Here is a 57,671-nt window from a genome sequence, read left to right on the forward strand (position 1 = left end):
GTTCAAGCCGAGATAGACGCAGACGACGCCATTAGTCAGGTCGATGATAAATATCTGCTGGAAGAAGTCGTGAGTCGCAAACTCAATCTACCTCCAGCAAAACCATGTGATGTAACGGGCAATGAACTGGTCGCTGATTTGATGCGTGCTTTTGAAACGCAAGACCGAAGCGAGTTTAGTTACTTGCTTGACAAGGTATACAACCTTGCGGAGGGCATGTGATGAATATCTTTCATGCCATACTTCTATCAATGAATATTTATTGCGGAATGGGCCTCTACGTCAGACATCGAGAGCGCCGTTTCCGCCCTAACTGCCCGCGAGGGGGCATCCCAACACTGACAACAATGCTGTTCTGGCCGTGGAAGATCGCGGTCGTGTTCTGGAAGAAATGGAGGCGGGGATGAGAGTAGATATTGATAGCTGTGAGGTAATGGGATGCGATGGGACAAGATATTTCCTAGTGTCTGAGCATTGTTCCTGTCATGTTTGTGCCCCTTGTTCTCATTGCGAAGAGAAACCGTTGATTTGCGATACATGCGGTGCACGCTCTGATGATTTGCAAGAACAGGAGGGCGGAGAATGACAGCGACGCCTGAGCAGCGAGTTGGCGCTGAGGTTATTGCCAATTTTACCGGCATCCCTTCCAGCACGATCATCAAGTTAGCGCAACAAAGACGAATACCCGCAACCAAAATTGGAAGGCGCTGGAGGTTTAGCGTCTCACGTGTGGATCAGTGGATTAAAGAAAGAGAGGAAGCAAATCTGTGTCGGTCACCTCATCAGGAAAGCGTTATAAAAAGCCAGCGAATTGCTTCAAACGCGGTAAAACGTGGTGGGCTGAAATCGTCGTTTCAGGCGTCAGACACAGATGCAGCTTACGCACAGATGATGCGAGGAAAGCAGCGAAGCGGGTTGAACAATTAAAGGAGGAACTAACTCGAAAGGCCTCTGGATTTGAAGGCGAGCAATCATGGAAAGCAGCCGTTGTTCTGTGGATGCAAAAAGGCCTTGATGGCGTTAAGCCTTCTGTCTCAAAACGGTATTTATCAAGCATCCGAAATTTTGATCCGCTGTTTGGAGATTTGCTTTTGGAGAAAATAACGACGAAAGACATCGCCGAGTGGGTGAACTGGCGTAAGGATACAGGGCAGAGGGGAAGAAATAATACAGAAGGAGCTAAGAAAGAAATCTCTAATGCTACGATTAGGAGAGACCTAACAGCACTTTCTCGTCTTATGTCCTTTTGTTGTGCCATTGGATGGAGATGTGACAACCCTGTTCAGTCTTATGATCGGTCTATTGTTAGGGAAAAAAGGGAGCCTAAGCGTCCCCCTACAGAACGCGAGGTTGCACAGGCTATTGCAGAAGCATCTCCCGGTATGGCCGGTATTTTAAGAATACTGTCCCAGACGGGAATGAGAATGGAGGAAGCTGTCACTTTAGAGGCATTTCAAATTGATTATGAAAAACGGCAAATTCTTCTGACACGCACTAAAAGCAACCGCCCTCGTGCATTATCGTGGGAAACATATGGGGGCAATGCAACTGATGCTATTTTAGCTGGCGAAAAGGAAGGGCTTCTATATCGGAGTGGTGATACAGGAGAAGCGTTTGCTAATTTCTCATCAAACCACGGACAACTGATGCGCCGTATGGTAAAGGCCAACCCGGAATATAAGCGCTTTAATGTTCACTCATTGCGGCACGCTTTTGCGATCCGCTGGCTTAAAAATGGTGGTAGTCTTTATGCGTTGTCACGTCATTTAGGACATAGTTCTGTGAAGGTGACGGAACATAGTTATTTGGGCTATTTGACCATCGAAGAACAAGAAAGGGTTCAGCTTCAAAGCGACCTTTAGCTGTGGGGGATTTTGTGGGGAGGGAGACTGTTTTTATGGCAGATATGGGAGTTATTTGATTCTAAAAACGGCAGAATACAGCCAAACAATTTTCATTACTTGTCTGTATTCGGTTTGCTAAACCGTTATACGGGTAACTCCCGTATCGTGGGTTCGAATCCCATCCCCTCCGCCAGCGGGTTCTCTATATTCCCCAGAAAATAGCTGAAAAAAGAATTAATCATTTTCGCGAGGCCCTCATAGAGGCCCTTTTTGGTTGATTCTGTCGTTATCGTATTAGCTGTCGAGGTTTCTTAGAAAAATACCGAATCTCTTACCGTTCATTCTCATTATCCCACATCATAACGGGAAGCTCTCATCATTATGGTAGAGTACATCGTCTGAGCCCTGTTAGGATTTGAGATAATCAACTGAAGCAGCGATGTAGAGCACGGATATGAAAGATGAAGCTGTTTTATCATAGCGTGTTGCCACCGCTATCCATTCCTTGAGACTTACCCAGAGATTTTCCACCACATGTCTGTTTCGGTATGCCCATCGTGGGCAGTGGCAAGGGAATTGCCGGAGGAATGACAGGGATGCACTTATGCTGTTGAAGCATTTAGGCATATCCTCTGTCACAAAATAGATAGGTTGGGAGCTGGGACTATTGATCAAAAAGGTCACGGGCCTGCGGCAGCTCATGAGCCTGGCCAGAGAAAAGGTAAAAGCCAAAGCTTTCCCGTGCTCATCCGACGCTACGCAGACTTTTGATCCCCAAATCACCGCGTGAGCGTCTCAGGCCCTGACACGTTCCTGATCGCCCTCTGTTCCCCCTTTTTGCGGCCCCGGCTGCTTTGTGATGGACACGTATGATAGTGCCATCAAAACACACCATACCCAAGGCGGGATCAGCTTCGCTGAGACGACGAAACAGCTTCTGCTAGCCACCAAGGCCCCAGTTCAGAAGGAATGGCACGCCATTTCGTGCCATTTTGATGACGCCAGAAAATGGCTGAAATAGTTCGTCTCAGATCATGTGGAGCTTCCCTGCTTTTGGGACGATATTCGTCAATCGGAGGAGCAAGACGGAGCCACATCCTGTCAGAAATGACGCTTTCATTATACTTACTCCCTCTAGATGAAGAGGAAAGTTATACTTTAAAGTCTAATGTATCATAATTATTTTATTGATGTATATATGTATATTGTAGATAAATAAAAAGATATACTTTTATTTCATCTTCTACGTCTGCAATAAAGATAACAAAGAAAGAGGACGATGCGGTCTTTTTATATCGGATTACGACAGTTTACCATTCCTTGATCTTTGCCCATAAATTTTCAACTAGATGGTGGTGTCTGTAGGTTTCATCTTGGAGAAGTGATTTCAAGATCATTTTGGCGTGACTGGATGATAGGCCGAGCCCCACGTTTCCAGAGATTTTCACAGAATTTATACGAAGCATAGCTACGGTCACCAATAACCTTAAATGAGGTGTGTGAGGTAGATCAGCACGTAGAGCCTAAGCACATGGCAGTTCGTAACTCCTATCTGGGTGAAAGAAGAAGGGATAGCGCTCTGTCGCGTCCATCAGCAGCGACACAGACCTTAAGTTCAAACCTCCGTGTGGTTACGATAAGAGCGTACTGATCTATATCATTTACTTTTATGACTAAATGTCATTACAGAGAAATCTAGGAAGCTACGTAGTTTAGGCGTTATTTGGCGGTCTGGAGTGTATAGAATATGCAAAGGTGACGCTGGTACATCATATTCACTCAGTAGTTTCACAAGAGTGCCATTGCGCAGTGCATCACCGACCAGTTCGAGTGGCTGTAGAATCACTCCTAGTCCGGCTACGGCTGCTGCAAGTAGCGGATCCCCCTGATTGATCGTCAATCTACTTGTAATCGGCACATCTATTCGGCCTTCGGGGCCTTCAAAATTCCAGTTCGAACGACCATCAGAATAGGCAAAACCTAGGCATTCATGTTGTTGGAGATCCCATGGAGTTTTGATAGGTGGCCTCCGCTCCAGGTAGGACGGAGCGGCACATAAAACTAACCGATAGGGGGCGAGCGGAAGTGCCTTGAGGCCACTGTCTTGCAGCTCACCGATCCGAAATACAGCATCATAGCCGCCATCAACCACGTCAACCAGTTCGTTTGATAGTGTTAGGTCTAGCGACACTTGAGGATACTTGACCATGTACTCAAGAAGACGAGGAGACAATGCATGCATGCCAAAGGTAACTGGAGCGTTTATGCGCAAACGACCGCTAGGTATACCGCGGGCTTCAGCAGCTAAACTTTCTGCCGCTTGTATGTCTGCTAGGATCATTTTAGCGCGCTGATAAAATGTTCGACCGAAGTCGGTGAGACTCTGCCGACGTGTTGTTCGCCTCAGCAGAGAGACCCCAAGATACTGCTCAAGCATTTTTACCTGCTTGCCAACCAGTTGAGGAGACATATTGAGGTCGTCAGCTGTAGCACTAAACGAGCCCAGCTCCACTGCTCTAACGAATGTAGCTATCTGAGATAAACGATCCATTATAAACCTTATGTTTCTAATCTTGAGCCGACATAAGTCTTTATCCATTGGCGAGCAACTTCTAAATGGTTGATTACGCCTTGATGGCAAAACGGATCAACAGCCAAATATGAGAATTATTCTCATTGAGTTATCCCGTATGCCTTCGGTATCTGACCTTAACAACACAAGAGACAAGCACAATGACGCGAATTGTAAGAATCCATGAATACGGTGACGCTAGCGTCCTCAAGCTGGAAGAGTTGGATGTACAAGCCCCCGCAGCAGACGAAGTACAGATCGGTGTTAAAGCTATTGGCCTAAACCGCGCCGAAGTGATGTTTCGTAATCACGCTTATTTGTAGGAGGCTGTTTTCCCAAGCCGCCTTGGTTACGAAGCTGCTGGTCTTGTAACGGCTGTTGGTAGTCAGGTAACAAATATTAAAGTGGGAGATTCTGTCGACTTGATCCCCCCCACTGGATATTGCCTGTTGGGGAACATACGGAGAATTGGCCAATGTGCCAGCCTACCTCGTCGTTAAAAAGCCAGAGAATCTGTCCTTCGAAGAAGCAGCCGCCTCTTGGATGCAATACGTTACAGCATGGGGCGCTCTTATTGAGTAGGCAAACCTTCAGAAAGGCGATTTTGTTTTAGTTACTGCCGCCTCAAGTAGTGTCGGTTTAGCTTCCTTCCAGATAGCTCGTATGGTTGGCGCTACGGCGATAGCAATTACGCGTACCCGTGCAAAGAAACAAGCACTTCTGGATGCTGGAGCCACTCACGTCATCGTTAGCGATGAAGAAGATATCGTCGAGCGCGTCATGACATTAACTAACGGTCAGGGTGCACGCGTCGTATTCGATCCTGTTGGAGGCCCATCTTTTGAGCCTCTCACACAGAGCATGGCCCGAGGCGGCATCCTCTTACTATATGGCGCATTAAGCACAGAGCCAACTCCGTTCCCACTCTTTACTGTTTTAGGAAAGAGCCTGACTCTTAAGGGTTTCCTTTACGCAGAAATTATTTCTGATCTTGAAGCGCTCGAGCGCGCCAAAGCCTTTATTCTAAAGGGATTGGAATCTGGAGAACTTCGACCACTCATAGCAAAAACTTTTTCACTAGATGACATTCAGGAAGCTCATAAGTTTCTGGAAGCTAATCAGCAGATTGGGAAGATAATAGTTACGGTCTGATCAGTAAACAAAGTGAGGCTGGCATCAGCTCTTTGCAAGACTCTCAAACAGGTTGAGTTTTATAGGCCAGGACCGCGTGGCCAGCCTTCCAGACCATGCGCTAAAATAATATCAGCATTATTGCTCTCAAACGCCTCATTTTTGTGAGGTTTTAAGCGGCTAAGCGGGCTTCATAACTGTTTGAGATGAGTATGATGCCGTCATTTTTATCGCCGCTGCAGTAAAGCATATCCAGATCTAACAACGCTTATTTGAACATAATGCTTCTGAAAGGGATTATGGAAAAATGACGTTGTGAAGAGTTGTTTTGTTTCTTAATAATTAAAAAACCATAATTTATAATATATTGCTTTTTTAGAGAGGAAAAACAAAGATGATTTTAGAAAAAGGATACTTAATTATGTCGTTCTCTCGAAATTTTGCTATGTTTTGTGTGGTGGGAAGCGCATTATGTTTATTTCTACCTATGGCTCATGCTGATGATGGCCCTCAAGGGGCATTTAATAGTGGCAGTGTGACCGACGGCAATGGGCACCTAATAGGTAAAATTGATGGATATGGAAATCTGAGCGCTCCAGATGGCTTGACTAAAGGAAGTGTTGATTCTTCAGGTAATATCACGAATGAGGATGATGAGATTGTAGGTAATATTGATAGCTCTGGGAATGTTAAAGACAGCATGGGACATTTTCTAGGGAATGTTGATGTTTTCGGGAATGTAACAGATGAAAATGGCGGTGAAATTGGGAATATTGATGCCGATGGAAATGTGAATAGTAATTATATGGGAGTAGTTTGCCATGTTCCACCTGGCAATAAGGTAGCTGGTTTTATACTCCTTTCTGGTCGTCAGTTTTAATAAAAAACGTCGTAAGGACGATTCTTTCCTTTTATTACCCAATCAAGAGATAAATAATAGAGGGAAGTCTATATAATATATGAAGTAATTATCTTTCAAAAGGATGAAACATTATTTCACGGGCAGCGCTGTAAATATGGTAGAGTGAACTTGCTGGCATAAAATCGGTCGCAGGACTTTCGTTCTCATGAAAGCGGTCGATCCATCCACCTGCTAGTTTTCTGGGGGCGAATTGTCGAAAGAAACGTTCTGACAGGCTATTCAGCAGGGCAAGCCGCTCTGTTTCCGGGGCGTTTGCATGGCGGACGAGAAGGCGCATCAGTTCTGTTTGAGGCCAGATGCGATAGGATAGTTCTGTGAGCGTTCCCGTTTCTGTCATGGCGTCAAGGACAAGCCCCTCTTTTAGGCCGTATTGGCGACCATTTTTGAAAAGAGATGACGCCACGTGATGCGCTGTCTCGTTAAGATGTGTGTGCTGTGGAGAGAGGCGATTAAATTCGCTAAGAAGCCATGACCACTCGAACTGATGACCTGCTTCAACCCGATTTTCCCCTCTTTTATAAGCAGGCTGCCACCCTTCTGTGAAAAACTCGAGAAGCATGGTGGGATCTTTTGAGAGAAAATTTCTGAGACTAAAGTCAATAAGACTTTGGGCTTTGTCATAATAAAATGCGTCACTCGACACCTCAAAGAGGGTGAGAAGCGCTTCTAAAAGGTGCATATGTGGATTTTGGCGCCTTATGGCATCGACAGCAGGAAAACTGTCCAGGAAGCCGCCATTTCCAGTATGGAAGATTTGCTCAACCTCGTGAACCGTTTGCCGAGCCATCTGGAGGTAATGGGGAGTCGGTGTGTGTTTATAAGCCCATGCATAAGCAAAAAGAATAAAGGAATGGCCGTATAAATCACGCGTTGTATTGACGGGGCTCTGGTCAGGGCCGATAGAAAAAACCCAGCCAGCTTGACCATCAGGCTGATAATACAGCTTTTCTACGCGCTCTAAACAATGATGCGCTTGGTCAGCTTGTTGATACAACCCATCGCAGGAAGCTTGACAGAATGTCGCGATCTGGCGTGCTTGCACCATAAGGCGAAGCGCAGGAAGCGTAATCGGTGTATGATCAAAGGCGAGGCGCTCTTGGTATAACTGTCGGGAAGTGTCAAAGCCTGGGCCACTCCAAAGAGGAAATGCTTGGGTGGTTAGCCAGTTCTTCCAAAGAGAATGTACAGTCATCATTATATTTCCTCTACTGGGTAGGCAGGTTAGGCCCTTTGTAAGCCGCTGGCAACTAGGTCATTTTATGGACGATATTCGTCGTTGATTGTCCTTCAACGATATCCATTAAGACAACGCGTCCCCCTTGTTCTTTGACGATATCGCCGCCGATAACCTCTTCTTCACGATAATCTGCCCCTTTTACGAGGATATGTGGTTTGAGAGCTTTAATCAGCTCAAGAGGGGTGTCTTCATCAAACAGGAGAACGAGATCAACATGACGAAGTGCACTGACGACCTTAGCGCGTGATATTTGGTCTTGTAGAGGACGTTGAGGGCCCTTGAGACGCCGCACTGACGCATCGGTATTAAGGGCAACAATGAGTTTATCTCCTTGGCGAGCTGCTCCTTCAATGAGTGAGATATGGCCAGGATGGATGAGGTCAAAACAACCATTGGTGAAGACGATACGGGCTCCGTGTCGTTTCCAGTCGTCCACTGTTTGAAGGGCGGCTTCCAGAGGAACGATAACGTTGGAATCTTCCATCTCTCCTTGCAAAGCACGGCTGAGTTCATCGCGTGAGACTGCCGAGGTGCCTAGTTTGTTCACGGCAAGAGCAGCGGCCGTTGTTGCAATCGTTGTCGCAATATCCAAGCCTTTCCCGGCGGAGAGAACAGCCGCAACAGTTGCAATAACCGTATCCCCAGCGCCTGAGACATCAAAAACTTCTGACTTTCGAGCGGCGGTATGAATGATGCGGCCATCACGACACCAGAGGGACATGCCTTCTTCCGACCGTGTGAGGAGAACATCACCGCCAAATTGTTGACTGGCGATACGGGAAGCCTCTTCAACGTCTCGATCGGTTTTTAGAGGAAGATTGTGTGTTGCGCGAGCCATTTCGGTGCGGTTGGGGGTAAGAAGTGTTGCACCATGATAGACGGTAAAGTCAGGACGCTTAGGATCGACAATAACAGGAATATTGTGAGCGCGAGCGGTGTCAATCACGAAGCGTAGCACATCATCCGACAAAGCCCCCTTAGCATAATCGGAGCAGATAATGACATCAGACGACGTGATGACCTGCTGGGCGGCCATAATAAGCTTTTGAGAAATATCAGAAGGGATCGTTGTATTCTCATTATCAATGCGGACAATTTGTTGACGACCGCTGAGAACGCGTGTCTTTGTAATGGTGGGCCAGCCAGGAAAGCTTACCAAAGAATGTGCATCAATGGTGGGCCAGGCTGCTAAAGCCCGACGGAGAGCTTGTGCAGAAGGGTCATCGCCAACGATCCCTAGAAGCTGCACGCTACAGCCTAGAGAAGCCGCATTGACCGCGACATTAGCAGCCCCCCCTGGGACAAATGTTTGATGAGAGCGTAACAATACAGGAACGGGAGCTTCTGGAGAGACCCTGCTAACTGATCCCGTGATATATTGGTCTAGAATAATATCACCAATGACTGTGACACGGCCAAACTTAAAATTTTCAATCACAGTGCAGGTTCTCCAGCTCAAACAATAGTCGTAAGAAGTATGATGATGGCCAGATCAAAGAGCCGGCATCATCATACGATGTCTAGTGGTAGGTTACCACGCGGCATCATCAATCGCGTTGAGAGGGATCTTCAGATAACGTCGCCCGTTATCTTCAGGCTCTGGAAGTTGCCCGCCACGGATATTAACCTGCAAGGCGGGTAAGAGAAGTTTGGGCATCGGAAGTGTGTGGTCACGCGTTTCACGCAGTGTAATGAAACCCTCTTCTGTCATGTTTTTTAGGTGAGGATTTTCTTCTTTTTGCTCTCTAATGGTGCTCTCCCATTGTGGGTGGCGACCATCAGGCTGATAATCATGTCCGGTGAAAACGCGCGTTTCATCTGGCAGGGAAAGGATACGTTCAAGAGATTGCCATAGCGTATGAGCACTACCACCGGGGAAATCGGTGCGAGCTGTTCCTGAATCTGGCATAAACATCGTGTCATGCACGAAGATTGCATCGTCAATCAGAAAGCTTACAGAAGCGAGAGTATGGCCGGGTGAAGCCCATACGTGACCTGTGCGAGACCCGATAGTGAATGTATCACCATCATTGAAGAGACGATCCCATTGAGAGCCATCTGTGGGTAGAGAAGGGAGGTTATAAAGGTCTTTCCAGAGTTTTTGTACCGCGGTGACTTGGGCACCGATCCCCATTGGAGCCCCTGTTTTACTTCTCAGATAATGAGCCGCTGAAAAGTGATCTGCATGAGGATGGGTGTCAAGGATCCAGTCAATGGTCAGACCATGCTGTTTAACGTAGTGGAGAAGATGGTCTGCACTGCCTGTGCTTGTCGTGCCAGATTTTTCGTCAAAGTCCAAAACAGGGTCAATGATCGCGCAATGTTTGGTCGCTGGGTCTATCACGATATATTGAGCAGTCCACGTGCGTGGTTCAAAAAAACCTTCTACGAGAAGAGGGCGCTGCTGCTCACAGTTAAACCAGGCTTCAGCCTCTCTAAGATCAAATCCCTGACTACGACCGAAGGAAGTGATGTCATCAGCGCGAAGGTGTCCATCAAGAGCCAGGCTGAGGGCGTAAAGGCTCATTACGCGTTTACCAGAAGCACAATGTGCGAAAATTGGCCCTTTATGGTGAGTTAGAACATCCTGGAATGCCCGGATATCTGCACGCTTTATATTCTTTAGTGTAACGGGAATATAATGATAGTTAAGCCCCGCCTCACGAGCGGTATGGGCAGCCGTTTTATGGAGAGGGTATGTTGGCGCCTCATTGTCGGGGCGTAGATTTATTACATCTGTGAAGCCCTCTTTTTTTAATGACGCTAATGTCTCTAGGTTTGGTTGTTCTGAAATTGTGAGCTGGTCATTAATACGGATACATTTCATAGGGAGCCTCTTAATGAAAAGATGAATGTTATTTCTCTATAAAATGAGCGATCTAAGCATTGGAATCAAGAACACCCCTGCAAAGCAGGGGTGTCTGATGGAGCAACTTGCCTGAAAAACGGGAGAAGAAGCTTGTTTTCAAGACTTTTTCGCGTCCATCTCTTCTGTATAGCGACGAGCCTCTGGCGAAATGGTGAGGGACATCGTTAGGAGAGAAGTGAGCAGATAGATCACTGCAAATGCCCAAATGACATAAGCCATACCGGGGCCAAAAAAGGCACTGCAAGCCGCGACTACAGCAGGGCCAACCCATGTTGATGCGCCAGCACCCAAACCAAGAATGGAAAGGGCTGCAGCTTTTTCGCGTGGGCAAATCTGAGGCATCAAGCCGGAAAGAGGCACAAAAGCTGCAACCGAGGCACCGTAGAGAACACCTGCAGCCGCTGCCGCCCAGAAATTTCCAGGGAACCAAAGAGGGATGTAATAGAAAAGAGGAATAGTGACAAAACCGCCAACCCCGCCAAAAACAGCAACAACAAAGCGATAGCCAAGTTTATGAGCCACCATGCCAGAGACCAGGTTCACCAAAATATTGCTCAAGAAAATGAGAGAGAGCAAATTAAGCCACTGACCTTGGGAGAAGTGCAGTGTATTGACAAAAAAGCCCGGCATAATGGCCAAGAAGGCGTACTCTGATGATGTATCAACGGTTCGGACGATCCCTGCAATAAGGGTTTTAGGTTCACGCCAGGTAATGCTCAGTGAATCTGAGAATGCTTGAGCTACTGACACATTTTCGGGAAGGAGACGTTTTTTCCCAGTAGGCTCATGGGTAAAGAGCAGCGCAATAAGGCCACCAATAATCACGAGCACAAGAGAGCACCAAAACGTATTAATCTCGCCAATCTGGGGGATAGCATAGCGTGCAAATTGAGACCCTAATGTCGGGAGACCTGCGGAGAAGGAAAACCAGAACCACCCCGCTGCAGAACCAAGCATCTTTGTTGGAGCTGCTGCTGAAATCCATACGAGGAAGCCATAGGCAAACAGAGGATAAGCAAAGCCGCGCAGGGTATAGAAGAGAGTCGTCATGAACCCATTATTGGGAGTGAGGCCCAATACGAGGAAACCAACTTCTAAAACAGCCCATAAAATAAGCCCCCACCACATGACGCGTTTAGGGCCGAACAGATCGGAAAGGGGGCCAGCAAGCCATGCGGAGATCATGACGGTGATCCCATAATACATGAAAAGCTGATTAACGAAGTCTTGCGTATGCCCGTTATGTAGTTCAAACGTGTCGAGATATCCGGCTTCGACACCATCTCCGACCATGAAGAGAAGTTGCCCGACAAAAGCCCAGAATAAGGGCTTAGGGATGCCTATTTTCTCAACAAAACTGCGTTTTTCAGTTGTCGCTTCAGACATGAATAAAGTCTCTCCACCAATTGGGGCACGCCACGAACCTAATATCAGCCTCATTGCTAAAACTAGATATGGGGCGCGTCGTTATGAAAGGCCCTACGAGAGTGCTCGGGCCAGTGTTCATGTTTTGATACCAAACCTGCACGGGAGAAAGACATAGTTCCCATGAAGATAGGTATATGGAAGATGAAATTATTCTTCGTTCATATACTAATATATAATGGCACAGAGAAGCAAGGAAATATGCAAGAAAGGAAATAACTCCTCAAAATTTATCGTTTATGTGTCAGTGTAAGGATTTTCTGTAATATCTTATGGCATCTTTTGCTATATTGATCTTGACCGTAATGATCATAGACATAGGATTGAGCATTATTACCTAATTTTTTTAAGCAATTAGGGTTTTGAAAAATTTCTTCTAGTTTAGTGCAGAATGTTTCTACAATTTTTTCGTCACGGCCGAGGAGAAAACCGGTTTTCCCTTCTTTGACACTGCGCACCATTTCTCCAACGGGTGTAGCAATAATTGGAAGTCCCATTGCCATAGCTTCATGGACAGCTAGGCACATCCCTTCATAATGAGAGGGTTGCGTATAAACATGGAGGTTGCGTAAAAATCCCTCCACGTCGTTGGTAAAACCAAGAAGGGACACGTGGTTTTGTAACCCATGATCTTGAATGATGTGCTCAAGTTCAGAGCGTTGCGGGCCATCTCCCGCAATGGAAAGGTGGACATGTTGTGCCCATTGTGGGTGTCGGGAGCAAAAAAGAGCGAGCCCTTTCAAAAGGTAAGGGTAGTTCTTAACGGCGTGTAAGCGACCTGTACTGCCTATTTGTAGGATTGTTTTGCCATTCCACGCTGTGATGCTCTTATGATTGGGGGAGCACACATAAAGAGGCCATGTCTCAATCCTATTCTTAGGAATATTCATCTTGTCCGATAAAAATTGAGCAACAAACGAGGAATCTGCGATCCAAAAAGAGGTAAGTTTCTTTCCCAATCGCATGGAGAGCCGTGCACTTGCGCTATGCTTCCAGCTAACAACGGGAATCCCCATGAGCGCTCCGGCTATTTGTCCGACTGTCGTGCCTCTCCCTAAAGAAGTCCAAATAATATCAGGTTTGTTTTTCCTCAAAATTTGTATGAAATTAAATATCGTTTTGAAAATACTGGGTCTTTTTTGAAATAAAACACGATACGGCAGGCCTGCTTTTTCTAGAAGTGAAGCCGCCCCCATATCTCGGGGTTCGCAGGCTGTAATGTCAACGCTATGGCCTTCTTTCTTTATGGCGTTAACAATTGTTGGAATCGCGAATTCGGCTCCGCCTGTTTCTAAGCTCGTGACAATATAGTGAATTTTCATTGGAAACCCTGCGATTATTTTTGAATGAATACCTGCATAGCGGATAATCGAAATTGGACGCAACGCTGAATGCAAGGTGGGTACGTTGTATGAGAGTAGACAAAGCAAAGTTCATAACTGTTATATAATCTATTGATAATAAATGATTTTTAATAAATTCAACATGAAAGATAAAATTTTGTTTGCGAACGACTATCACTTTCACTATCGTCAAGAAAGAAGATCGCCTTAGAGGAGCCGGGGGCCTCAAATATGATCATTTGTTCGTGTAATTCGTTGTCTGATAAAGACGTCGTGAGTGCCGTCCAAGGGGGGGTGTGCCGCGTCTCACAAGTGTACGCATCAAGGCAATGTCGGGTTCAATGCGGGCAATGTGTGCGTAATATGGCATGCCGCCTGAAAGAAGCCCTAGAAGTGCGTGGAAAAACATGTGCGGAGGATATTGTAGCCATTACAGACCTTCCCTCCAGGGCCAATGCGAAGCCTATGCTTATTGATATGGAAAAAGATGGGGCAGGCGCTACTGTCGGAGTATAGAAACGACAACACCCGGCATAGGAGCCGGGTGTTACGAGAGCGCTTACATTGTAAGAAGCGTCTAGGGGCTATTACTCTTTCACGTCAGCTGACGTTGAGTTCAGCTGGATGTAGCGTTCAATGCCCATCTGCTTGATCAGATCAAGCTGACGGTCAATAAAGTCTTCATGCTCTTCTTCATCTGCCAGAATGCGGAAAAGAAGGTCGCGGGTTACAAAGTCATGGACGCTTTCGCAATAGGCAATGCCTTCACGAAGATGGGTCAAAGCAAGTTCTTCGGCTTTAAGGTCACACTCAAGGATTTCTTTAACATCCTGACCTATCTGAAGTGGATTGAGCTTCTGCAGGTTAGGCAGACCGCCTAGGAAGAGAATACGCTCAATGAGCCAATCAGCATGGCGCATTTCCTCGATGGATTCATCATATTCTTTTTTTGCCAGCTTTGTAACACCCCAGTGATTAAGAGTACGAGAGTGCAGAAAGTACTGGTTAATGGCGGTCAGTTCATTCGCAAGCTGGACGTTGAGAATCTCAACGACTTTAGGATCTTTAGCTGCCATAGTACGTTCTTTCGACATGGTTCATGTTCTGCAAGGCAAAGCGACATCGCTTTCTTGCACTCTTATAAGCCTCTAAGAGGGTAGGATCAAATATTTTTTTAAGTAAAAGGATATTTTAACTTTAATTGCGACTGATTATCATAAGTATTGTCATGTATTTTCCATGGTTAGACAATTTGGTGTAGGTATTATAGAAATTTCTTGTCTATATTATTGGTTTCCTTGGACACTCTCATAAAAGCTGCTTTAGAGAGCGCCTGACAATCACAAACACTATAAAGCTGTGTTTTTATAGGAAGCGTTAGGTATGCCTTGCAGAAGGTAGAGGCGAGTGAGACCCTACGAAGGGGCGTTTGATAAGCTTTCCTTATGCAAGAGCTGAGTAGAAGGTAAGACGCGAGCTTGGGCCATAGAGAGCGCCGAAAGAAAGGCTGCGTTGACTTGGGTTGTATCAAGACTGATACCTTGCTGGTTGACACGTTGAGCAGCGATCGCATCGTCGCAAATCGTCACCTGGTAGCCTAGATCCAAGGCAGCGCGGGCTGTAGCGTCGATACACATTTGCGTCATCGCGCCAATAAGAATGACGTGTTTGCACCCCAATTTAAGAAGATGTTTGTTTAGGCTAGTTTTATGGAAAGAGTTGGGAAATTCTTTGGTAATAATTGTCTCATGAGACAAGGGTTTGACACACTCGTGAATGAGAGCACCTTGAGTGCCAGCACATAAAAACTTCCCCATTCCTTTGGGGAAAATATGTTGAATATGAACAACAGAAAGATCATTTTTACGTGCAGCGTTGAGGATGTTTTGACAACGCAATCCAACCTCTACCATCTCAGGAAGTGGGAACTTTCCGTTTGGGAAGTAATCATTCTGGATATCGATAAGAAGAAGAGCAGTCATTAAGAGAATCCTTGCAAGATGAGAAATGTAGGTAATTTAAGCATCTGTTGATGACTGTAGAGTAAAGAGAATTATGAGGGAGTTAAATGATCGAAAAAGACAAAAATGAGTCCAAAAATGACATTGATTTAGGAAAGTTTTGAACGATGCCGATAAACAGCGGGAGAGAAGCCGGTTGCACGTTTAAAAGCGCGTCGAAAAGCTCCGAGTTCGCTATATCCTGCGTCCCATGCGATTTGAGTGATGGACTTACAGGTGGTGGCAATATCATGTTTTGATTTGTTCATTATATAATGGAGGAGATAATCTTTTGGGGTCATCCCTGTTGCCCTTTTAAAGCGGCGTAGAAATGTGCGCTGTGTGAGGCCACTTGCATCAGCAAAACTGGAGACTGTTACGGAGGTTCCATCTGCTTTTTCCAGCCATTCTTGTGCTTTAAGAATGAATTTGTCTGAATGATTGATAGAAGGATATTCGGCGATAGAAGGGCGATACTGTTCATGCGTTGGCGTAACGAACATGAAATGAGCCGTTCTTTCTCTTGCTTCCTCTCCGAAGATACGACCAATAAGATGCAGCCCCAGTTCAACCCACGCCATGAGTCCGCTAGCCGTTATGATACGGCCATTATCAATGAGAACCTGCTGGACATCAGCAGTAACGGCTGGAAATTGTTGTGTAAGCTTCTCTTTATACGACCAATGCGTGGTAGCTTTTTGTCCATCAAGAAGCTTAGTTGCAGCAACTAAGAACGTGCCTGCGCAAGCCGCTGTTATGAAGGCTCCTTGTTGGTACCAAGAGGTCAGCTTTTGGAGGAGAGCACTGTGGCGTTTGGGATCAGGAATGCCTTCAAGGCTTGGAGGGATAATGATGATATGACGTAGATGAGGTTCAAGAGTGGGAAGGCTATCCTCGTAGCAAATTTGACTCAAAAGGTTAGGCCGTCTGGAGCTATGTTTATGTGCTATCAACGCGACGGAGAAAAGATCTTGCAAGCCATATATAGCGGCGGATTGTGCCGTTTCATAATGAATGATGGTAATTTTTGTCGCGATAGATGCCATTTTAAGATGTGAGGTCATAGGAAAGGGCTCGTCAGGGAGGGGCTAAGGTTCTTTTTTCCAATGCAGCGCTAGGTAAGAACTGGTTGCACTCCCAAGAGAGATCAGCCAGGAGACGTCAATCCCATGGAGGGAAGCGAGTAGGGGGCCATGATAAAATTTTAGGTTGAGAAAGGGGATGCCTGCAACAATTCCAATGAGATAGCTGAGGATCGCAGGTTTATTAACACGACCATATTGGCCACCGTTTTTTTGAAAAAAAGAAGGTACGTCATAGTGACCTTTTTGGATGATATAAAAATCAACAAGATTGATGGCTGTCCAAGGAATCATAACGATCATGAGAATATCTAAAATAGCCGTATAAGTTGCATTAAAAGCGTCTGACATGAAAAGTGCAATGCAGATTGCAAGGATAACAGTAAGTGTACTGATGGTGAGGCGCGTTAGCCCGCGCGGGTGCCAGTGTGGTTTGAATGTGTGCCAAAATGTGATGGTGGCTAACGTACTGCAATAGAGATCCATTGCGTTAGCAAAGGCGATAGAAAGCCCGAGAATAAGGACAATAAGAACCCCCCATCCTCCGGTGATATGACCAATAGCGGCAATTGTCGAAAGAGGAGATTGCGCGGCCAGAAAAGCTCCTGTGGCCATTGCTAGAAATGATCCGCCTACAGTTCCACTATAGCAAGCGAGGAAGACGCGTGGATAGGTTTTAGGGTTGGCAGGAAGATAGCGTGAGGAGTCAGAGACGTAAGGAGCAGTCGCAATTTGCCATAAAACAGCGATAGAAAAACTTTGTAAAAATCCGGGAATAGAGCCATGCCAGTCGGTCAAAATCTGTTGCGTATGCCCTGAAAGCCCGAGGACAAAGCATAGAATAACGACGAGTGTTGTGAGGATAGAGAGCGGTGATGCACAGGCTTGGATGGTGCGATAGCCGATAATACAGGGGATAAAGCTGAGCAACGCCATGACAAGAATAGCCGTATGGCGGTGGAGCGTGGGCTGAACAAATTGCAGCGTTTCTCCCCCGACAACGCAGTTTGACGCAACAAAACTGATATACATAACGATGACCATCATAATGATAGGCACCGCGCCCCAGCTGCCGAATTGCCCACGACTTTGGATCATTTGAGGCACGCCCAAGATAGGGCCTTGCACGGCATGAAGCGCCATAAAAAACCCACCGATAAGGTTTCCCAATAACAATGCTATGGCCGACCAAAGGAAGGAAAGATGGTATTCTGCAGGCCCCATTGCTCCTGTAACAACGGTGAGGAGGGTCATGTTGCTGCTGAACCAAATCGTAAATTGGCTGTACGGACGGCCATACCGTCCCTGTTCAGGGATGGGGTAGATTGTATGTTGTTCGATCGGCGACGTCATAAAGGGGACTTCCTCCTCAGGGGGCGCATCATGCCGCGTTTCTTAAAAAGACGGTAGCCCCTTTACGAAGAGAGATACTCACGAGAGAATTCTGCCCTTAAAGGCTGACATTGATGCGGCCATAATAATACCCTCCCGTCATTGGAATACCCGCCGAGTTGTTGTCGTAAAAAAGTGTGCCTAAATAAGAGTTTTCTAAGGGCATCCGGCGTGGACGTACGTTGAAGAGGTTATTCCCGCCAACAGCGAGGTGAATCCGTTTAGTGGCTTGGAAACCCACTTCAAGATCCGTTAGCCACGCAGGAGTATTCACAAAACGATGAAATTGGCTTTGTGAATATTGGAGTGCTGCAGGCGCTTGGTCTTGATACGTAACGTTATTAACGGTTTCACCATAGCGCGTCTGACGTACATTGACGCTCCATTTTCCAATCGTCCAATAGGCGTTCAAGATGATTTTACTGCGTGGTGATGCCGTTGTGAGATACCCAATCTGCTGTGCGTTCAGGAAAGGTGACCCAGTACCGTCCGTTGCAAGATGACTGATACGGGTGCGGTTCAAGTTCAGAGCCATGCTGAGGTTAAGGTGTCCGTAGCGGCGAAGGCTGAGGGCGTAATCCGCCATGATATCAAGCCCCTGCGTGCGGGTGCTTGCCCCATTGGCAAAGTAGGTCGCTGTGACATTATCAGATGCGAGGCCGCCAGGAAGCGTCGCACCTGTCAGACCGATAGCATTTTCAGCAGCCCCGCCTTGGAAGCTGCCACCAGGGGCGATGCGATTACGGATATTGATCTGGTAAGCATCAACGGACACGTGGAAATTATCAACGGGCTCCATCACAAAACCGCCACTCAAGGATGTTGAGCGCTCAGCTTTAAGGCGTTGGGCGCCCAATGAGCTTGCTGCGGGAGAGTTCACCGGGAGGCTGGCAGAAGCGCCAAAAGGTGTGACGTTGAGGGCGCTATAATGTTCTTCCAGAAGCGTTGGGGCACGGTACCCGTTACTAATGGTTGCACGTACGGCAAAACGCTTCGTGAAATCATACCGAGCGGCTACCTTCCCTGTCTCTGCGTTGCCTGTATCGGTGTAATGCTCAAAGCGGCCACCAACATCAATGTCCAGCTTACGTGTTGGGTGAAAATCAGTGTCGATATATCCCGCCCAGACATCGCGGTTCCATCGTCCTGCATTTTCAGGCATGAGGCCTGCAAAGCCTTGTGTTCCGCCTTTATAGTAGGAAACAGGATCCCCCGCACCGATATGGTAAATCTCCAGCCGATGCTGCCCACCAAAGGAGAGGTTGATAAAACGACCGGAACCCAAAGAGAATTTACGGCTAATATTGAGGTCATTCGTCCATTGCATATGGTTGAATGTTTCTGTGCGGGCTTTGGTTGGGCTAGATCCATAGTCAGCGTAGTAGGCGGGGTTAGCCGTGTTCTTGAGGGACATATGGTCGTCATCAAAACCATAGGTTGTGTTTAAGTCCCACTTAAACCCAGCGGGGAGGCGACCTTTAAGCCCAAGCGTAATGGCAAAGTCCTGCTCCTCAAGCGCTTCGATGGGCACAAAACCCTGCGGGTACATCTGCGGTAAAATATCAGGCGTTCGGTAATCTTGATATGATTCTCCATGCCGGTGGGCATAGGTCGCAAAACCGTAGAGCTCCAGAGAGCGTGTCAGATGTTTTCCGGCATTCAGACTGAGGGTTTGGCGTGTTTCTTCTGAGAGGCTAAGAGCAGGGTCATCCGAAACGCCAGTGCGGGAATCAATCCCTTTCTGCACGAAATGATCCGTATGGTACATTTGCCCGCTGAGATTGGCATAGCCGTCATCGCCAAGCGGGAGGCCGCCATCAAAGCCAAACTGATACTGCCACCCATCGCCATTATAAGCGTTGGCGCCGGTTTGGGCATCCATATCAAGGTGAGAGACAGTTTTTTTGAGGATGATGTTAACAACGCCAGCAATCCCATCCGCGCCATATTGAGAAGCAGCTCCGTCTCTTAAGACTTCAATATGGTCAATCGCCTCTGCTGGGATCATGTTGAGATCCACAGGGCTGGAGCCTTCCTGCGGCCCAGAATCTGCGTAAATATTAGCCGTTGTATGGCGGCGCTTTCCATTAATCAGAACAAGCGTATGGTTAGGGTTAAGCCCTCTGAGACGGATTGATGAGGTAAAAGCGCCAGCATCATAACCTGCCGTCCCAATTGTGACAGACGGATTTACGCGCGCTAGAGCATCCGCCAGATTGATAGCGCCGGTGCGATGAAGCTGTTGAGCTGAGATAATATCGACAGGTGTTGTGCTCGCCCGTGCGCGGCGAAGGGGGGTGTTGTGTGCCGTGACGCTAAGGGTCTCAGGAGAATGTGCGGTGAGAAACCTTTTCTTCTTATGGTGCTGTAGTGCCGATGAATGTTTATGGGATGTCGCAATGGGATGATGGGAAGAGCGTTTCCCGTCAGACAGTTGGTCTGCGTAAGCGGAGGAAGCGAACAGAAGGGTAACGGGGAGAACCAAAATTCTGTTCTGACAACGCATGTGAGAGAGCTCCGGCTGAAGAGGGATGAGTGAGGAGCTACACGGTTAGTGAAAGAGCATTAAATATCAACGATTTTATCACGTGTTTAAGGATATAATAGAAAAATATATGTGTATTGTGTCGTCGATGACACATAATAGCCACAATAAATGGAAGATATTTGGCTATCGTTATGTCTTTTTAGCGAAAAGAGCCGGTTCTCGCCTCTGTTAATTCTTGAGATAATCTGCTGTAGCAGCGGTGAGGATCATGGAGAGAAAGGAGAAGGCGGTCTTTTCATATCGGGTTGTGACAGCCCGTCATTTCTTGAGCCTTGCCCACAGGTTTTCAATCAGATGGCGATGCCTGTAAGGCCATTTTGGACAACTGACGTCAGACTCGTCTCGTCATGTTGGAATAACAGGATGCGCTCCATGGTCTCTCTGGCTTCTTGTGTATCCCCTTTTTTAGTCGTCCCGACTGCTTTGTGATGAGCGCGAGTCATCTGACCATCAAGGGAAACCACGCCCAAGGCTGAATCTTTGCGACTGACCTTGTCAAAAAGACGTTTTCAAATACCAAGTTTTGACTACCAAATAAACAATTGAGCAGCAATCCACCAAGAGTCAAATCTAGAGGGTAAGGTACGCCATTTTGCACCGTTCTGATGCTGCCAGAAAATCGTTCGACGAAGGTTCTTGCGCGGCGTCTTTCCTTTTGGACGGACATCCTCAATAAGAGGCTCTCTATCATACTCGTGACAGAGAAATAGGCAGCCTGCTCTGTCTTTCAAGAAATAACGGGCCCTAATGAATGTTTCCAGAAAGCTGCTAATCAGAGCGATGCAGAATAAAAATGACGCATTTATAGAGATATGAGTAATTACCTATCAGAAAAAGTTACTCAAAACGATCTGAAAAGATTTACAGACGATCTCATCCTAAGCACTCTAATTGGATCATCATTAGAGATGAAAAAAGAACATATTCGAGGAAGCGACGCTTTTACCTTTCTTTGGAAAGTTGTGCGATATGCTCTGGGCCAATTCCACAGCATCCACCGATAATGCTTGCTCCTGCATGCGCCCATTGTGCTGCAAAAGAGGCGTAGCGCTGGGGGGTAAGGTCTTCATCAAGAGTGCTGATGGCTTCGTTTGCTTCCTCACCTTGTCCGTGGTCATGGCTTACGAAAGCGTTCGCATAGACACCAAGGCGAGGGCGTTTTCCCTCCGGTTCGGAGCGTATACACTCAGAGGCTGCTATGAGGGCCGGTTCCATAATGCGTGGGTCGCTACAATTGAAAAGAACCCCATCAATACCTAAAGGAAGCATAGCGTGTAGAGCGTTTACCAATCGCTCTCCAGACCGTAACGTAATGGAGATGTGGTTGTTAGATGAAAGTGATTGAATTTGGCTATCATCTAGCGTGAAAGAGACCCAGAAGGGACGTTTATCGTTACGATCTATCATTTGTCGTGCCGTTTGAGCTTCGGCAATAGAGCTTTGTGTTTCAGCAAGCCATAGATCAACAGAAGGCGATAGGCCCTTTATGAGAGTTGAAAGAATATATTGGGCTCGTGATTGATCAAAAAGATCTGGACGATAAGAGCCCCCCGTTGGAGGGAGAGATCCCGCTAAGGACGCGGAAGAAGGGCGTGTATTCTGTATGGCCTCTCGGCCAAGTCTTCCAGCGAGACGAGCCAATTCTTCCCCATGTCGTTGAAAACGTTCATCCCCAATATGATAAGGAACCACGGCATAACTATTAGCGGTGATAATGTTTGCGCCAGCATTAATATAAGCTTCATGGGCTTTGCGAACAAAGTCCGGCCCTTCAAATAAGGCCAGTGCAGACCATTCAGGTTGTTTAAACGGAGCACCCATACGGTGGAGTTCGCGGCCCATACCGCCATCTAAAATAAGAGTGTTTTGTGCCGACATGGATGAACTTTGCTCAGTAAAACGGATACAGCCGGTCGCCTCTATACTGTTTACCGGAAGGAATGTCACGGGGAGGCATCATTTTGATATGTTCTAAATAGAGCCGAGAAGATGGTGGCCATCGTGGGAAAGCCAAGAGGCCGTCTGTGACAAAATCTCGTTTATATCACGATGCACATGCTTAAATTTCTTATGGGGCTTTAAGGTATTGAGATTGAGATAGCAGGCTCGATTAATCTCAATTTGGAGGGCGTGTTGGTTTTGTGCAGGTTGACCGTAACGGTTGGTAATATAGCCTCCGGCGTAAGGCGTATTGCGCTGGACATGGTATCCACGTTGCGTGAAGCTTTCTTCTAAAAAGTCCGTCAGAATGGGCGAACACGCGCGGCCATGGAGGTCGCCAAGCACAATATCGCAGCGTCTCTTTTGAGGAAGTGGAGGCATAGAGTGTACATCCAAGAGAACACAAAAACCGAAACGGCCTGTTAGAATTTGTTGTTTTTTTTGCAAGGCCTGCTGGTAGGGCTCCCAGCATGTGGACAAGCGTCGTTCAGCTTCTGTATGCGGAAGGCAGAAACGATAGATTGCTTTTCCTGGAGCTGAACAGCGCGGAATAACGCCATATCCTGCGTCGACTTTGCTGCTTCGGATGAGAGGATATGAAGGTAAAGGGGGGATGAACATAGCCCCGTCAAGTTCTCTCCAGTCTCTATTAACATCGCAGAAACTACGTGGGAAATGGGCTTGAACGAGGCTAACGCCGTAAGACGGAGCGTCTTGAAGGAGAAGGTCGGTAAAGCGATCTTCCATTCTTTCTAACTCATGCTTCGGTAGAGAGGCCATGGCTAGAAAGTCCTCACTATAATGACGCCCTGAATGTGGAGAGGATAATAAAAGGGGCGATGAGCTTTCTAAAGAGGCTAGATGGCATCCTACCGGCCCGCCAGAAACTGGGGATGCAGCATGAGAAAAAACAGAAGAGAAGATTTTTTGAATTTTTTTCACGTTAATGGCTTGCCACATTTATCTACCTCAGGTAAATACCCACTCACCGGATGGCGAGGGCGCATAGCTCAGCGGTAGAGCACTACCTTGACATGGTAGGGGTCACAGGTTCAATCCCTGTTGCGCCCACCATCCGATAAGACAAAATACCCCCCAAAAAAAATAGCCGTTTTTGAGATATTTTGAGTGAGTAACAGAAAAGTTACTTTGTTCATATCTATTCATAAAAGTTCACGATTCGTCATAGAAATTGATATAGATTTGACACGGTCATAATCAGGATTTTCGTGTTGTTTATTCATTTCAAACTCACACAGTTACCGCGCCACGAACATTTAAAAGTGCAAGAAAATCAAAAATTAATACCTCGATTGTAACTTTTCTGATGCCAGCGAGCAGATAATTCTCTAGCTACTATTATTAGGCCTTAATCGTTTCTACTGCAGCAGTAATGAAAGAGACGGGGAGAAAGGATGATGATTTTTTTCGTTCTGGGTTGCAACAGCCCGCCATTCCTTGAGCCTGACTCATGGATTTTCAACAAGATAATGGTGTCTGCAGGTTCATATTGAACAAGTGATTTCAGGGGCGTTCCGCCGTGATGAAATGACAGAACGCGAACTACCGTTGCTAGTGGCATAGCTAGATGAGTGTGAGATAGAGAGTATCAAGTAGGACACAGACATATGGCGGTTCGTGCTCCTATCCAGGGACAGTATATTAAGGACAGGGCACTGCCGTGCCCGCTAACGGCTACGCAGACTTTATTCCATCCGAGCGACTAAGAGCTTCATGATGTTTCTGAATGTCTTTATGTTCTCCTTTTGAGTATCGAATGCAGCACTGGATAGACCTTCACTAAGGGCCACACTCAGAGAGTATCCGCCATGTCGCATTGTTCTGATGATGCCAGAAAATCTCTGATATCGTCCATTAAAGGTATTTGGGCAGCATCTTTTCCTTTGGACAAACTGCCTCAATTAGCGGCTCTCAGAAAGACCGGGTGTGATCAGAAAAACTCACTGTATTATGCTCACGATAAACGGTGAGACTACCTGTTCTTAATTTGAAGCTTAACAAGAATATATAGTTCTTGGGAATCGGATGGTTTATACTGTTTTTCGCGGCTGCTCGCATGATGTCACATCCTAAAAAACGACACCCCTATCAATACCCCATTTTATGGGGATGCAACGGTATATCGTGAAACGAACCGGGACAACCAAAAGAGCATAAAACCGCTATGTTTTACGGCCTATGGGATATATTGGTTCTTTCTGGGAACATTCTCTGGAGGTCCGGGCGGGAATCGAACCCACATACGCGGATTTGCAGTCCGCTACATCGCCATTCTGCCACCGGACCTCGATGAGAACGTTTGGGCTTCTTACTTTTTTAGCTTCCTTACGTCAATAGGGTATCAGCTATTAGGTTAAACATTTTCTTTCGAGCATAAAAAAGTTATCATTCGCCAGCACGTTAACATCTCGTGACATAGGGCATTGGACAAATCACCGAAATGAGCACACATCATTTTTACACGTTAAAAATAGGCTGGATGGTACGCGCAACGGTTGGGGTTGGTGTATGTTCATCTCTGTCATGGCAAGCTGCCGATGCTCAAAAATATGATGGGAAAGGCTCTCCCAATTTTCTTCCTCATACATTACGCGAGGCGATGGCAAGTGCTTATCTAACTAATCCCCAGTTGCGTGAGGAACGGGCTCAGCTGCGTGCTGTGGATGAGCAGATGCCCGCAGCCGTGGCGGGGTGGCATCCGACAATACAAGGAACTTTTGGCCTATCGGCCATGAAAGGGAATTCCGCAACGACACAAGATGTTAATATTGGTGGCCGTTCTACAAAAATTCCGACAGCTCAAACCTATAACAATTCAGGATATAGTAGCGGCGTTACAATTACTCAACCGATTTACCAAGGTGGGAGAACGGTTGCGAATATCCGTGTCGCTAAAAACCAAATTCGTGCTGAGAGAGCGCATCTGATTTTTGTTGAACAGCAGGTTCTTCTTGGCGTGGTTAATGCGTATGTCAACGTTGTGGAAGATGAACAGCTTTTACAAGCCAGTATGAACAATGAGCGTGTTTTGCGTCAGCAGGTAGAAACAGCTAACCGACGTTTCCGGTTGGGTGAAATTAGTCGTACTGATGTCGCCCAAGCTCAGGGAGCTTTGGCTTCTGCTTCGGCACAAAGGCAGCAGTCAGAAGGAACGTTGAAGGAAGCTCAAGCTGCATACCTGCAGGTTGTTGGAGTACCTGCGGCCTCTGACCTTGTTCCACCTCAACCACTTAACCTTCCCGTTCATAGTGAACGTGAAGCTGTTGCCATGGCAGTTCATAATAATCCAAGTGTTGTTGGAGCATTATTTACGGAAGCCCAGCAGAAGAATAATATTTCTGTTCAGATGTCACTTATTATGCCCAAGATCACGGCAACACTGGGCTATCAAAATACTCGAAACTACGGAGATGGTGCGACTAATCAAGATAGTAAAACAGCCCAGCTTGCAATGCAGGTTCCCATATATCAGGGAGGGGGTGAATATGCGGGTATCCGCCAAGCACGCCAAACGGCCGAAGGCGCGCACCATGAAGTCGATGTGCAGCGTAGGCAAGCTCTGCAACAAGCCTCTGCAAATTGGCAAAATATGTTGGCGGCCCAAGAGACGTTAAAAAGCAGTCGCGTCGCTGTGTCTGCTGATATTGCAGCATTGGCTGGTGTCGAGCGCCAAGCTCTTGTTGGGACGGCAAGTACGCTGGAAGTTCTCCAGCAGCAACAGACCCTTTTGCTTGCACAGGAAGCGCTTATCCAAAATATTGCGACCCTTGTGAACAGCTCTTACAATATCGCTGCAGCCATTGGGCGTTTAACCGCTATTGATCTGAAGCTTCCTGTTCCGCTTTATGACGAGAAAGCCTATTATAATGCTGTTAAAAATCGTTTGTGGGGTATCAGCGATTACGCAGTTAATCAGCCCGGACGTTAAGAGATTTACGCTGTTTGCTCTCGGCTTATTGGCGTTCCAGTGATATAAGCACCTTCACTGTCACATTTTTTCATGATCCGGAAAACCATGTCCGAACAGCACGAAACTGCCTCTTTGTCTAACTCTTCATTGGAAAAAACCTTCCTTCCAGCGGCGTATGAGGAAACCTTATACCGTCAATGGGAAGAAAGTGGCGTTTTTAAAGCGCACCCCGAAAAAGAAGGGGAAGCATTTTCCATTATGTTTCCTCCTCCTAATGTAACAGGCACGTTGCATCTTGGACATGCGCTGAATTTTACGCTGCAAGATATTTTGATACGATGGAAACGCCAGCAAGGTGCTAATGTTTTATGGCAGCCTGGGACAGATCACGCTGGTATTGCCACACAAATGGTGGTCGAGCGTGCACTTGATAAAGAAGGCATTAGCCGAACAGCGCTTGGGCGTCCCGGGTTTGTTGATCGTGTATGGGAATGGAAAAAAGAATATGGTGGCACGATCATTCGTCAGTTGCGTACATTAGGGGCGTCAGCTGATTGGTCTCGTGAGCGTTTCACGATGGATGATGGGCTTTCTAAGGCGGTACGAAAAGTTTTTGTACAACTTCACAAGGAAGGCCTGATTTATCGAGATCGTCGCTTAGTCAACTGGGATCCTGTTTTCCGTTCAGCGATTTCAGACCTTGAAGTGGAAAACAAAGAAACCAAAGGGTCAATGTGGTATATTCGCTATCCTTCAGAGGATGGACGAACCATTACGGTAGCGACAACACGTCCGGAAACCATGCTTGGTGATGTTGCCGTCGCCGTATCACCTGAGGATGACCGCTATCGTGATATGATTGGTCACAAGGTTGTGCTCCCGCTGACAGGACGAAAAATTCCCATCGTTGCGGATGAACATTCTGATCCAGAAAAAGGAACAGGTGCGGTTAAGATCACACCGGCTCATGATTTCAACGACTTTGAGGTTGGAAAACGGCACAAACTGCCAGCCCCGACAATCTTAGATGAGAGTGCTCATATTTGGCTGGATGAAATTGCTGATTCCTTAGAAAATATTGATGGGGTGGCAGATGTCACTTTCGTGCAGTCGCTAGCAGGTGTGCATCGGGATGAAGCGCGCAAGAAAATTGTGGCAGAGCTTGAGCGCCTTGAATGGCTTGAAAAAGTTGAACCCCATAAGCTGCAAGTGCCCACAGCAGATCGCGGGGGCGCCATTGTTGAGCCACGTTTGACGCTACAATGGTATTGTGATGCGCCTAAACTTGCAGGGCCCGCTATTGAAGCTGTTGAAAAAGATAAAATCGTTTTTGAACCACGTCAGTGGGAAAATACCTTCTTTTCGTGGATGCGTGATCTGCAACCTTGGTGCATTAGCCGTCAGCTCTGGTGGGGTCATCGCATCCCGGCTTGGTATGGTTCTGACGGTGAGACCTATGTGGCAGAAACAGAAGAAGATGCACGCAAACAAGCTGGGCCAGATGTCACCTTAACCCAAGAGGAAGATGTTCTTGATACATGGTTTAGCTCGGCTTTATGGCCTTTCTCTACGCTAGGTTGGCCAGATGATACAGAAGCCTTAAAGCGTTATTACCCGACCAGTATGCTAGTCACGGGTTTCGACATTATCTTCTTCTGGGTCTCTCGGATGATGATGATGGGGCTCCATTTTATGGATGAAGTCCCGTTCCATAAGGTGTTAATCCATGGTTTGGTGCGCGACGAAAAGGGACAGAAGATGTCCAAGTCTCGTGGCAATGGCATTGACCCGCTGGATCTCATTGCCGAATTTGGTGCCGATGCAACGCGGCTGGCAATTTGTGCAGGAGCAGGGCCTGGACGTGATATTAAGCTTGGGCGTGGCCGCGTAGAAGAGCATCGCTCCTTTGTCACGAAGCTTTGGAATGCATCGCGCTTTCTACAAATGAATGGCGCTGCGCCTGTCGCTAATTTTGATCCAACAGCAGTTCAGAGCACGTTATCACGTTGGATCATTGAAGAAGCACGGAAAGCAACGGATAGTGCGAATGCGGCATTAGAAGCATCACGCTTTGATGATTATGCACGCTGCTGCTATCAGTTTGTGTGGAATATTTTCTGCGATTGGTTCGTTGAATTCGCAAAACCTGTTTTCAACGCTAATGGAGCTGAAACAGAAGAGCTCAAGGCTGTTAGTGCCTATGTGCTCGGCATTATTTTGAGAATGATGCAACCGGTTACGCCGTTTGTGACAGCAACGTTGTGGCAAAAACTTGGTTATGAGGGAGACTTCATGACCCAACCTTGGCCAGAGCTGCCGCACGTCGCTCAAGCTCAAGACGCAGCGGAGGAAGTGAACTGGCTGGTTCGTCTGATTACAGAAGTGCGAACTGTCCGTTCTGAAATGCAGATTCCACCATCCCAAAAAGCACCGCTTTGGTTCCGTGATGCAAAACCTGAAACCATTGAGCGTGCCCAACGTTGGGAAGAGGCGATTAGCCGCATGGCTCGTGCTTCGGAAGTAAAGGCGTTGTCTGAAGATGGCCCACGCGTTGCTGCCCAGATTATTCTAGACGAAGCAACCATCTTCCTGCCTCTAGAAGGATTAATTGACCTTGATGCAGAACGGGCACGTTTACGTAAAGAAATTTCTCGTCTTGAGACGGAAATTGGAAAGGTTGAGAAAAAGCTGGGTAATGAAAATTTCGTTGCACGCGCTAAGCCTGAAGTGGTGCAAGAAAATCGTGATCGTTTAGCTCATTTTGAGCATGACCTTACACGTCAGAAGGCAGCTCTGGGACGATTAGATTAACCGTTCAGAGCCAACAAAATCTCTTGCGAAATGGGAAAGGGCCCTTCCAAAAGAAGGCCCTTTTCATATTCTGGAAAAGTTAGATTAACATTATGCTGAGAGATAATCACCTTCCTTGGTGTTTCTCATTTTAAAAAGAATGTTCATACGATATGTCGTTACGGATCGTTCGTTTGACATTAGAAAAGGGCCTCCCGATAGGAAGCCCCTTGCTGCAGCATTATATTAAGAGCGTTTTTTGACGATAATTTGTGATAGGTCACGCACAGCTCCGTGGGCGGCGCTAGTTGTCATAGCTCCGTAAGCCTGCAACGCTTTAGAGACCGAGCGTGCACGTTGAGGCCGCCAAGCATGCTCGCCTTTTGCGGTCATCGCATCACGACGTTGTTGAATCTCTTCATCACTTAAAGCTAGATGAAGACGGCGGGCAGGGATGTCAATTTCAATCACATCGCCTTCTTCGATCAATCCGATAAGACCACCTTCAGCCGCTTCTGGTGAGATGTGACCCACCGACAAGCCAGAGCTCCCACCTGAAAAGCGACCATCTGTGATCAGAGCACAACTTTCCCCTAAACCCATGGATTTAAGGTAGCTTGTTGGATAAAGCATTTCCTGCATACCAGGGCCGCCTTTAGGCCCTTCATAACGAATGACCACTACATCGCCAGGAACGATTTCTTTGTTTAAAATGGCATTAACGGCGCTGTCCTGACTATCGAAAATGCGAGCCTTTCCCGTGAAGGTAAGGATATGATCTGCCACGCCAGCTGTTTTAACAATAGCGCCATCTTCGGCAAGGTTGCCGTACAGGACAGCAAGCCCACCATCTTGAGAGAAAGCATGATCACGTGATCGTACAACGCCGTTTTCTCGGTCTTGATCAAGCTCTTTATAAAGACTTTTTTGCGAGAAAGCTTCGACAGTTCGCACACCACCGGGGGCGGCACTAAAGAGTGCTAAAGCTTCTGGTTGTTGGTGTGTAATGTCCCATTTTTTAAGGAACTCATCCAATGATGCACTGTGAACTGTTGGCACGTCGGTTTTTAGCAATCCCGAACGATCTAGCTCACCTAAAATAGCGGGAATTCCCCCTGCACGATGCACATCTTCCATATGTACGTCAGCTTTTGCGGGTGAAACTTTACAAAGGTTTGGAACACGGCGCGAAAGCTGATCAATATCGCTCATATGAAAATCAACCTCAGCTTCACGCGCTGCAGCTAATAAATGTAACACCGTATTGGTTGAACCGCCCATCGCAATATCAAGCGTCATGGCGTTATGAAAGGCCTCACGGGTGGCAATACCTCGGGGAAGGGCTGTGCCATCATCTTGCTCATACCAGCGCTTGGCTAAGGAAACACTGAGACGACCTGCTTCTAAGAAAAGATTACGTCGATCTGCATGTGTCGCAACAAGAGAACCATTCCCGGGTAACGAAAGACCTAATGCTTCAGTTAAGCAGTTCATTGAGTTGGCTGTAAACATACCCGAACAGGAGCCGCATGTTGGGCAAGCAGAGCGCTCAACAAGCTCTGATTGCTCATCACTAACACGGTCGTCTGCTGCCATAACCATAGAAGTCACAAGGTCTGTGGCACGTTCGACCCCATCCATATCCGTACGACCAGCCTCCATCGGCCCGCCAGAAACGAATACTGTAGGGATGTTCAAACGCAATGAGGCCATGAGCATGCCCGGCGTAATTTTATCACAGTTACTGATACAAACGAGCGCATCAGCACAGTGGGCGTTGGCCATATACTCCACAGAATCAGCAATCAGCTCACGCGAGGGGAGAGAATACAACATTCCCCCATGGCCCATTGCGATGCCATCATCGACAGCGATCGTGTTAAATTCACGTGCAATGCCACCAGCCTCCTCAATAGCGGAAGCTACAAGCTGGCCCATATCTTTCAGATGTACATGGCCGGGTACGAACTGCGTGTAGGAATTAGCGATGGCTATAATGGGCTTACCGAAATCTCCATCGGCGACTCCCGTCGCCCGCCAGAGGGCACGTGCCCCGGCCATATTGCGACCATGAGTGCTGGTGCGAGAACGATAAGCCGGCATAAAAACCTCGAACAGGGTAATGATTAGAACTTTTTCTGAGAAATAATAATAAACGTTCTTTATAAAAATTGAAAGATATGAAAACACCTTCTTCTCCCCCTAGCGAGAGAAGCTTGTAGGGCTCATATGTAACCATACTTGGATGACATGTAAGATTAGGAGACCAGCTATGGCAGAAAAAGACACAATTCTTCTTGGTGGAGGGTGCTTTTGGTGTGTTGAGGCGATTTTTAATGGCCTAAAAGGCATTCTCTCAACAGAACCAGGCTATGCGGGCGGTCATACGTCAGATCCATCTTATGAGCAGGTCTGCACGGATACCACAGGTCATGCGGAGGTTGTGCGTATCACGTTTGACCCGGCCATTATTGGATTGGCAGACATTCTACGGGTCTTTTTCACCACGCATGATCCCACGCAGCTTAATCGCCAAGGAAATGACAAGGGAACGCAGTATCGCTCTGTCATTTTTGGTGATGCCCAGCAGCAAGCCGTTGCTCACGATGTAAAAGCAGCTATAGAAAAAGAAAATATCTGGGGCGCTCCGCTCGTCACAGCGATTGAAGGGCCAGTTACTTTCTGGAAAGCTGAGGAAAAACATAGCGATTATTTCGCACGTAATCCTGAGACGGCGTATTGTGCAGCTGTTGTCGCCCCTAAAGTGGCAAAAGCACGTAAAATGTACAGAGACCGTTTAAAAAATCCGGAATAAATTTCCTATTCCCTTAGTCGTCAGCTTCAAGAAGAAAACGATCAGTCTCTTCATCATAACCGAAAAGACTGGCGTAACGCGCCCATGCGATGGCGGTGTTAAGCGTCTGATGCGCGTAGTTCTCAGACATGTTTTTTTCGAGCTGACGACGGAAATAATCAGCGTCTATCGTATGGCTATGTCGTTCATCTAAAGCTCCTCGTATGGCGCGTAATAAGGGGAGAGCATGCAGGAGAGCTGATCGCATGATGTCACGTCGCGCATCAGCATCGCCTGCTGTGAAGGTTTGCCCGGCTGTTGTAAGGAGGAGATCCCCATCTTCAAGCTCGGCAAGATCGAGAAGCTGTAAAATCTCCCCAAGCGGGAGAAGATCATCCAGTGTCATCTGCAAGCGCTGTGCAAGATCGGGAAGATCAGCACGACCGCAAAGTGGCGGTGTCTCAAGAGTTTCGAGCAAACCCACCAGAAGTTCGATCGACAAATCAGGAAGTACAATAAATGTGTCATCGTCTTCCGTAGAGGAGAGCGTTTCATGTGCTGGTGAAGCTGGTAAATCAGCTTCAGAGATAATTGGCGCCCGACGCGTCATAAGAATATAAATTTGGTCAACGAAATGACGAAACTCAGCTGACTGTCGATTGCGTGGATGAGGGAAAGGCACAGGAATCTCGTGCGTGATACGCCCCGGCCCTGATGAAAATAGAAGAATACGGTCACACATTAACACAGCTTCTTCGATCGCATGTGTGGCAAGCATCATGGCTTTTAAGGGGGAAAGGCGGTTTTCACTCCACAATTCAATAAGATCTGTTCTAAGATTTTCAGCGCTGAGCATCTCAAGATCTAAAAAAGGCTCATCAAGGAGAAGCAGTTCAGGTTGCTGCGCTAACGCTCGTGCTAATATTGTGCGTTGTTTAAGAGCATCAGATAGCTCACGTGGGAAAGCACCCTCATAACCGTCAATATCCATGATCTCAATGACATCATCTGCAATTTCTTTTCGGCGAGCTGCTGATAATGAATAGGCCTCTAATGCCAATAAGATATTTTCTCGTACGGTTAGCCACGGGAATAAAGTGTCATCCTGCAGAACAGCAGAAACATGAGAGAGATCATTTTTTGTTGCAGTCTCACCGCGCCACAAGACACGTCCTTGGGAAGGAAGCAGCAGGCCGCTCATAATTTCCATCAAGCTCGACTTTCCAGAGCCAGAGCGCCCCACAAGCCCTAAAATTTCACCCTCGCGGATTGTGAGCGTGATATTCTCAAGGATTGTAATGGGGGAGGCATGGCGTTTAGCAAAAGAATGCGTGCAGCCTTGCAAACTTAGAAGAACGCTCATGGTGAAACCTTGTATTTACGGAGGAGATAGCGCTGCAAAGGACATGCGATAGCGTGACGAACTATAAGAGCGCAGGACGTCATAATGATGAGGAGAGAAAATGTTTCTGCAGGCTGTTTAGAGAAACTACCTTCTCTGAAAGCCACCCATACTAGAGGTGAGAGCGCCCCTCCAAGATAGAGAGAATTCCACATAGGCGAAAGTGTATATAGAGCTCCACGAGAAACGGCAGGGAGTGCTAGAGGAAGGCGAATTTTTTGCCAAAAAGAAAAGGGTGGGACGCGTAAATGTCGTGCAGTTCGATATAATCGTTTTTGATGCTTGCCTTCATCTTTTGCTAAAATACTCCAACCGAACGCTCCTTGAAGAGATAAGATAAGGCATATGACAAAAGCGATATAAGAGTGGAAGAAAGGCTCTAAAAAAACAAACGGACTCATCAAAAAAAGAGCCGAAAGGAGATGAAACAACCGTCGGAGATTGCCTCGTTTTCCTATCATATACCCACCTAGCACTGTCCAGAGTGCCGCACAGCAGGTTAAAATGATAAGACTGCTAATGAGAAAAACCCCTCCCTCACGAAGGAAGAAAAACCACGAGTGTAGGGGAGTTATAATAGTCCAGAAGATCAATAATCCACTTACTAGAAAGAGCCATACGAGGCTTTTTTTCCACCATAGTGTTTCTCCATCATCATGGAGAGAAGGAGCCAAGTGGGGCGGAGTATGATAGCGATGTGAACGCTGTACTAACGGGCCAATAACGGCTTGATATACCAGTGCTCTTATGAGGAACATGGCGCCTAGAGCCCAACAAAAAAGGCCCATTTTATGCTGCATTAGCGCTTCAAAAGCTTGAGCACCACATCCACTGCTATAATGTGGTTCAATCATAGCCAGTAATGCTTGAGCCCCTAACAGACGCAGCCAAAAATCAGGTACATCTTCGAGAATTGTTTGCGCAATTTTGGGAAAGGCAACGGGCATATGAATACGCCAGAAGCACTGCCACGTTTTCAACCTTAGTGATTGGGCCGTTTTGAGGTAGGAAGAAGGAATATTTTCTTCTTCATTTAACGCCGCCCGCACAATACGGACACATAAACTAAAGGCTGTTATAGCGACAACAGCGGAGAAGGGAAGGCACAATCCTAGGACTAAACTAACACCCCCCAGAACAGGGATATCAGAACAGAAAGCGCAGATAGTGCGTGTCAAAATACGCAATCTTTGTGAGCACGAGACAAGGGCTAAAATCGAGAAAGCCACACTCAGTGCAAGGCCTCCTGCTGCAAAAGCCTGAGCTAAGGTGACTAAGGGAGCCGTCCATAAGTCTGCATTGTGTAGTGCTGGTAAACTATTCGGTACAAGGAGCTGGCCTCCATAAGCCAGAAGACCAAGCACAACAATACAAACGAAAAAACCACGCCCCCCGTCAACAGAAAGCCAATGGGCAAGTCTGCCTTCGGTTTTCGATATCCATGACATGAGAGGAAAGCAGCCTCTCATGACCAACTCATGGGTATTCGGTCGTCCATCGTTCCTTCCTTAATGTCCCGTGCTGCCGAAACCCCCGCTTCCGCGTGCTGTTTCATCCAGGCTATCGCATTCCTGCCATGTGATTCGCACAACAGGCGCAAGAACACCCTGAGCAATTCGCATACCTCTTTCAACTGTAAAAGCATCACGACCAGCATTCATGACGATTATACGGATTTCGCCACGATAATCTTCGTCAATTGTTCCCGGAGAGTTAGGGACAATCAATCCATGCTTGAGTGCAAGACCAGAACGAGGCCGGATCTGCAATTCATAATTGCTCGGCAAAGCAACACATAGTCCCGTCGGGATCAATGCTCGTTCACCTGGTGGAATAATAACTGGCTCTGTAACGGCTGCCAGAAAATCGACCCCAGCAGCGCCAGCGGTTCCATAGCTGGGAAGGTCTAAATCTTCTGCATGCGGTAAACGTTTGAGGGGGACATGAACAATATGGGTCATGGGATTTATTATGTGTCCTGCTGGTGAAAGAAAGAAGCAATTTTCTGGGCTAATTGCATCGCAAGTGCCTCTTTGCTCATCGTAGGCCAGTCTTCTACCGTATCTTCTGTGATAAAGTGAACGCGGTTGTTTTCTTGTCCGAAAACGCCTTGGCTAACGTCGTTGGCAAGCAGCCACTCACAGCCTTTTTTACGACGCTTTTCCTGAGCATGCTTCAGAACATGGTCTGTTTCCGCTGCGAAGCCGACCACTAAGGAAGGGCGTTGTGACCCTATGTGGCAGAGATCACGCAGGATATCTGGATTTTCCGTAAGCTCGATTGGTGGAAGAGAGCCTGTATTTTTTTTGTTTTTTACAACGCTTACATGCTTAGGGCGCCAGTCACTCACAGCAGCAACACAAACGGCAATATCAGCAGGAAGAGCAGAAATACAAGCTTCCCTCATTTGCTGAGCTGTTTGCACATCAATACGCGTAACATTTTCCGGAGTCGTTAAAGACACAGGCCCGCTTACTAATGTGACCACAGCTCCTAATTGTGCAAGCGCTTTGGCAACTGCATAACCTTGTAAGCCTGATGAATGGTTAGACAAAAATCGAACCGGGTCGATAGGTTCTACAGTTGGGCCAGCCGTAACGAGAGCATGACGTCCAGTCAAAGGCTTTTGATGTGGGGATAAACATGTGCGAACAGCAGCGACAATGTGCTCAGGGCTACTAAGCCGACCAACGCCATATTCCCCACAGGCCATTTCCCCTTCCTCTGGCTCAATAACGCTTACGCCACGTTGTGTAAGGAGCGCTAAGTTGTTGCGGGTCGCGGGATGATCCCACATGCGCACATTCATAGCAGGAGCTAACAGAATGGGAGCGCGAGTGGCTAATAAAACCGTTGTCGCAAGGTCATTAGCCATTCCATGAGCCATGCGCGCTATAAGGTTCGCGGTTGCGGGGCAACATAAGAGGCAATCAGCAGAACGAGCTAAGGCGATATGGTCTATCGCACTGTCATCAGTTGATGAAAAAAGCTGATGATGAACCGGGGCTCCGCATAAAACTTCTACCGAAAGAGGAGTCACAAACTCCTGAGCAGCTGCTGTCATCACAGGAGTAATATGATGCCCATCACGGCGCAGCATCCGAGCCACATCCAACGCGCGATAAGCAGCAATCCCTCCACTGATAACCAGCACGATATGAGCCATTTTTAGAGACGCCAACCTGAATGGATAGCCACAATGCCGCCAGAGAGGTTCTGGTATGTAACACGTTCCAGCCCAGCTGTGCGCATCATAGAGGCAAGCGTTTCCTGGTCAGGGAACATGCGAATGCTTTCAGCGAGATATTGATAGCTTTCAGCATCGCCTGCGATCATTTGGCCCATCCGCGGTAGCACTTGGAATGACCACGCGTCATAAATCGGTGCGAGAGCGGCAATATCGACCTTTGAAAATTCAAGACAGAGAAAACGTCCACCCGGTTTAAGAACGCGTCTGACCTCTCTCAAAACAGCGTCTTTATCCGTGCAGTTACGTAAGCCGAACGCCATGGACACGCGATCCATGGATGCATCAGGGAAGGGGAGTGTTTCTGCATCCACAACCTGCACATCCATGCGATCAATAAGTCCGGCCTTAATGGCACGCTCCCGTCCCACGTCCAGCATGGCCTCATTAATATCGGACAAAATAGCATGACCGCCCCCACGTTTCAGCCAGCCAAACGTGATGTCGCCAGTGCCTCCTGCCAGATCAAGAAGTGTTTGACCTGGCTGCGGTGCTAGCATCGTAATGAAAATGCGTTTCCAGACACGATGAATTCCCAATGACATGGCGTCATTCATGACATCATATTTGCCCGCAACGCTTTCAAATACGTGACGAACCATAGATTTTTTCTCATGACGCGGCACGTCACGGTAGCCGAAATCGATATTTTCTTCCTCATGGCTGGAGGAAGGAGAAGACGAGAGGTGGGGTTTAGCGCTATCTGTCATACATTCATCGTTACCGTATTGTAGAGCATTATGCCAGAACTACCCGAAGTTGAGACCATCATGCGTGGAATACGCACTGCCCTTAAGGGAAAGCGTATCCAGCAGGTACATATAAACCGTCCTGATCTACGTCGTCCATTCCCATCGAACCTTAAGATGATCCTTATGAGAGCAAAGGTGCAGGAGGTAAGGCGACGCGCTAAATATATTCTTATTGACCTAGATAATAATTGGACCGTGCTCATACATTTGGGCATGTCCGGGCGTCTCTTTATAGACAAAGCCAGCGATGCTCATGAATTACGTAAACATCAGCATTTTGATTTTTTGCTCAACGAAGGGACACGCATTGCGTTAGTGGATCCACGACGCTTCGGGATGGTGGATGCCTTCCCGTCTCCCCCTGCGTCAGAGCCGCCTTTTATGAAGCGCTTAGGAATCGAGCCTCTGGGAGAAGAACCCTTGACGCCAATTACTATAAGAGACCTGTTTGAGAAGACACATTCTCCTATCAAAAACGCACTTCTTGATCAGACCAAAATAGTTGGATTAGGCAATATTTATGTATGTGAAGCCCTGTTTAGAGCTGGGATTCATCCACAAAAAACTGCGAACGCGCTTTCCCAGACTGAGTATGAGCGTTTATCTCACGTTATTCCCGAAATTCTACGTGAAGCGCTAGCAGCAGGAGGTTCTACATTGCGAGATTATGTCACTGCCGATGGCCAAAAGGGAAGCTTTCAGGAGCTTCATCAAGTGTATGGGCGGGCAGGGGAATCTTGCCCAATATGTGCTCAAAAAAAACGAAAAGCGCTTATTACGAAAATCACTCAATCGGGACGATCCACCTTTTTTTGCCCACAGCACCAGAAAAGTGAGCATTAAACGGGTCGGTTTAAGGAAGAATGCTTGACGAAGAGCTGATCTAAGGGTAGAGGGCTATCAATATTTTGTAGCGAACTGTCCGCAGGAAATAACGGAAGACCCATGGCAAATACTCCTTCAGCACGTAAACGCATCCGTCAGAACGAACGTCGCCGTCTGCGCAATGCATCCCGTCTGTCACGTATGCGTACGTTCGTGAAGAGCGTTGAAAAAGCAATCCTTTCCGGTGATAAGGCTGCAGCTGACGCTGCATTCCGCGCCGCTCAGCCTGAAATGCAGCGCGCTGCTGGTAAGGGTGTGATCGCACGCAATACGGTTAGCCGTAAGCTTTCACGCCTGTCAGCACGTATTAAGTCGCTAGCAGCAGCGTAAGAGCACGTAGCTCTAGATTATAAAAACAGTTTCTTTGGAAGCTGTTTTGGGCGCGCCTTTGGGCGCGTTCTTTTTTTGGAACTATTCTGTTGTGTATAAGGCAGCCTTCGCTTGCTTAGCAGGTGAAGAATGTTTTATCCTTGTGCATCTGCAGAGCAGGTTATTGTTGTCATCAAGGCCGGGCAGAGAGGGGGAAAGACCTTTCTGTAGGTCGCCATAAGCAATTGAGAACGGAGATCGGAAGTGGAAAACGCTCAGTCTTTGGACGCTGCTGTCACCTCTTCTGAATCCGCCCTTCTTGAGGCGACTTGGGTGCGCATTCGCGATCGCCTCAAAACTGAGGTTGGTGAGGTTGAATACCGGACATGGCTTCAGCAGATCGTTCTAGGGCCTGTCGAAGAAGATGAGATTGTTCTCTTCCTCCCATCACGTTTTTTGCGCGATTGGGTACGCAGCCAATATGGTGAACGTCTTCAGACTCTTTGGCGCCAAGAAAGCAAGGTCATTCAGCGCGTAGAGCTCCAGGTTCGCAAAGGAATGACCCCTCCTTCAGAGAGCGATCAGCCGTCATCTTCGCCCGAACCGGAGGTTGAGACTTCCGCAGCCGAAGAAACGAGCAATGCACGCCCTCTCGCGAACGAGATTAAAAGCGACCTCGCTGTCCCTCTCGACCCACGTTTTACCTTTGATAGCTTTGTTGTTGGCAAACCAAATGAATTTGCCTATGCCTGTGCTCGACGCGTTGCAGAACGTCCATCGAGCCCCGGATTTAACCCTCTTTTTCTGTACGGTGGAGTAGGGCTAGGTAAAACGCATCTAATGCATGCTATTGGCTCTGAACTCGTGCGGATGGGCAATGTTTCAGTGGCTTATATGTCTGCTGAAAAGTTTATGTACCGCTTCATTGCTTCTATCCGCTCTCAATCTACGATGGAATTTAAAGAGCAACTGCGTTCTGTGGATGTTCTTATGATTGATGACCTCCAGTTTCTCATTGGGAAGGACAATACACAGGAGGAGTTCTTCCATACCTTCAATGCTCTTGTGGATGCAGGGCGTCAGATTGTTGTTAGCGCTGACAAAAGCCCATCTGATCTTTCAGGGTTGGAAGACCGGCTGAGAACGCGCTTAGGATGCGGCATGGTTGCCGATATTCATGCGACGACTTTTGAACTGCGTATCTCCATTTTGGAAGCGAAAGCGGGCGCTTCTGGGGTTCCTGTCCCTGGGAAAGTGCTTGAATATCTCGCGCATAAGATCACAACAAATGTGCGTGAGCTTGAAGGAGCATTAAACCGTCTTATTGCTCATGCTGATTTGGTTGGACGTCCTGTCACACTAGAAAGCACGCAAGACGTCCTTAAAGATATGCTGAAAGCCCATGAACGGCGCGTTACGATTGATGACATTCAACGCAAAGTAGCCGAACATTGGAATATTCGTCTTACGGACATGTCTTCTGCGCGTCGTGCACGTGCCGTTGCCCGCCCCCGTCAGGTGGCTATGTATCTTGCTAAAAACCTGACGAGCCGGAGTTTGCCTGAAATTGGGCGTAAGTTCGGGAACCGGGATCACACAACCGTTATGCATGCCGTTTCACGCGTGACGGAGCTGATTAAAGAAGATGCAACATTCGCTGAAAGCGTTGAATTGCTGAAGCGTATGCTGGAAAATTAAAAGATCTTTCCTTCTATCTTTGAGCTCTGTTACATAGAGGGATTGAGATTTCTTAAGGGTTTGGGACAGATATGAAATTCACAGCCGACCGCGTACCGTTACAACGTGCCCTTGCTCATATCCATGGCGTGGCGGAAAAACGTAATACAATTCCCATTTTGGCCAATGTGTTGCTTGCACATGATGGCGAGGTGTTGCGTTTAACCGCAACAGATATGGAAATTGCATTGGTGGAAGAGATTCCTTCCGAAGCAGTGCGTCCTGGTTCAGCAACGGTACCAGCGGCTGTTTTGTTTGAAATTGTTCGCAAACTTCCTGATGGGGCTGCGGTCGAGTTCGAGCAAAACGAAGAGGATGCCCCCCTTCTTGTGCGTGCAGGGCGGTATGAAACTAACCTCAACGTCCTTCCTGTTGATGATTTTCCTGCGATGGTTGCAGGAGATTTGCCGCATCATTTCACGTTACAATCCGGTGTATTACGCAGCCTGATTGATCGTACGAAATTTGCGATGTCAAATGAGGAAACCCGTTATTATCTTAATGGGATTTTCTTTCATGTTGCCAATGAGGGACGGTCTAATATGTTGCGTGCGGTGGCCACGGATGGCCATCGCCTTGCTAAGGTTGATGCAGACCTCCCAGTTGGGGCAGAAGAAATGCCGGGTGTTATTATCCCGCGCAAAACTGTTGCAGAAATTCGTAAGCTGCTAGATAGTGATGATGCTACTGTAGAAGTGTCACTTTCTGAGACACGCATTCAGTTTCGTGCTGGTTCGGTTACGCTTACCTCTAAGCTGGTTGATGGGACTTTCCCAGAATATGGCCGTGTCATCCCTGAAGGGAATGATCGTATTTTACGGGTATCTCGTCAGGATTTAGCGTCAGCAGTTGGACGTGTTTCAGCTATTAGTCAGGAACGTTCACGACCTGTTAAGTTGATTGCAACGAAAAACCATTTGACGCTTTCAGCCACAAGCTCGGATCAAGGTGTTGCGCAGGAAGAGCTTGATGAAAACCAGGTGACATATAATGCAGAGCCGATGGAGATTGGCTTTCAAGCGCGTTATTTGACAGATATTACTGACCAGATTGATGCAGAAGCGGAGTTCTGCTTTGCGGATAGTGCATCGCCTACTCTGATCCGTGATACGCAGGAAGCGTCTGCTCTTTATGTGCTTATGCCTATTCGCGTATAAACCGTAATGTGATGGTTTTTTGAGACTTCTACGGCTGGCTCTCACTGATTTCCGTAACTATCAACGGGCCGTGTGGGAGCCACACTCCCTTATTAATGTTCTCTATGGCCTCAATGGTAGCGGGAAAACAAACCTGCTAGAAGCGCTATCGCTGCTGTCACCGGGACGCGGCCTCCATGGTGCAGCCTCTCATCGTTTAAGCCGAAACGGTGCCCAGCAATGGGGCATTTCAGCTTTCTTACAGAGCCATTCCCAACAATTTCGCTTGGCAACGGGGTGTCAAAGTGCTGGGAATGGCCGGCGCCTCTTCTTACTTGATGATGAGCCTGTCAAAACACAAAGCGATATTGCCGAACTCTGCGCTTGTGTATGGCTAACTCCCAAAATGGACCGTCTTTTTAGTGAAGGGGCTTCCCAACGACGACGCTTTTTCGATCGTCTTGTTGCAGCTCTTATGCCCGATCATGCGAAGCAACTGGTCGCACATGATCGCTCTGTTGCTAGTCGTAATCGTATTCTCGCTACCCAAGCAGATCAAAGCGTGTGGCTTGATTCGATTGAGGCTTCTATCAGCCGTCATGCTGTTGCCATAACGGCAGCCCGTTTGGCAACGCTCGAACAGTTACATGACTCATCTCTGAGCGTCGCCGGCTTCCCGAAAGTGACACTTCATTTGCGTTGCTCTTTAGCTGAACAGCTATGTTCTTCTCCCGCTCTTCATGTTGAAGACTGGCTACGGGATAGTCTGAAAAAGAGAAGAGAAACTGATCGCATGAAAGGTCTTACAAGTGTGGGCGCTCACCGAGCTGACCTTGCAGTACGTGATTCTGCTAGTCATCAAGACGCTGCATTTCTCAGTAGTGGGCAACAAAAAATTATGCTCTTGAGCCTTATTCTCTCTCATGGCCGATGTGTGCAAAAAAACTGGGGAGAAGCTCCTCTTATTTTGCTGGATGAGCCTTTTGTGCATTTAGACGAAAAACATCGCACTGCCCTTATAGAGGCGGTTAAAAAAATACAAACGACCGGTGTGCTAACAGGAACAGATTCCCAGCTTTTCTTTCCCATGAAAGGTTGGGCCGATTTTATTAGAGTTGAAGAAGGCAATCTTTATCCAGAGCGTGAGTGATGCTCTGGCTTTGAAAAAGAAATCAACGTATAATCACTTTTTATACGTTGATCGTAAACCGGAGTGGTGCGCAGGCATGTCAGAAAATCAGAAGCAGCCGGAAAATCTTTCTGTTGATAAAGAGGAATACGGTGCCTCCGCTATCTCGGTGTTAAAAGGGCTTGATGCCGTTCGCAAACGCCCGGGCATGTATATCGGTGATACGGATGATGGTTCCGGCCTTCATCATATGGTGTTTGAAATTATTGATAATGCCGTCGATGAAGCACAAGCAGGGTACGCAACTTATTGTACCCTCACATTAAACGGGGATGGTTCTGTTACCGTCCGTGATAATGGACGCGGCATTCCTACAGATATGCATAAAGAAGAGGGGATAAGCGCTGCTGAGGTTGTGCTGACCAAACTCCATGCTGGTGGGAAGTTTAACCAAAACTCCTATAAGGTTTCAGGTGGGTTGCACGGCGTTGGTGCCGCTGTTGTGAATGCACTTTCTGAGTGGATGCTCGTTCGCATTTGGCGTCATGGCAAAGAACATATCATTCGCTTTCAGCATGGTGAGCGCGACGAAGCTTTGCACGTCGTTGGTTCGTCGGAAGAAGAGAATGGCACTGAAGTGACATTTAAGCCGAGCCAGCAGACGTTTACTAAAACGGAATTTGACTTCGCGACCCTCGAAAGACGCGTGCGGGAACTTGCCTTTTTGAATTCAGGCATGAAGATTATCCTCCGTGATGAACGTTCAAGTGATTCTAAGGAAGTTGTCTTTCATTATGAGGGTGGGTTAAGTGCCTTTGCTCAGTGGCTTGATAGCTCAAGAGTCTCTCTCTTTGATCCGCCTATCACAGGGGAAACAGAAGACCAAGAAAGCGGCATTCGGGTGGAGTTTGCTCTTTGTTGGAACGATAGCTTTCATGAAACGATGCTATGCTTCACCAACAATATTCCCCAACGCGATGGGGGAACGCATCTCGCCGGCTTCCGCCAGGCTTTGACGCGTGCTGTCGGTAAATATGCCGTTCAACACTCCAAGAAAGAGGCTGGCTCTTTAACTGGCGAGGATATGCGGGAAGGGATGACGGCTATTCTCTCCGTTAAAGTGCCTGACCCTAAGTTCTCTTCTCAAACCAAAGATAAGCTGGTTTCATCAGAAGTTCAGCCGGTCGTTCATACCGTGGCTTCTGACATGATTAGTCATTGGTTTGAGACGCACCCTAAAGAAGCACGGGCGATTGTTGGCAAAGTTATTGATGCAGCAAGCGCTCGTGAAGCCGCACGGCGGGCACGTGAACTAACACGCCGCAAAGGGGTATTGGACGTTTCGTCACTTCCGGGAAAACTGGCCGATTGTCAGACGCGCAATCCTGCGGAATCTGAAATCTTCATTGTGGAGGGCGATTCTGCTGGCGGGACGGCGAAGCAGGGGCGTGATCGCCGTTTCCAAGCAATTCTTCCATTGCGTGGGAAGATTCTTAATATTGAGCGTGCCCGTTTTGACCGTATGCTGGGATCCGCTGAAATTGGAACCTTAATTACTGCATTAGGTACGGGCATTGGCCGGGGTGCTGTCGAGCAAGGTGGGTTTAATCTAGAGAAGTTGCGCTATCATAAGATCGTCATTATGACGGATGCTGATGTGGATGGATCCCATATTCGCACACTTCTGCTGACCTTCTTTTTCAGACAAATGCCTGAATTGGTTGAAAATGGTCATCTCTACATTGCCCAGCCACCTCTTTATCGGGCCAAACGTGGACAAGAAGAGCATTATTTGAAAGATGATGCTGCTCTAGAAACCTATCTTCTTGATAGAACGCTCAACCGGGCCACATTGGACTATTGTGATGGGCGTCATCTGGAAGGTGAGGCGCTCCGTCGTGAAATTCTCTCATTACGTGAGATTGCTCATGGGCTACAGACGTTGTCTGCACGGATCCCGCTTTGGATTGTTGAGCAAGCTGCCATTGCACAAGTTCTCAGTACGGAGGCCTCTGTAAGAGAAGCTCATATGCTCGATTTCCAGAGACGTCTTGATGCCGCGTCCCCTGAGAATGAGCGCGGATGGAAGGTCTCACTTACGGATCAAGGGATTAGCTGTGCGCGTTCTTTACGTGGCGTAGGGGAAGTATATACTTTCGAAGGTAGCCTCATCCGTTCTACAGAAGCCCGTCGCTTGGCTCAGCAAGGAGAGCGCTTGGCACGTGATTTCCAGAAACCTCTTACTCTGACAGTTGACCAAAAAAGCTTCACCCTTGGAGGGCCTGGACTGCTTTTAGATTATATTCTCTCTCAAGGGCGTCGTGGCCTTGCTATCAATCGCTTCAAGGGGCTTGGAGAGATGAATGATGAGCAACTTTGGCATACGACGCTCGACCCAGCTACACGGACACTGCTCCAAGTTCAAGTTGGCGATGTTGATGAAGCAAGCCAAGTTTTCTCCACACTGATGGGGGATGTTGTTGAGCCTCGTCGTGAATTCATTATCGATAATGCTCTCAGAGTTGCTAATCTTGATGTATAAGAAGCGCTTTTATGTAGGTCACACTCTCAAGAGAGCAGCCTTTGCTCTTTGTGCTTGTGTTATCTCTTTGAGTGTTTCTCCCTACGCAGGTGCCCAAACATCGGCACCTGCGTCAGACACGATTAGTCTTCGGTATGCAACAATTGTTCATGGCTATCATGTCATCGACACGACAGCTTCTTATATCTTGCAGCCTTGGGGATATGGTGCCACAGCCAATTTGTCCACGGTTGGACTGGCGAGTTGGTTTTTGACCGTCAACTTAACGGCTACTGTAGAGGGGCGTTTTGTTGGTGAACAAACGTCTCCCGTTGTTTATGATAGCTACGGCTATTCTCGCGGTCATAACCGTCATGTTCATTTAGTCTTTGACCATGACGGCCCTCATATCACCGCGCAAACCCCTAAAGACGATGATCGTGAGCCTCTGCCTTCTGAACCTTTGCATGCGTCAATGGACATTCTGAGTGCTTTAGGTTCTTTGCTTCATCGTTTGGAAACAAAACAGTCATGCGATGTGTCGGGGGCTGTTTTTGATGGGCTCCGCCTCATGCAAATTGATGCACACGGCCCACGCAACGATACCGTTCCCGAAGAGCGGGATCCGTACTATACAGGATCCTTAATGAGATGTGACTTTACTGGGCGGCAAATCGGTGGTTTTGTGCAAGGATCCTCCCATAAAGCTATACAAGCATCACCTCATCCAGGAGCTGCATGGTTTAAAAAACTCGATGATGGTCATATTATTCCAGTTCGTATAGAGTTTTTACATCCTAAGCTTGGACAGCTCATTTTGGTTTTGCAGTCGGCCCCCAGGATCACACATGGGAATAATGTCAAACCACTTCCGAAGCACATACCCTAAAATATCATCAGTCTTTCTTTTGACGTCCTCTGTAAGTTCAGGTAACCCGGACGATAGAAAGTAGAGAAGAGAGTAGCCATGACATCAATGACGACCGCTGTCATTCTTGCTGCCGGAATGGGAACACGCATGAAGTCCCGCTCCCCTAAGGCTATGCAACGTTTGGCCAACCGTCCTATGGTCACGCATGTGATTGAGATGGCCTCGGCTATCGTAGACCGGATCGTCGTTGTTGTCGGTCCTGATATGACGGAGCTTGAAGAAACGGTAGCTCCTCATCAGACAGTTGTTCAAAAAGAACGCTTAGGCACAGGGCACGCAGCGTTAACAGCTATGCCATATGTTGGTGAGGGAGACGTTGTTTTCCTTTACGCAGACAATCCGCTGTTAACGTCTCGAACATTGGAACGCCTGCTGCGGGCTCGTCAGAATGGTGCTCGTCTGTCGTTGCTTGGTATGCGCCCAGCTAACCCTGCTCATTATGGACGTCTCGTCGCCGGAAGGAATGGCACGATTGAGCGTATTGTTGAATATAAAGATGCTTCACCTGAGGAACGTGCCATTACGCTTTGTAATGCCGGAATGATGTGTGCAGATGCATCGTTATTCCGACAATGGCTGGAAAAAATTGAGCCCAACAATGCCCAAGGTGAATATTACCTCACTGATGTTGTCAGTCTGGCCTCTTCTAGCGGGGAAGTGTGTTGTGTTGAAGGGGATGAAAACGAGCTCATAGGCGTAAATTCTCGCATGGAACTTGCGCGTGCAGAAGCATTGTTGCAGGATCGGTTACGCCTTCAGGCTATGGAAAATGGCGCAACACTCGTCGACCCAGCTTCTATTTTCTTAAGTGCTGATACACAGATAAGTCCAGACGTTACCATTGAGCCACATGTGTTTTTAGGCCCACAGGTTATCTTGCGAGAAGGATGCACAATTCGTGCTTTTTCTCATTTAGAGGGCTGCATTGTTGAAGCAAATGCTGCCATTGGGCCTTATGCTCGTTTACGTCCTGGAACTACGTGCTCAGAAGGGTCGCATGTTGGTAATTTTGTTGAACTGAAGAATACGGTTTTAGGTGAGGGCAGTAAGGCGAACCATCTTTCTTATTTGGGTGATACGACTATTGGAGAAAAAACGAATATAGGCGCTGGAACGATCACATGTAATTATGACGGTGTCTTTAAGCACAAAACAACAATAGGGAATAACAGTTTTGTAGGATCAAACAGCATTATTGTTGCTCCCGTTACTGTAGGAGACAATACGTTAATCGCTGCTGGCAGTGTTATTACGGAGAATATCCCTAACAAGGCAATGGCTCTAGGGCGGGCCAAACAAGTCATTAAAGCCGAACGAGGCTTAGCCTATCAAAGGGCGCTTAAAACGAAAAAGGAACAAAGCTAATGTGTGGTATTTGTGGCGTTGTCGGACATCATCCTGGAACACCGATCGTATTGGAAGGGCTAAGACGTTTAGAATATCGGGGCTATGATTCAGCCGGTATTGCGACGATCGACCATCACCAACATATCACGCGTTGCCGTGCCGCTGGGAAGCTGGATAATCTTGAAGCGGCTCTTCGTGAAACTCCTCTTACAGGGACAACAGCGATTGGCCATACACGTTGGGCGACGCACGGCGCCCCGACGACCCTCAATGCACATCCGCATCATGTCGGCCAAGTCGCTATTGTTCATAATGGCATTATTGAAAATTTTGCCGAATTAAAGCGTGAACTAAGCGAAAGAGGTCGGTCATTCACAACAGAGACAGATTCCGAGGTTATTGCGCACCTTCTTGATGAATGCATTGAGCATGGCGATACACCTCAAGAGGCAGCTTTCGCTACGATTAGACGACTTGAGGGCGCTTACGCTCTTGCGATGATTTTTGAGGGCCATGATGGCCTATTGATTGGGGCACGTCATGGGGCCCCCTTGGCGATCGGCTATGGGGAAGGGGAAATGTTTCTCGGCTCCGATAGTTTGGCTCTTGCTCCTCTGTCTCGTCGAATTACCTATCTCGAAGATGGGGATTGGTGCGTTCTTAAAACACATTCTGTTGAGATTTTCGATCCAGAAGGGAATGAAGTCCATCGCCCCATTCAGACGGCTTCTTTGACTAGCGGACAAATCGGAAAAGACGGTTATCGTCATTTTATGGAAAAGGAGCTACATGAGCATCCTTTAGCAATTGGTCAAACATTACAACGGATTACAGACCCCACAACACGTCAGCTTGTCTTGCCAGAAATGCCATTTGACCCTGCAACCTTGCCAAGAGCGACGATTACGGCATGTGGTTCTGCCTTTTATGCTGGGATGGTGGGGCGTTACTGGTTGGAGTCAATTGCTCGTTTGCCGATTGATATTGATGTTGCCTCGGAGCTTCGTTATCGTAATCCGCCTCAACCTAACCAAGGTATGGCGTTGCTTATCTCGCAGTCTGGGGAAACAGCAGATACGCTAGGTGTATTGCGCGTACTCAAAAGAGAGCAACAAAAAATTGTCTCTATCTTGAATGTTGAGCATTCAACGATGGGACGAGAGAGTGATCTTGTCCTCGGTATGGTTGCTGGGCCAGAAATTTCGGTTGCTTCGACAAAAGCTTTCACAGCACAACTATCCGTTCTAGCGGCGTTGACGCTCACCTTTGCGCGTAAACGAGATATTATTGATGCTCAGCGAGAGCGAGAATTAACCAATCATCTGCTTGATCTTCCTTCTCGCGCTGCAGAAGTGATGAAGCTTTTTGGCGCAGTGCGTGTCATGGCACGCGTGATTGCGCAAGCGCGTGATGTCCTTTATTTGGGCCGCGGTATTTGTATGCCGATTGCACAAGAAGGCGCGTTAAAATTAAAGGAAATCAGCTATATACATGCTGAAGCTTACGCAGCTGGAGAGCTCAAGCATGGCCCTATCAGCTTGATAGACCCTAGCGTTCCAGTTGTTGCCATCGCACCGTCAACTATTCTTTTTGATAAGACACTCTCAAACTTACAGGAGGCAAAGGCACGAGGCGGGCGTATCCTCGCTTTCACAGATGCCAAAGGTGCAGAGCGTCTCAATGATATTGCCGAGCATCTTGTGGTTCTACCTGATGTTGATGCCTTTGTAGCACCGATCTTGTACACCATTCCTGTGCAAATGCTCGCTTATGAGGTGGCTTTGTTAAAAGGAACTGATGTTGATCAACCACGTAACCTTGCTAAGTCTGTCACTGTGGAGTGATCATCCTTTAAGGAGCTGCCATCATGACCTCCCGTCGCCATGAATCTACTGAACTGACGATGTTTATTCAGTACCTCAAGGATGGAGAATTTGAGGGGGACATTGGCAGTTCCTATGCTGAACGATTAATAGCGGCAACAGATAATAGCATCTATCAGCAGATGCCGAAACTTGCTATCTATCCTAAACATGGGAAAGACCTCAGGCTTGCGGTAGAAGCTTCTCAACAAGCGCAGATACCTCTTTCTCCACGGGGAGGAGGGACGGGAACAAATGCCCAGTCCTTAACGCAAGGCGTAATGGTTGATGTATCGCGTTACATGGATCAGATCATTAAGTATGATCCAGAAAAATTAACGGTTCGTGTCCAACCTGGAGTTATTTTGTCACGACTTAACGCGTTCCTCAAACCTTATGGTGTGTTTTTTCCACCAATGGTCTCGACGGCAACACGCGCAACAATCGGTGGGATGATTGCGACAGATGCATCGGGGAAGGGGTCTCGTATTTATGGGAAAACATCGGACTATATTGAAACTCTGAGTGTTATTTTGTCAGACGGCTCGTCCTTCTGCGCTAAATCCTTTACTCAAGAGGAAACGCAAACCCTATTAGAAGGAACAAACCGCGCTTCAATCGGATGCCGCGAGCTCTATCGCGTTGTTACAGAACAACAGGATGAGATTGAGCGTGTTTTCCCTAAGATGAATAGAGGTCTGACGGGATATAATTTGCAAAAGATTTGCCTTGAAAGTGGTGAATTTAATCCAATACGGCTTTTTGCAGGCTCTGAAGGAACACTTGCCTTAACGGAAGAAATTGTCCTTCGTGTAAAGGAAATTCCCACACATCGCTCTCTTCTTGTTGTCCGTTATGATGAATTTGATGCTGCCTTACGACATATCAAGCCATTATTATCCTCCGACCCTCTAGCGATTGAAGTTCTTGATGACCGGCTCTTAGATACTGCCCGTGATGATGCTTCGTGGTCTACAATTAAAGAGGCTCTTGGAGGAGAGACAGAGAAACCGGTTCGAGGAATCAATTTTGTCGAGTTCGTGGGGGATGATATCTCTTCGCTTGAACAGCGCCTTAAGCAAGCGAAACAGCTTTCTTCCTTCCCAGGAGTTATTGACTGCCATACAGTTGTCAATCCTGCTGTCATTTCGCAGCTTTGGGAACTCAGAGCTAAGGCCGTTGGTCTTTTAGGGCGTCCGAGAGGCAATAAGCAGGGAGTGCCCTTTGTGGAGGATACGGCTGTTCCTCCTGACAATCTTCCTGCCTATGTGCGCGACTTCCGGCGCGTATTAGACGATGAACAGTTAGATTACGGCATGTTCGGCCATGCCGATGTGGGCTGTCTCCACGTTCGACCTTTTTTGGATATGCAATCCCCAGAAGATCAGCACCGTATTCGTCGTATTACAGATAGGGTTGCTCAGTTAACCCATCATCATGGGGGATTGTTGTGGGGAGAACATGGTAGGGGAGTTCGTGGGGAGTTTTCACCTCTCTTTTTTGGTGAGACACTCTTTAACGAGCTATGCCGTATTAAAAAAGCCTTTGACCCAAATGATCTGTTTAACCGCGGAAAACTCGTTCCTGTTAATGACCATCATGTTTTAAAAATTGACGAAATTCCTTTTCGTGGAACCTTTGATGGCTCTATTAAAGAAAAACATCAGGAAAATTATAGAGAAGCTATCCATTGCAATGGTAATGGCACCTGCTTTAACCAAGAGCCAGATATCATTATGTGCCCTTCGTACAAAGGCACAAAAGATCGTTTGCAATCGCCGAAGGGACGTGCTGCTTTATTGCGTGAGTGGTTAAGGCTTTCTACCACCCCACAAAAGAACAAAAAAGTGTATCGCTCTTTTTTATCTTCAGTAAAAAATAACTTGGAAACATGCCTTTCCTGTAAAGCTTGTAGCTCTCAGTGCCCTATCCGAGTTGATATTCCAAAATTACGCTCACGTTTTTACAACGAATATTACCGATTCCGTGTGAGGCCGTTAAAAGATTATCTTATTCTTTTCCTCGAGCCTCTTCTTACATTAGGTCGCTTTATGCCAAGATTAACAAATGTTGGTATGAAGAATAGACTATCAAGAAAGATATTTTCTTTTATTGGTCTAGTCGATCTTCCCTCTTTTTCTCCAGCAACATTACCTTCTTCTGCAAAAATAACGGATAAGTGGCTTCAAGATGGGGATAGCAGCAAAAAAGTTGTTATCTTACAAGATAGCTTTACGGGAAGTTTTGATGGTTCCTTAGTAGAGGATACTTACTTTTTCCTTCATAAACTAGGCTATGATGTACGCGTCACGCCTGTTCTGAATAACGGAAAAGCCTGTCATGTGAAGGGATTTAGACAACCCTTCTTACGAACAGCGCAGAAAATCATCCGAGAAGTTTCTTCTATCACACAGAATAATATACCTGTGATAACCCTTGACCCTGCGACGGGTCTGATGTTTGAGCATGAATATAGAGACGAATATGGAGAGCATTCAGCACATCCATGCTCTCCAGAAGAATTCCTTTATGATCGGCGCGAGGATCATAAAGGAATCCTATCAAAAAAATATGATGCTCATTTTATTTCACATTGTACATCACAAGCATTAACTCCCGAGAATGGTCAATTATGGTCTCATGTTATGGCATCCTTTGGAATTACCATAACACAGAAAAAACTCGGATGTTGCGGTATGGCAGGTCTTTTTGGCCACGAGGGAACAAATGTAGAGTTATCTAAAAAGATATTTCGTCAACATTGGGAAAATAATATAAATTCTTTTTCTCTCATCGAAGGTTTTTCTTGTCGCTGCCAAAGTGAAAGGATGACAGATTTTCGACCACTTCATCCTCTCCAGTTTTTGAGAAAAATCTCATCCGATGAGGGTATCGCTAAATAATCTCCTTCGTATAAGGGAAAAGGGTTCCATGCAAACCCCTTCATTTCGCTAAAAACACGAGATGCTATCTTGAAACAGTAAGAGTTCATCGCCTTTTATAACTGCGTAATGAGGAAAGATCTGCTACAAGCAAAGCTGCGGGAAGACATAGAGCAAGGTGAGGGGACATAATGGAAATAGGGCTTGCAGCTATCCTTCTAACGTTAGTGTTCCTTCTTCTTCTGATCAGTATTACTCAACCTCTCGCCCGGAAATTGAATTTCCCGGAAACTGTTCTCATTGCTATCCTTGGTATTTTAGTAGGAGGTAGTGCATCCTTTATTAGTAACTCATTGGGGATTGACTTACTGGAAGGTCCAGCAGAGGCACTAACATCATTTCCTATTAGCAGTGAAGGTTTCTTGCTTATATTCCTTCCTGTGTTGGTCTTCCATGGTGCCATGAGCATCAATGTACGCAGCCTTACGCACGAGATTGCGACGGTACTTTTGCTTGCTATTGTAGCAGTTGTCGTTTCGACGGCGACGATCGGATTCGCTTTATATCCATTTGCACAACAAAGCCTTACCGTATGCCTCTTGTTAGGGGCCATCGTCGCAACAACAGACCCGTCTGCTGTTGCTGGCATATTCCGTGATATAGGTGCTGCATCACGTTTGAGCCGTCTTGTTGAAGGTGAAGCGCTTTTTAATGATGCCGCTGCTATTGCTATTTTTTCTATTCTTGTCGCAGCAACAACGGCTCATCATGCTGTGAGTTTAGGTGAGGCAGCCTTTAGCTTTTTCACGAGTTTTTCTGGAGCCGTTGTCGTTGGTATTGCTGTTGCGCGGCTAATGCTCTTATTAATTTCAACGATCAGTGGTTTCCCTGCAGCAGAAGTCACTTTAACGCTCGTTTTGCCGTACACCGTTTATATTATATGTGATGATATTTTGGGATTTTCGGGAGTTGTGGCTACAGCTACTGCTGGTCTTACGATCTCCGCCTATGGGCCTTCGACCTTTCGCCCACAGGTATGGCGGTTTCTACATGAACTTTGGGAGCAGCTGGTTTATTGGGCGGGTTCGCTAGTCTTTATCCTCGCGGCCATGCTCGTTCCACGCATGATGGTTGGGATGACACGCTGGGATTGCGTGCTTATTTTGATCGCTAGTGCAGCAGGGTTATTAGCGCGTTCTGCCGTGATCTTTGGATTACTTCCAGTTCTTAGCATCACACGTTTATCGCCTCCAGTTCCAACACGCTTTAAAACGACCATGGCTTGGGGGGGATTACGAGGGGCTATTACCTTAGCTTTAGCTCTCGCAATCAATGAAAACCAACATATTAATGAATCTATTACTCATTTCGTCGGTATTGTTGCAACAGGTTTCGTCCTTATTACGTTATTGGTTAACGGAACAACGTTACGTTCTTTGGTTCTTTTCTTGAAGTTGGATCAATTGTCACCTGTAGATGAAGCTATTCGACATCAAATTATTGGTATCGGGTTAGGACATGTTGCCAACCGCGTTGAGCAAGTCTCAAATGAACTTGGTTTCAGCAAGAGAACACGCTCGGGCGTTATTAGTCGGATTGAGCGACGCGCTCAGAAAGAAAAAGAAGCCAATAATTTTGAGGCTGCCTTAGGAGACCGTGATCGCGTCACAATGGCTCTTATTACCATCGCTAACCAAGAGCGCAGTCTCCTTCTTGATCTGTTCCGCGTTCAAGGCATGTCAAGTCGCCGGGTTATGGAAATATTGCTACGTACAGCTGAAGCAATGGTTGATGGTGCTCAAAGAGAAGGACGTTATGGCTATGTGAGAGCTCGTAAGAGACGACTACAGCCTAGCTACCGTTTTCAACTTGCGCAAATGATTCACCAAAAATTTCGTATTGATCGTCCCATGATGTTTTGCATGATGGAACGCTTTGAAATGTTGATTATTACACATCTCGTTTCAACGTCTTTGATGCGTTTTGTCCGTGACCGCATGGAACCTACTCTAGGCCCACGTATTACAGAAATTGTTTCTGAAGTTCTCGGGCGTCAACGTAAGCTTCTTGACGATGCTCTTGAAGCATTAAGAATGCACTATGCAGGGTATTCTGAAGCATTAGAGAGCCGTATTCTACGACAGATTTCTTTGCGGATGGAAGATGAGGAATATGAAACACTCGTCCGGGAAAATCTTATTTCTCAGGAACTTCATCGAGAGCTCCACCGTATCATTGAACGTCATCGCCTTCGTTTAGAAACACCATTACGCTTTAATCTAAGGAGTGGAATTGAGCAGCGTTTAAGAGCTTTCCCAGCTTTTAATGGCGTTCCTGATGCCGCATTGCACGAGTTAGCATCTAAAGTTTCCATGTGCTTTTTATCACCTGGTGAGATTCTTTTCAAAAAAAGAAGCAAAATTCGATTTATTTATGCGCAAGTGGCTGGCTTAGTCGAGCTGCAACGAGAAGAAAATGACGTTCAGCTGGGGGCAGGGGACTTAGTAGGGGCTGTAAGTCTGCTCAAAGGCGACCGGATGCGCGCAACGGTTCGATCTTTACAATTTTCGCATATGCTGGCTATTCCAAAAGATGAATTTGAGCATTTGCTTGAAATGTATCCAATCATTAAACGACAGGTTATCAAACGCAACCAGCAGCGCCGTAATGGTCTCATTCTTCCAAATGTTGCTGTTACATCAAACGGAAGAAACGTTTTGCCAGCACATGATGCAGAGCTTAATATTTCATCGCTAAGATAGCGATGAAATATCTTTCAAAAAGTGAGCCAAATGGGAAATATGGATCACAAAATAGTCACATAATGATTATTATGCCAACTATAATGTAAAAAAATCAACCTTGATGATTCAACGGCCCATGCTCCGCAACAAGCTTTAAAGCATCAGCTGTTTTTAATGTTTTAATAAGATAATTTCGTGCTCGTGAAACGGCTTGTGGCACAGGATGATCAATCATGAAAAAAGCTAATGCTGACGATAAAGTGCAACCAGTGCCTCGTCCATGTAAGGTTTTAACACGGTCATGAGAATAAAAATGGCATTGTTCGCCTGGCCCGACAAGCACATCTGTACAAATTTCTTGATCACTTAAATGCCCACCTTTAAGCAAAACCCATGGAACACCTAGCTTGTGCAACATAATTGCTTGCTCTTTCATTTCTGCCACTGTTTTTGCCTCTGAACGATTAAGAAGAGTAGCACTTTCCCTTAAGTTTGGCGTTATAAGCGTGACAGTCTTTATAAATTTTTCCAGTATATCTTGAGAGAGATTTTCTTTATATAGCCTATCCCCAGAGCTAGCTTTCAATACAGGATCATACACGATTGGAAGTTTCGAGAAAGAAGGCAGTAAGACTGTAAGCTTTTCTGCAATAGAATTACTGCCGATCATTCCTATTTTAATTGCACTTACTGGCATTTCCTGCAATGCCATATCTATCTGCTGTGATATGATATGGGCCGCCATGGTAACCGTTTCCCCTACATGGCGGCTGTTTTGCGCAACAACAGCGGTTACACAAATTAATGCATATCCACCAAGCGCCGAAAGCGTTTTTATATCTGCTGCGATCCCTGCACCGCCTGTCGGGTCTGTTCCAGCAATCGTAAGAACTGCATATGTCATAACGCCTGCTTCCCCAACGCAAGAACTGCTATGTCTCTCTTCCCTCTTTCATAGAATTGTTCTGCTGCCCTAGCCGCACGTGTTCCTGTCTGACAACACAACACGATACGGCCGTTATACGAAAGATCACGCCCTTCAACGGTAAACTGATCCAACGGTGTGGAACGAATGTTATTCCTTGATAAAACAGGTCTTTCGCCAGGAATTCTCACATCAATCACTAGATCATCATCATCGACATCCTGCCAGGAAATAAAAGACCATTTTTTACGAGGTTCTTTTGCTGAATGAAAAGAAAACTGACTCATACGCATCTCCCGAGCATCCCAACGATAGAGTGTCCCTGCCAAAGAGGATTCCCTATTCAGTAAGAGCGAAAGACATAATTGAGCTTGGATAGTACCAACAAGCGCGACAACAGACCCAAGAACCCCACCAATACGACAGTCAGGGGCATTACGAGACAAATCTGGAAAAACTGCTCTATAACTAGGGGAATTGCCACAAAAAGCGCCAGCATACCCCCCTAACCCCACAGCTGATCCACTAATCAATATATTTTTCTTTTGCTGGCAAATATCACTAAGCATATACGTTGTCGCAAAGTTATCTGCAGCATCAATCACAATGGCATCTTCCGAGATAATTTTTTCAGCACTATGTGATGTCATATAAAAATCATGTGGAATAACATGTATCGTTGGATTCAATGCAGAAAGACGTTTACACATACAATGTGCTTTACTTTTTCTAATATCATCTGTCGTATAAAAAGTTTGTCTATGGAGATTACTTTCCTCTACACTATCTCCATCAACGATATGAATATGCCCTACTCCAGAGCCTGCAAGGCACGGTAAAAGAGCACATCCGAGCCCTCCAGCACCAACCACGACGACTTCAGCTTCTGAGAAGGCACGTTGCCCTGTAGCTCCAACTTCTACGAGAGACATTTGGGTCATATAACGTGTTAGCATGAACCACTATCTCTCAACGCTTCTTGCCAAGCTTTAACCCTTTGCTCAATTGAAGCGGTATGACGGAAAACATCACTGACAACCGCGACAGCTTCTGCACCAGCTTTTAAGCATGACAAACTACGCTCCGTTGTCACACCTCCAATTGCAACCAAAGGAATAGGAGCAATCAGAGAAGCCCATTCATGCACTCTTTTAAGCCCCTGAGGCTGCCACGGCATAACTTTTAGCGTTGTTTGCCATACAGGCCCCAATGCGATATAATACGGATCAAATTTTTGTGCTGCAGAAAGCTCATGATGATCATGAGTACTCACCCCTAGCTTAACACCCTGCCTGTGAATGGCTTTATAATCTGCCGATAGAAGGTCTCCTTGCCCTAAATGAATATAAGGTGCGCCTTCATCTAGAGCAATTTCCCAATGGTCATTAACGACCAAACAAGATTGATAGGCACGGGAAACCTCAAGAGCTTTCCTCACTTCGTGTCTAACAAAATTTCTATCCTCTGTTTTGGCACGTAATTGGATAAAACATGCTCCCGCTTTTACCGCTCGTGCAACTTCATCTGCAGAGCTTGCAATAGGATAGAAACTATCTGGTAGATGCGTCATCCTAAGCATGCCTTTCCGATAATTGGGCTCGAAGCCATTCCTCCTTTATAGGGTTCCATGCAGTCGGCTTGATAAGCTAAATGCCCTGCCTCAATGGCTTTAGAGAAAGCCAAAGCCATTTGGATCGGATTTCCAGCACGCGCAACGGCCGTATTGAGGAGTACAGCATCAAACCCCATTTCCATAGCTTCTGCGGCCTGTGAAGGACGCCCAATCCCAGCATCAACAATCAGTGGAACATTGGGAAAACTGGCACGCATAGCTTCCAATGCTGCGACATCACTTAACCCTTGCCCACTCCCTATAGGAGATGCCCACGGCATTAAGACTTGGCACCCCACTTGCAACAAACGCTCAGCTACACCTAGATCCGTTGTTGTATATGGGAAAACGGAAAAACCATCTTCGGTCAAAATGCGCGCAGCTTCAACTAAGCCAAAAACATCGGGGTGCAAACTATGTTCATCCCCA

The 57,671-nt window shown here is 47.0% G+C and carries 44 protein-coding genes, 2 tRNA genes and 2 pseudogenes (1 of these 48 running past the window's edge); 23 read left to right on the forward strand and 25 right to left on the reverse strand.

The genetic code is table 11. From position 1 onward, the window contains the following. The 3 genes from GS535_RS01555 to GS535_RS01565 all read left to right on the forward strand — a co-directional run. Positions 1-222, forward strand: a 222-nt coding sequence (locus GS535_RS01555; protein ID WP_160792392.1) for a hypothetical protein, incomplete at its 5' end; no start/stop codon positions are given. Positions 223-582: 360 nt separating this feature from the next. Beyond that, a complete protein-coding gene (locus tag GS535_RS01560) occupies positions 583-927 on the forward strand; it encodes a helix-turn-helix domain-containing protein (protein ID WP_160792099.1) in 345 nt (114 codons plus the stop codon). 71 nt (positions 928-998) lie between these two features. Continuing rightward, complete coding sequence (locus GS535_RS01565) at positions 999-1,862, forward strand: tyrosine-type recombinase/integrase (RefSeq protein WP_160792098.1); 864 nt, start codon at positions 999-1,001, stop codon at positions 1,860-1,862. Positions 1,863-2,252: 390 nt separating this feature from the next. On the opposite strand, the pseudogene GS535_RS11260 reads toward GS535_RS01565, so the two are convergent. Together GS535_RS11260 and GS535_RS01575 are read right to left on the reverse strand one after the other, a co-directional pair. Continuing rightward, positions 2,253-2,941 (reverse strand): annotated as a pseudogene (locus GS535_RS11260) (IS5 family transposase). 560 nt (positions 2,942-3,501) lie between these two features. Then, positions 3,502-4,443, reverse strand: coding sequence for a LysR family transcriptional regulator (locus GS535_RS01575; RefSeq protein ID WP_202401605.1), 942 nt, complete (start codon positions 4,441-4,443; stop codon positions 3,502-3,504). A 134-nt stretch (positions 4,444-4,577) separates the two neighbouring features. Here GS535_RS01575 and GS535_RS11090 point away from each other — a divergent pair, with 134 nt between their 5' ends. The 4 genes and pseudogenes from GS535_RS11090 to GS535_RS01585 all read left to right on the forward strand — a co-directional run bounded on the left by GS535_RS11090 (position 4,578) and on the right by GS535_RS01585 (position 6,427). Next, on the forward strand, positions 4,578-4,739 hold the full coding sequence (locus GS535_RS11090) for a hypothetical protein (RefSeq protein ID WP_237442162.1): 162 nt from the start codon (positions 4,578-4,580) through the stop codon (positions 4,737-4,739). Positions 4,740-4,802: 63 nt separating this feature from the next. Beyond that, positions 4,803-4,916, forward strand: a pseudogene (locus GS535_RS11095) (hypothetical protein); the annotation flags it as partial. A 163-nt stretch (positions 4,917-5,079) separates the two neighbouring features. Continuing rightward, positions 5,080-5,568 carry a zinc-binding dehydrogenase gene (locus GS535_RS11100; protein ID WP_237442163.1) on the forward strand — a complete coding sequence of 163 codons (489 nt, stop codon included), beginning with the start codon at positions 5,080-5,082 and terminating at the stop codon, positions 5,566-5,568. Positions 5,569-5,941: 373 nt separating this feature from the next. Then, positions 5,942-6,427, forward strand: coding sequence for a hypothetical protein (locus GS535_RS01585; RefSeq protein ID WP_160792097.1), 486 nt, complete (start codon positions 5,942-5,944; stop codon positions 6,425-6,427). 88 nt (positions 6,428-6,515) lie between these two features. On the opposite strand, the gene GS535_RS01590 is transcribed toward GS535_RS01585, so the two are convergent. The 5 genes from GS535_RS01590 to GS535_RS01610 all read right to left on the reverse strand — a co-directional run bounded on the left by GS535_RS01590 (position 6,516) and on the right by GS535_RS01610 (position 13,322). Beyond that, complete coding sequence (locus tag GS535_RS01590; protein WP_160792096.1) at positions 6,516-7,664, reverse strand: AGE family epimerase/isomerase; 1,149 nt, start codon at positions 7,662-7,664, stop codon at positions 6,516-6,518. Positions 7,665-7,716: 52 nt separating this feature from the next. Further along, positions 7,717-9,144: a D-glycero-beta-D-manno-heptose 1-phosphate adenylyltransferase gene (rfaE2, locus tag GS535_RS01595; protein WP_160792095.1), complete on the reverse strand. Its 1,428-nt coding sequence runs from the start codon at positions 9,142-9,144 to the stop codon at positions 7,717-7,719. A gap of 93 nt (positions 9,145-9,237) precedes the next feature. Then, on the reverse strand, positions 9,238-10,533 hold the full coding sequence (blh, locus tag GS535_RS01600; protein ID WP_160792094.1) for a bifunctional sulfur transferase/dioxygenase Blh: 1,296 nt from the start codon (positions 10,531-10,533) through the stop codon (positions 9,238-9,240). A 138-nt stretch (positions 10,534-10,671) separates the two neighbouring features. Continuing rightward, a complete protein-coding gene (locus tag GS535_RS01605) occupies positions 10,672-11,961 on the reverse strand; it encodes an MFS transporter (protein WP_160792093.1) in 1,290 nt (429 codons plus the stop codon). Positions 11,962-12,230: 269 nt separating this feature from the next. After that, the gene (locus GS535_RS01610; protein ID WP_160792092.1) at positions 12,231-13,322 is read right to left on the reverse strand and encodes a glycosyltransferase; all 1,092 of its coding nucleotides are present in this window, start codon (positions 13,320-13,322) and stop codon (positions 12,231-12,233) included. Positions 13,323-13,574: 252 nt separating this feature from the next. Between GS535_RS01610 and GS535_RS11105 the strand changes: the two genes are divergently transcribed. Next, positions 13,575-13,859, forward strand: coding sequence for a bacterioferritin-associated ferredoxin (locus GS535_RS11105; RefSeq protein WP_160792091.1), 285 nt, complete (start codon positions 13,575-13,577; stop codon positions 13,857-13,859). Between the two features lie 71 nt (positions 13,860-13,930). Here the strand turns inward: GS535_RS11105 and bfr are convergent, their stop codons facing one another. The 7 genes from bfr to GS535_RS01655 all read right to left on the reverse strand — a co-directional run bounded on the left by bfr (position 13,931) and on the right by GS535_RS01655 (position 23,266). Next, a complete protein-coding gene (gene bfr, locus GS535_RS01620; RefSeq protein WP_160792090.1) occupies positions 13,931-14,419 on the reverse strand; it encodes a bacterioferritin in 489 nt (162 codons plus the stop codon). 339 nt (positions 14,420-14,758) lie between these two features. Continuing rightward, complete coding sequence (locus GS535_RS01625; RefSeq protein WP_160792089.1) at positions 14,759-15,325, reverse strand: cysteine hydrolase family protein; 567 nt, start codon at positions 15,323-15,325, stop codon at positions 14,759-14,761. A gap of 128 nt (positions 15,326-15,453) precedes the next feature. After that, positions 15,454-16,407: a GlxA family transcriptional regulator gene (locus GS535_RS01630; protein WP_160792088.1), complete on the reverse strand. Its 954-nt coding sequence runs from the start codon at positions 16,405-16,407 to the stop codon at positions 15,454-15,456. 24 nt (positions 16,408-16,431) lie between these two features. Further along, a complete protein-coding gene (locus GS535_RS01635) occupies positions 16,432-17,778 on the reverse strand; it encodes a cytosine permease (RefSeq protein ID WP_160792087.1) in 1,347 nt (448 codons plus the stop codon). 97 nt (positions 17,779-17,875) lie between these two features. After that, the gene (locus tag GS535_RS01640; protein WP_237442164.1) at positions 17,876-20,323 is read right to left on the reverse strand and encodes a TonB-dependent siderophore receptor; all 2,448 of its coding nucleotides are present in this window, start codon (positions 20,321-20,323) and stop codon (positions 17,876-17,878) included. A 984-nt stretch (positions 20,324-21,307) separates the two neighbouring features. Then, positions 21,308-22,243: a homocysteine S-methyltransferase family protein gene (locus GS535_RS01650; RefSeq protein ID WP_160792086.1), complete on the reverse strand. Its 936-nt coding sequence runs from the start codon at positions 22,241-22,243 to the stop codon at positions 21,308-21,310. Between the two features lie 93 nt (positions 22,244-22,336). Next, positions 22,337-23,266: an N-formylglutamate amidohydrolase gene (locus tag GS535_RS01655; RefSeq protein WP_160792085.1), complete on the reverse strand. Its 930-nt coding sequence runs from the start codon at positions 23,264-23,266 to the stop codon at positions 22,337-22,339. Between the two features lie 39 nt (positions 23,267-23,305). Here GS535_RS01655 and GS535_RS01660 point away from each other — a divergent pair. Then, positions 23,306-23,380 (forward strand) — tRNA-Val (locus GS535_RS01660). Positions 23,381-24,539: 1,159 nt separating this feature from the next. Here the strand turns inward: GS535_RS01660 and GS535_RS01665 are convergent. After that, positions 24,540-24,613: transfer RNA gene (locus GS535_RS01665), tRNA-Cys, on the reverse strand. Between the two features lie 154 nt (positions 24,614-24,767). Here GS535_RS01665 and GS535_RS01670 point away from each other — a divergent pair. Both GS535_RS01670 and GS535_RS01675 read left to right on the forward strand, forming a co-directional pair. After that, a complete protein-coding gene (locus GS535_RS01670) occupies positions 24,768-26,255 on the forward strand; it encodes a TolC family outer membrane protein (RefSeq protein WP_202401603.1) in 1,488 nt (495 codons plus the stop codon). An 87-nt stretch (positions 26,256-26,342) separates the two neighbouring features. Then, positions 26,343-29,048 (forward strand): valine--tRNA ligase, encoded by a 2,706-nt coding sequence (locus GS535_RS01675; RefSeq protein ID WP_160792084.1) that lies wholly within the window; start codon positions 26,343-26,345, stop codon positions 29,046-29,048. Positions 29,049-29,273: 225 nt separating this feature from the next. On the opposite strand, the gene ilvD is transcribed toward GS535_RS01675, so the two are convergent. After that, positions 29,274-31,130, reverse strand: coding sequence for a dihydroxy-acid dehydratase (gene ilvD / locus GS535_RS01680; protein ID WP_160792083.1), 1,857 nt, complete (start codon positions 31,128-31,130; stop codon positions 29,274-29,276). Positions 31,131-31,299: 169 nt separating this feature from the next. Here ilvD and msrA point away from each other — a divergent pair, with 169 nt between their 5' ends. Beyond that, positions 31,300-31,842 (forward strand): peptide-methionine (S)-S-oxide reductase MsrA, encoded by a 543-nt coding sequence (msrA, locus tag GS535_RS01685; protein WP_160792082.1) that lies wholly within the window; start codon positions 31,300-31,302, stop codon positions 31,840-31,842. Positions 31,843-31,855: 13 nt separating this feature from the next. On the opposite strand, the gene GS535_RS01690 is transcribed toward msrA, so the two are convergent. Genes GS535_RS01690 through ubiE form a run of 5 tightly spaced genes read right to left on the reverse strand, consistent with a single transcriptional unit; the run spans position 31,856 to position 37,180 of the window. Then, positions 31,856-33,184 carry an AAA-associated domain-containing protein gene (locus tag GS535_RS01690; RefSeq protein WP_160792081.1) on the reverse strand — a complete coding sequence of 443 codons (1,329 nt, stop codon included), beginning with the start codon at positions 33,182-33,184 and terminating at the stop codon, positions 31,856-31,858. Then, complete coding sequence (locus GS535_RS01695; RefSeq protein ID WP_160792080.1) at positions 33,181-34,671, reverse strand: hypothetical protein; 1,491 nt, start codon at positions 34,669-34,671, stop codon at positions 33,181-33,183. The genes GS535_RS01690 and GS535_RS01695 overlap by 4 nt, the downstream gene beginning before the upstream one ends. A 60-nt stretch (positions 34,672-34,731) precedes the next feature. Then, positions 34,732-35,184: a dUTP diphosphatase gene (gene dut, locus GS535_RS01700; RefSeq protein WP_160792079.1), complete on the reverse strand. Its 453-nt coding sequence runs from the start codon at positions 35,182-35,184 to the stop codon at positions 34,732-34,734. A gap of 8 nt (positions 35,185-35,192) precedes the next feature. Beyond that, positions 35,193-36,389, reverse strand: coding sequence for a bifunctional phosphopantothenoylcysteine decarboxylase/phosphopantothenate--cysteine ligase CoaBC (coaBC, locus tag GS535_RS01705; protein ID WP_160792078.1), 1,197 nt, complete (start codon positions 36,387-36,389; stop codon positions 35,193-35,195). 2 nt (positions 36,390-36,391) lie between these two features. Continuing rightward, positions 36,392-37,180, reverse strand: coding sequence for a bifunctional demethylmenaquinone methyltransferase/2-methoxy-6-polyprenyl-1,4-benzoquinol methylase UbiE (gene ubiE / locus GS535_RS01710; protein WP_160792077.1), 789 nt, complete (start codon positions 37,178-37,180; stop codon positions 36,392-36,394). 30 nt (positions 37,181-37,210) lie between these two features. Here ubiE and mutM point away from each other — a divergent pair, with 30 nt between their 5' ends. The 11 genes from mutM (at position 37,211) to GS535_RS01765 (ending at position 54,723) form a co-directional block, all read left to right on the forward strand. Then, positions 37,211-38,065 carry a bifunctional DNA-formamidopyrimidine glycosylase/DNA-(apurinic or apyrimidinic site) lyase gene (gene mutM / locus GS535_RS01715; protein WP_160792076.1) on the forward strand — a complete coding sequence of 285 codons (855 nt, stop codon included), beginning with the start codon at positions 37,211-37,213 and terminating at the stop codon, positions 38,063-38,065. Positions 38,066-38,167: 102 nt separating this feature from the next. Continuing rightward, positions 38,168-38,437 (forward strand): 30S ribosomal protein S20, encoded by a 270-nt coding sequence (gene rpsT / locus GS535_RS01720; protein ID WP_160792075.1) that lies wholly within the window; start codon positions 38,168-38,170, stop codon positions 38,435-38,437. A gap of 243 nt (positions 38,438-38,680) precedes the next feature. After that, positions 38,681-40,114 (forward strand): chromosomal replication initiator protein DnaA, encoded by a 1,434-nt coding sequence (gene dnaA / locus GS535_RS01725; RefSeq protein WP_160792074.1) that lies wholly within the window; start codon positions 38,681-38,683, stop codon positions 40,112-40,114. A gap of 71 nt (positions 40,115-40,185) precedes the next feature. Further along, entirely contained in the window at positions 40,186-41,310 is a 1,125-nt protein-coding gene (dnaN, locus tag GS535_RS01730; RefSeq protein ID WP_160792073.1) for a DNA polymerase III subunit beta, read from the forward strand. Between the two features lie 19 nt (positions 41,311-41,329). Next, on the forward strand, positions 41,330-42,439 hold the full coding sequence (recF, locus tag GS535_RS01735; protein WP_160799099.1) for a DNA replication/repair protein RecF: 1,110 nt from the start codon (positions 41,330-41,332) through the stop codon (positions 42,437-42,439). A 76-nt stretch (positions 42,440-42,515) separates the two neighbouring features. Then, the gene (gene gyrB / locus GS535_RS01740; RefSeq protein WP_160792071.1) at positions 42,516-44,960 is read left to right on the forward strand and encodes a DNA topoisomerase (ATP-hydrolyzing) subunit B; all 2,445 of its coding nucleotides are present in this window, start codon (positions 42,516-42,518) and stop codon (positions 44,958-44,960) included. Between the two features lie 67 nt (positions 44,961-45,027). Further along, the gene (locus tag GS535_RS01745) at positions 45,028-45,828 is read left to right on the forward strand and encodes a DUF3108 domain-containing protein (RefSeq protein ID WP_160792070.1); all 801 of its coding nucleotides are present in this window, start codon (positions 45,028-45,030) and stop codon (positions 45,826-45,828) included. A 78-nt stretch (positions 45,829-45,906) separates the two neighbouring features. Continuing rightward, a complete protein-coding gene (gene glmU / locus GS535_RS01750) occupies positions 45,907-47,235 on the forward strand; it encodes a bifunctional UDP-N-acetylglucosamine diphosphorylase/glucosamine-1-phosphate N-acetyltransferase GlmU (protein WP_160792069.1) in 1,329 nt (442 codons plus the stop codon). Next, positions 47,235-49,061 (forward strand): glutamine--fructose-6-phosphate transaminase (isomerizing), encoded by a 1,827-nt coding sequence (gene glmS, locus GS535_RS01755; protein WP_160792068.1) that lies wholly within the window; start codon positions 47,235-47,237, stop codon positions 49,059-49,061. Before glmU ends, glmS begins: the two co-directional genes overlap by 1 nt. 23 nt (positions 49,062-49,084) lie before the next feature. Continuing rightward, positions 49,085-51,982 (forward strand): FAD-binding and (Fe-S)-binding domain-containing protein, encoded by a 2,898-nt coding sequence (locus GS535_RS01760; RefSeq protein WP_160792067.1) that lies wholly within the window; start codon positions 49,085-49,087, stop codon positions 51,980-51,982. Between the two features lie 170 nt (positions 51,983-52,152). After that, positions 52,153-54,723 (forward strand): cation:proton antiporter, encoded by a 2,571-nt coding sequence (locus tag GS535_RS01765; RefSeq protein WP_202401602.1) that lies wholly within the window; start codon positions 52,153-52,155, stop codon positions 54,721-54,723. A 94-nt stretch (positions 54,724-54,817) separates the two neighbouring features. Here the strand turns inward: GS535_RS01765 and thiD are convergent, their stop codons facing one another. The 4 genes in view from thiD to GS535_RS01785 are tightly spaced (each overlapping or abutting the next) and all read right to left on the reverse strand, a layout consistent with a single transcriptional unit that may run on beyond the window. Further along, positions 54,818-55,609, reverse strand: coding sequence for a bifunctional hydroxymethylpyrimidine kinase/phosphomethylpyrimidine kinase (gene thiD / locus GS535_RS01770; RefSeq protein ID WP_160792066.1), 792 nt, complete (start codon positions 55,607-55,609; stop codon positions 54,818-54,820). Beyond that, positions 55,606-56,586, reverse strand: a complete 981-nt coding sequence (locus GS535_RS01775; protein ID WP_160792065.1) for a HesA/MoeB/ThiF family protein — start codon at positions 56,584-56,586, stop codon at positions 55,606-55,608. The genes thiD and GS535_RS01775 overlap by 4 nt, the downstream gene beginning before the upstream one ends. Next, positions 56,580-57,200, reverse strand: coding sequence for a thiamine phosphate synthase (locus GS535_RS01780; RefSeq protein WP_237442166.1), 621 nt, complete (start codon positions 57,198-57,200; stop codon positions 56,580-56,582). The genes GS535_RS01775 and GS535_RS01780 overlap by 7 nt, the downstream gene beginning before the upstream one ends. After that, positions 57,197-57,671, reverse strand: partial view of a thiazole synthase gene (locus GS535_RS01785; RefSeq protein WP_160792063.1) — the 3' portion only. Its footprint extends 320 nt past the window's final position; the window shows 475 of its 795 coding nt (coding positions 321-795); the start codon falls outside the window, past its right edge — the gene reads right to left on this strand; the stop codon is at positions 57,197-57,199. The genes GS535_RS01780 and GS535_RS01785 overlap by 4 nt, the downstream gene beginning before the upstream one ends.

The sequence above is a fragment of the Saccharibacter sp. EH611 genome (genome assembly GCF_009834765.1).
GTDB lineage: Bacteria > Pseudomonadota > Alphaproteobacteria > Acetobacterales > Acetobacteraceae > Saccharibacter.

Coding starts and splice junctions, on each gene's coding strand:
- GS535_RS01560 (WP_160792099.1), top strand. CDS start 583: ATGACAGCGACGCCTGAGCAGCGAGTTGGCGCTGAGGTTATTGCCAAT.
- GS535_RS01565 (WP_160792098.1), top strand. CDS start 999: ATGCAAAAAGGCCTTGATGGCGTTAAGCCTTCTGTCTCAAAACGGTAT.
- GS535_RS01575 (WP_202401605.1), bottom strand. CDS start 4,443: ATGGATAAAGACTTATGTCGGCTCAAGATTAGAAACATAAGGTTTATA.
- GS535_RS11090 (WP_237442162.1), top strand. CDS start 4,578: ATGACGCGAATTGTAAGAATCCATGAATACGGTGACGCTAGCGTCCTC.
- GS535_RS11100 (WP_237442163.1), top strand. CDS start 5,080: ATGGTTGGCGCTACGGCGATAGCAATTACGCGTACCCGTGCAAAGAAA.
- GS535_RS01585 (WP_160792097.1), top strand. CDS start 5,942: ATGATTTTAGAAAAAGGATACTTAATTATGTCGTTCTCTCGAAATTTT.
- GS535_RS01590 (WP_160792096.1), bottom strand. CDS start 7,664: ATGATGACTGTACATTCTCTTTGGAAGAACTGGCTAACCACCCAAGCA.
- blh (WP_160792094.1), bottom strand. CDS start 10,533: ATGAAATGTATCCGTATTAATGACCAGCTCACAATTTCAGAACAACCA.
- GS535_RS01605 (WP_160792093.1), bottom strand. CDS start 11,961: ATGTCTGAAGCGACAACTGAAAAACGCAGTTTTGTTGAGAAAATAGGC.
- GS535_RS01610 (WP_160792092.1), bottom strand. CDS start 13,322: ATGAAAATTCACTATATTGTCACGAGCTTAGAAACAGGCGGAGCCGAA.
- GS535_RS11105 (WP_160792091.1), top strand. CDS start 13,575: ATGATCATTTGTTCGTGTAATTCGTTGTCTGATAAAGACGTCGTGAGT.
- bfr (WP_160792090.1), bottom strand. CDS start 14,419: ATGGCAGCTAAAGATCCTAAAGTCGTTGAGATTCTCAACGTCCAGCTT.
- GS535_RS01625 (WP_160792089.1), bottom strand. CDS start 15,325: ATGACTGCTCTTCTTCTTATCGATATCCAGAATGATTACTTCCCAAAC.
- GS535_RS01630 (WP_160792088.1), bottom strand. CDS start 16,407: ATGACCTCACATCTTAAAATGGCATCTATCGCGACAAAAATTACCATC.
- GS535_RS01635 (WP_160792087.1), bottom strand. CDS start 17,778: ATGACGTCGCCGATCGAACAACATACAATCTACCCCATCCCTGAACAG.
- GS535_RS01640 (WP_237442164.1), bottom strand. CDS start 20,323: ATGCGTTGTCAGAACAGAATTTTGGTTCTCCCCGTTACCCTTCTGTTC.
- GS535_RS01650 (WP_160792086.1), bottom strand. CDS start 22,243: ATGTCGGCACAAAACACTCTTATTTTAGATGGCGGTATGGGCCGCGAA.
- GS535_RS01655 (WP_160792085.1), bottom strand. CDS start 23,266: ATGTGGCAAGCCATTAACGTGAAAAAAATTCAAAAAATCTTCTCTTCT.
- GS535_RS01670 (WP_202401603.1), top strand. CDS start 24,768: ATGAGCACACATCATTTTTACACGTTAAAAATAGGCTGGATGGTACGC.
- GS535_RS01675 (WP_160792084.1), top strand. CDS start 26,343: ATGTCCGAACAGCACGAAACTGCCTCTTTGTCTAACTCTTCATTGGAA.
- ilvD (WP_160792083.1), bottom strand. CDS start 31,130: ATGCCGGCTTATCGTTCTCGCACCAGCACTCATGGTCGCAATATGGCC.
- msrA (WP_160792082.1), top strand. CDS start 31,300: ATGGCAGAAAAAGACACAATTCTTCTTGGTGGAGGGTGCTTTTGGTGT.
- GS535_RS01690 (WP_160792081.1), bottom strand. CDS start 33,184: ATGAGCGTTCTTCTAAGTTTGCAAGGCTGCACGCATTCTTTTGCTAAA.
- GS535_RS01695 (WP_160792080.1), bottom strand. CDS start 34,671: ATGTCATGGATATCGAAAACCGAAGGCAGACTTGCCCATTGGCTTTCT.
- dut (WP_160792079.1), bottom strand. CDS start 35,184: ATGACCCATATTGTTCATGTCCCCCTCAAACGTTTACCGCATGCAGAA.
- coaBC (WP_160792078.1), bottom strand. CDS start 36,389: ATGGCTCATATCGTGCTGGTTATCAGTGGAGGGATTGCTGCTTATCGC.
- ubiE (WP_160792077.1), bottom strand. CDS start 37,180: ATGACAGATAGCGCTAAACCCCACCTCTCGTCTTCTCCTTCCTCCAGC.
- mutM (WP_160792076.1), top strand. CDS start 37,211: ATGCCAGAACTACCCGAAGTTGAGACCATCATGCGTGGAATACGCACT.
- rpsT (WP_160792075.1), top strand. CDS start 38,168: ATGGCAAATACTCCTTCAGCACGTAAACGCATCCGTCAGAACGAACGT.
- dnaN (WP_160792073.1), top strand. CDS start 40,186: ATGAAATTCACAGCCGACCGCGTACCGTTACAACGTGCCCTTGCTCAT.
- gyrB (WP_160792071.1), top strand. CDS start 42,516: ATGTCAGAAAATCAGAAGCAGCCGGAAAATCTTTCTGTTGATAAAGAG.
- glmU (WP_160792069.1), top strand. CDS start 45,907: ATGACATCAATGACGACCGCTGTCATTCTTGCTGCCGGAATGGGAACA.
- glmS (WP_160792068.1), top strand. CDS start 47,235: ATGTGTGGTATTTGTGGCGTTGTCGGACATCATCCTGGAACACCGATC.
- GS535_RS01760 (WP_160792067.1), top strand. CDS start 49,085: ATGACCTCCCGTCGCCATGAATCTACTGAACTGACGATGTTTATTCAG.
- GS535_RS01765 (WP_202401602.1), top strand. CDS start 52,153: ATGGAAATAGGGCTTGCAGCTATCCTTCTAACGTTAGTGTTCCTTCTT.
- thiD (WP_160792066.1), bottom strand. CDS start 55,609: ATGACATATGCAGTTCTTACGATTGCTGGAACAGACCCGACAGGCGGT.
- GS535_RS01775 (WP_160792065.1), bottom strand. CDS start 56,586: ATGCTAACACGTTATATGACCCAAATGTCTCTCGTAGAAGTTGGAGCT.
- GS535_RS01780 (WP_237442166.1), bottom strand. CDS start 57,200: ATGACGCATCTACCAGATAGTTTCTATCCTATTGCAAGCTCTGCAGAT.